Annotated in this window: 44 protein-coding genes, 9 tRNA genes, 6 rRNA genes and 2 other annotated features (1 of these 61 running past the window's edge); all 59 genes read right to left on the reverse strand. The window is 44.2% G+C overall.

From position 1 onward, the window contains the following. Window positions 1-326: 326 nt before the first annotated feature. Window positions 327-1514: an elongation factor Tu gene (gene tuf, locus PU629_RS21775; protein WP_275282107.1), complete on the reverse strand. Its 1188-nt coding sequence runs from the start codon at window positions 1512-1514 to the stop codon at window positions 327-329. Window positions 1515-1638: 124 nt separating this feature from the next. Next, window positions 1639-3720, reverse strand: a complete 2082-nt coding sequence (gene fusA / locus PU629_RS21780; protein WP_275282108.1) for an elongation factor G — start codon at window positions 3718-3720, stop codon at window positions 1639-1641. 30 nt (window positions 3721-3750) lie between these two features. Then, window positions 3751-4221 carry a 30S ribosomal protein S7 gene (gene rpsG / locus PU629_RS21785; RefSeq protein ID WP_275282109.1) on the reverse strand — a complete coding sequence of 157 codons (471 nt, stop codon included), beginning with the start codon at window positions 4219-4221 and terminating at the stop codon, window positions 3751-3753. Window positions 4222-4281: 60 nt separating this feature from the next. Continuing rightward, window positions 4282-4698, reverse strand: a complete 417-nt coding sequence (rpsL, locus tag PU629_RS21790) for a 30S ribosomal protein S12 (RefSeq protein WP_275282110.1) — start codon at window positions 4696-4698, stop codon at window positions 4282-4284. A 99-nt stretch (window positions 4699-4797) separates the two neighbouring features. Next, window positions 4798-5049 carry a 50S ribosomal protein L7ae-like protein gene (locus tag PU629_RS21795; RefSeq protein ID WP_275282111.1) on the reverse strand — a complete coding sequence of 84 codons (252 nt, stop codon included), beginning with the start codon at window positions 5047-5049 and terminating at the stop codon, window positions 4798-4800. 79 nt (window positions 5050-5128) lie between these two features. Continuing rightward, window positions 5129-8749, reverse strand: coding sequence for a DNA-directed RNA polymerase subunit beta' (rpoC, locus tag PU629_RS21800; protein WP_275282112.1), 3621 nt, complete (start codon window positions 8747-8749; stop codon window positions 5129-5131). A gap of 147 nt (window positions 8750-8896) precedes the next feature. Next, window positions 8897-12418, reverse strand: a complete 3522-nt coding sequence (gene rpoB, locus PU629_RS21805) for a DNA-directed RNA polymerase subunit beta (RefSeq protein WP_275282113.1) — start codon at window positions 12416-12418, stop codon at window positions 8897-8899. 174 nt (window positions 12419-12592) lie between these two features. Next, window positions 12593-13189 (reverse strand): class I SAM-dependent methyltransferase, encoded by a 597-nt coding sequence (locus PU629_RS21810; protein WP_275282114.1) that lies wholly within the window; start codon window positions 13187-13189, stop codon window positions 12593-12595. A gap of 234 nt (window positions 13190-13423) precedes the next feature. Then, window positions 13424-13789, reverse strand: a complete 366-nt coding sequence (rplL, locus tag PU629_RS21815; protein WP_275282115.1) for a 50S ribosomal protein L7/L12 — start codon at window positions 13787-13789, stop codon at window positions 13424-13426. A gap of 90 nt (window positions 13790-13879) precedes the next feature. Then, window positions 13880-14377 (reverse strand): 50S ribosomal protein L10, encoded by a 498-nt coding sequence (gene rplJ / locus PU629_RS21820; protein ID WP_275284514.1) that lies wholly within the window; start codon window positions 14375-14377, stop codon window positions 13880-13882. Window positions 14378-14424: 47 nt separating this feature from the next. Next, window positions 14425-14566, reverse strand: a sequence feature (ribosomal protein L10 leader region). A gap of 45 nt (window positions 14567-14611) precedes the next feature. After that, complete coding sequence (rplA, locus tag PU629_RS21825) at window positions 14612-15301, reverse strand: 50S ribosomal protein L1 (RefSeq protein ID WP_275282116.1); 690 nt, start codon at window positions 15299-15301, stop codon at window positions 14612-14614. Window positions 15302-15443: 142 nt separating this feature from the next. Then, window positions 15444-15869 (reverse strand): 50S ribosomal protein L11, encoded by a 426-nt coding sequence (gene rplK / locus PU629_RS21830; protein WP_275282117.1) that lies wholly within the window; start codon window positions 15867-15869, stop codon window positions 15444-15446. Window positions 15870-16052: 183 nt separating this feature from the next. Next, window positions 16053-16586: a transcription termination/antitermination protein NusG gene (gene nusG, locus PU629_RS21835; protein WP_275282118.1), complete on the reverse strand. Its 534-nt coding sequence runs from the start codon at window positions 16584-16586 to the stop codon at window positions 16053-16055. 73 nt (window positions 16587-16659) lie between these two features. After that, on the reverse strand, window positions 16660-16857 hold the full coding sequence (gene secE, locus PU629_RS21840) for a preprotein translocase subunit SecE (protein ID WP_275282119.1): 198 nt from the start codon (window positions 16855-16857) through the stop codon (window positions 16660-16662). Between the two features lie 28 nt (window positions 16858-16885). Beyond that, entirely contained in the window at window positions 16886-17059 is a 174-nt protein-coding gene (gene rpmG, locus PU629_RS21845) for a 50S ribosomal protein L33 (RefSeq protein WP_481900463.1), read from the reverse strand. A gap of 172 nt (window positions 17060-17231) precedes the next feature. Beyond that, window positions 17232-17837, reverse strand: a complete 606-nt coding sequence (gene sigH, locus PU629_RS21850; RefSeq protein ID WP_275284515.1) for an RNA polymerase sporulation sigma factor SigH — start codon at window positions 17835-17837, stop codon at window positions 17232-17234. Window positions 17838-17946: 109 nt separating this feature from the next. Further along, entirely contained in the window at window positions 17947-18453 is a 507-nt protein-coding gene (locus PU629_RS21855; RefSeq protein ID WP_275282121.1) for an NYN domain-containing protein, read from the reverse strand. After that, window positions 18454-19194 carry a 23S rRNA (guanosine(2251)-2'-O)-methyltransferase RlmB gene (rlmB, locus tag PU629_RS21860; protein ID WP_275282122.1) on the reverse strand — a complete coding sequence of 247 codons (741 nt, stop codon included), beginning with the start codon at window positions 19192-19194 and terminating at the stop codon, window positions 18454-18456. A gap of 102 nt (window positions 19195-19296) precedes the next feature. After that, window positions 19297-19707, reverse strand: a complete 411-nt coding sequence (locus PU629_RS21865) for a Mini-ribonuclease 3 (RefSeq protein ID WP_275282123.1) — start codon at window positions 19705-19707, stop codon at window positions 19297-19299. 3 nt (window positions 19708-19710) lie between these two features. Further along, on the reverse strand, window positions 19711-21108 hold the full coding sequence (gene cysS, locus PU629_RS21870; protein ID WP_275282124.1) for a cysteine--tRNA ligase: 1398 nt from the start codon (window positions 21106-21108) through the stop codon (window positions 19711-19713). Continuing rightward, window positions 21105-21752, reverse strand: a complete 648-nt coding sequence (gene cysE / locus PU629_RS21875) for a serine O-acetyltransferase (RefSeq protein ID WP_275282125.1) — start codon at window positions 21750-21752, stop codon at window positions 21105-21107. Before cysE ends, cysS begins: the two co-directional genes overlap by 4 nt. A 198-nt stretch (window positions 21753-21950) precedes the next feature. Next, window positions 21951-22193 (reverse strand) — a binding site (T-box leader). Window positions 22194-22263: 70 nt separating this feature from the next. After that, window positions 22264-23730: a glutamate--tRNA ligase gene (gene gltX / locus PU629_RS21880; RefSeq protein WP_275282126.1), complete on the reverse strand. Its 1467-nt coding sequence runs from the start codon at window positions 23728-23730 to the stop codon at window positions 22264-22266. Between the two features lie 69 nt (window positions 23731-23799). Continuing rightward, entirely contained in the window at window positions 23800-24273 is a 474-nt protein-coding gene (ispF, locus tag PU629_RS21885; protein ID WP_275284516.1) for a 2-C-methyl-D-erythritol 2,4-cyclodiphosphate synthase, read from the reverse strand. A 5-nt stretch (window positions 24274-24278) separates the two neighbouring features. Then, complete coding sequence (ispD, locus tag PU629_RS21890) at window positions 24279-24971, reverse strand: 2-C-methyl-D-erythritol 4-phosphate cytidylyltransferase (RefSeq protein ID WP_275282127.1); 693 nt, start codon at window positions 24969-24971, stop codon at window positions 24279-24281. Window positions 24972-24992: 21 nt separating this feature from the next. Further along, entirely contained in the window at window positions 24993-26084 is a 1092-nt protein-coding gene (locus PU629_RS21895) for a PIN/TRAM domain-containing protein (RefSeq protein ID WP_275282128.1), read from the reverse strand. A 260-nt stretch (window positions 26085-26344) separates the two neighbouring features. Continuing rightward, the gene (gene disA, locus PU629_RS21900) at window positions 26345-27394 is read right to left on the reverse strand and encodes a DNA integrity scanning diadenylate cyclase DisA (protein ID WP_275282129.1); all 1050 of its coding nucleotides are present in this window, start codon (window positions 27392-27394) and stop codon (window positions 26345-26347) included. Further along, entirely contained in the window at window positions 27363-28766 is a 1404-nt protein-coding gene (gene radA / locus PU629_RS21905; protein WP_275282130.1) for a DNA repair protein RadA, read from the reverse strand. The genes disA and radA overlap by 32 nt, the downstream gene beginning before the upstream one ends. A gap of 404 nt (window positions 28767-29170) precedes the next feature. Next, complete coding sequence (clpC, locus tag PU629_RS21910) at window positions 29171-31591, reverse strand: ATP-dependent protease ATP-binding subunit ClpC (protein ID WP_275282131.1); 2421 nt, start codon at window positions 31589-31591, stop codon at window positions 29171-29173. Window positions 31592-31610: 19 nt separating this feature from the next. Beyond that, window positions 31611-32687: a protein-arginine kinase McsB gene (gene mcsB / locus PU629_RS21915; RefSeq protein ID WP_275282132.1), complete on the reverse strand. Its 1077-nt coding sequence runs from the start codon at window positions 32685-32687 to the stop codon at window positions 31611-31613. Continuing rightward, window positions 32687-33217, reverse strand: a complete 531-nt coding sequence (gene mcsA / locus PU629_RS21920) for a protein-arginine kinase activator protein McsA (protein WP_275282133.1) — start codon at window positions 33215-33217, stop codon at window positions 32687-32689. Before mcsA ends, mcsB begins: the two co-directional genes overlap by 1 nt. Before the next feature lie 29 nt (window positions 33218-33246). After that, window positions 33247-33705 carry a CtsR family transcriptional regulator gene (locus PU629_RS21925; protein WP_275282134.1) on the reverse strand — a complete coding sequence of 153 codons (459 nt, stop codon included), beginning with the start codon at window positions 33703-33705 and terminating at the stop codon, window positions 33247-33249. Between the two features lie 913 nt (window positions 33706-34618). Continuing rightward, window positions 34619-34734, reverse strand: a 5S ribosomal RNA gene (gene rrf / locus PU629_RS21930). Window positions 34735-34798: 64 nt separating this feature from the next. After that, window positions 34799-37715 (reverse strand): 23S ribosomal RNA (locus PU629_RS21935). A 124-nt stretch (window positions 37716-37839) separates the two neighbouring features. Continuing rightward, window positions 37840-39400: ribosomal RNA gene (locus tag PU629_RS21940) — 16S ribosomal RNA — on the reverse strand. A 165-nt stretch (window positions 39401-39565) separates the two neighbouring features. After that, a tRNA-Ala gene (locus PU629_RS21945) sits at window positions 39566-39641 on the reverse strand. Between the two features lie 7 nt (window positions 39642-39648). Beyond that, window positions 39649-39725, reverse strand: a tRNA-Pro gene (locus PU629_RS21950). 4 nt (window positions 39726-39729) lie between these two features. Then, window positions 39730-39806: transfer RNA gene (locus PU629_RS21955), tRNA-Arg, on the reverse strand. A gap of 24 nt (window positions 39807-39830) precedes the next feature. Continuing rightward, a tRNA-Leu gene (locus PU629_RS21960) sits at window positions 39831-39919 on the reverse strand. Window positions 39920-39940: 21 nt separating this feature from the next. Further along, window positions 39941-40015, reverse strand: a tRNA-Gly gene (locus PU629_RS21965). 1 nt (window position 40016) lies between these two features. Beyond that, window positions 40017-40099: transfer RNA gene (locus PU629_RS21970), tRNA-Leu, on the reverse strand. A gap of 18 nt (window positions 40100-40117) precedes the next feature. Continuing rightward, window positions 40118-40193 (reverse strand) — tRNA-Lys (locus PU629_RS21975). Between the two features lie 20 nt (window positions 40194-40213). After that, a tRNA-Thr gene (locus PU629_RS21980) sits at window positions 40214-40289 on the reverse strand. Between the two features lie 84 nt (window positions 40290-40373). Beyond that, window positions 40374-40449 (reverse strand) — tRNA-Val (locus PU629_RS21985). Between the two features lie 9 nt (window positions 40450-40458). Continuing rightward, a 5S ribosomal RNA gene (rrf, locus tag PU629_RS21990) occupies window positions 40459-40574 on the reverse strand. Between the two features lie 64 nt (window positions 40575-40638). After that, window positions 40639-43555: ribosomal RNA gene (locus PU629_RS21995) — 23S ribosomal RNA — on the reverse strand. 124 nt (window positions 43556-43679) lie between these two features. After that, a 16S ribosomal RNA gene (locus PU629_RS22000) occupies window positions 43680-45240 on the reverse strand. The 16S, 23S and 5S rRNA genes sit together here with 9 tRNA genes alongside, the layout of an rRNA operon. Window positions 45241-45733: 493 nt before the next feature. Beyond that, complete coding sequence (lysS, locus tag PU629_RS22005; protein ID WP_275282135.1) at window positions 45734-47227, reverse strand: lysine--tRNA ligase; 1494 nt, start codon at window positions 47225-47227, stop codon at window positions 45734-45736. 367 nt (window positions 47228-47594) lie between these two features. Then, window positions 47595-47768 (reverse strand): hypothetical protein, encoded by a 174-nt coding sequence (locus tag PU629_RS22010; RefSeq protein ID WP_275282136.1) that lies wholly within the window; start codon window positions 47766-47768, stop codon window positions 47595-47597. 54 nt (window positions 47769-47822) lie between these two features. Further along, a complete protein-coding gene (locus tag PU629_RS22015) occupies window positions 47823-48026 on the reverse strand; it encodes a helix-turn-helix domain-containing protein (protein WP_275282137.1) in 204 nt (67 codons plus the stop codon). After that, complete coding sequence (gene folK, locus PU629_RS22020; protein WP_275282138.1) at window positions 47978-48502, reverse strand: 2-amino-4-hydroxy-6-hydroxymethyldihydropteridine diphosphokinase; 525 nt, start codon at window positions 48500-48502, stop codon at window positions 47978-47980. Before folK ends, PU629_RS22015 begins: the two co-directional genes overlap by 49 nt. Further along, window positions 48499-48861: a dihydroneopterin aldolase gene (folB, locus tag PU629_RS22025; RefSeq protein ID WP_275282139.1), complete on the reverse strand. Its 363-nt coding sequence runs from the start codon at window positions 48859-48861 to the stop codon at window positions 48499-48501. Before folB ends, folK begins: the two co-directional genes overlap by 4 nt. A 5-nt stretch (window positions 48862-48866) precedes the next feature. Further along, on the reverse strand, window positions 48867-49706 hold the full coding sequence (gene folP, locus PU629_RS22030) for a dihydropteroate synthase (RefSeq protein ID WP_275282140.1): 840 nt from the start codon (window positions 49704-49706) through the stop codon (window positions 48867-48869). A gap of 170 nt (window positions 49707-49876) precedes the next feature. Further along, the gene (pabA, locus tag PU629_RS22035) at window positions 49877-50455 is read right to left on the reverse strand and encodes an aminodeoxychorismate/anthranilate synthase component II (RefSeq protein WP_275282141.1); all 579 of its coding nucleotides are present in this window, start codon (window positions 50453-50455) and stop codon (window positions 49877-49879) included. Between the two features lie 114 nt (window positions 50456-50569). Next, window positions 50570-51442, reverse strand: a complete 873-nt coding sequence (gene hslO / locus PU629_RS22040; protein ID WP_275282142.1) for an Hsp33 family molecular chaperone HslO — start codon at window positions 51440-51442, stop codon at window positions 50570-50572. Window positions 51443-51506: 64 nt separating this feature from the next. Continuing rightward, window positions 51507-52286 carry a type III pantothenate kinase gene (locus PU629_RS22045; RefSeq protein WP_275282143.1) on the reverse strand — a complete coding sequence of 260 codons (780 nt, stop codon included), beginning with the start codon at window positions 52284-52286 and terminating at the stop codon, window positions 51507-51509. Window positions 52287-52514: 228 nt separating this feature from the next. Beyond that, a complete protein-coding gene (gene ftsH / locus PU629_RS22050) occupies window positions 52515-54467 on the reverse strand; it encodes an ATP-dependent zinc metalloprotease FtsH (RefSeq protein WP_275282144.1) in 1953 nt (650 codons plus the stop codon). A gap of 72 nt (window positions 54468-54539) precedes the next feature. Then, entirely contained in the window at window positions 54540-55079 is a 540-nt protein-coding gene (hpt, locus tag PU629_RS22055) for a hypoxanthine phosphoribosyltransferase (RefSeq protein WP_275282145.1), read from the reverse strand. Continuing rightward, window positions 55079-56500 (reverse strand): tRNA lysidine(34) synthetase TilS, encoded by a 1422-nt coding sequence (gene tilS / locus PU629_RS22060; protein ID WP_275282146.1) that lies wholly within the window; start codon window positions 56498-56500, stop codon window positions 55079-55081. Before tilS ends, hpt begins: the two co-directional genes overlap by 1 nt. A gap of 174 nt (window positions 56501-56674) precedes the next feature. Further along, window positions 56675-57671, reverse strand: partial view of a serine/threonine protein kinase gene (locus PU629_RS22065; RefSeq protein WP_275282147.1) — the 3' portion only. The gene runs 56 nt beyond the window's last position; the window shows 997 of its 1053 coding nt (coding positions 57-1053); its start codon lies beyond the right edge, outside the window; the stop codon is at window positions 56675-56677.

Raw genomic sequence — 57671 nt, forward strand, 5'->3', positions numbered from 1 at the left:
AAAACTAGGCAAAATCAAGTTTTTCTTGAACATTATAGGGGTTATTACACTAGGAATCAATTGGTATTTAACAGTTAGCATCTCACATTTCTGTTTAGCAACAGACCAACTAAGTATACAGATTTTATGCATAAAAATCAAGTAGCTAATCATAAGTTCTATTAAAGAAGTCTTACTTACCGCTTACTATGGTGGGAACACACCTTTTTGGGCAGTTATTCTTTCAGCCGAGGTGTGTTCTCTCAAATATACAAAGAGGTCTGTCCCTTCATTTATTTATAAACAAAAAAGACGCCCCGAGAGGCGTCTTCCTTTTAAAGATTTAATTATGCAATGATTGAAGCTACAACGCCAGCGCCTACTGTACGGCCGCCTTCACGAATAGAGAACTTAGTTCCGTCTTCGATCGCGATTGGAGCAATCAATTCTACAGTCATTTCAACGTTATCGCCAGGCATAACCATTTCAGTACCTTCTGGAAGCATGATTGTTCCAGTTACATCAGTTGTACGGAAATAGAATTGTGGACGGTAGTTAGAGAAGAATGGAGTGTGACGTCCACCTTCTTCTTTTGAAAGAACGTAAACTTCTGCTTTGAACTTAGTGTGAGCTTTTACAGTACCTGGCTTTACAAGCACTTGTCCACGCTCAACTTCTTCACGGTCAACACCACGAAGAAGAGCACCAATGTTGTCGCCAGCTTCAGCGAAGTCGAGAAGCTTACGGAACATTTCAACACCAGTTACAGTAGTTTGCTTAGGCTCTTCAGTTAGACCAAGGATCTCAACTACATCGCCAACTTTAACCACACCACGCTCAACACGACCAGTAGCAACAGTACCACGTCCAGTGATAGAGAATACGTCCTCAACTGGCATCATGAATGGCTTGTCAGTATCACGTTCTGGAGTTGGGATGTACTCATCAACTTGAGTCATAAGTTCGATGATTTTTTCTTCATAAGCAGCATCGCCTTGAAGAGCTTTAAGAGCAGAACCTGCAACAACTGGTACATCGTCACCAGGGAAGTCGTACTCAGAAAGAAGATCACGAACTTCCATTTCTACTAATTCAAGAAGTTCTTCGTCATCAACCATGTCTACTTTGTTCAAGAAAACAACGATCGAAGGAACACCAACTTGACGAGAAAGAAGGATGTGCTCACGAGTTTGAGGCATTGGACCATCAGCTGCAGATACAACTAAGATCGCGCCGTCCATTTGAGCAGCACCAGTGATCATGTTCTTAACGTAGTCAGCATGTCCTGGGCAGTCAACGTGTGCGTAGTGACGTGCATCAGTTTCGTACTCAACGTGTGCAGTAGAGATTGTGATACCACGTTCTCTTTCTTCTGGAGCACCGTCGATTTGATCATAACCGCGAGCTTCCGCTTTACCGCTCTTTGCAAGAACAGTAGTGATAGCAGCAGTTAAAGTAGTTTTACCATGGTCAACGTGACCAATTGTTCCGATATTAACGTGTGGCTTAGAACGGTCAAATTTAGCTTTTCCCATTATGGATGTCCTCCTTTTAAATAAAGAAAGTTAATTTTATATGTGTCTAAGGTGGTGGCGCGTTATGCACTCCCACCCTAGCTTACAATAATGTTAGGTGTTTCACAACATTTGAATCTATGAATTAGCGACCGCCGGCATTTTTCTTGATAATTTCTTCAGCAATGGACTTTGGTACTTCTTCATAGTGGTCGAAGTGCATTGTGTAAGTACCGCGACCTTGTGTTGCAGAACGAAGAGTTGTAGCATATCCAAACATCTCAGATAGTGGAACCATAGCTTTAACCACTTGAGCGCCGGAACGTGCTTCCATACCTTCAACACGGCCACGGCGACTTGTGATGTCACCCATGATATCCCCAAGATATTCTTCAGGAATAACGACTTCTACCTTCATGACTGGCTCAAGGATAACTGGCTTACACACTTCTTTAGCTTTTTTAAGAGCCATAGAAGCTGCAATTTTAAACGCCATCTCATTTGAGTCAACATCATGGTAAGAACCATCATAAAGAGTTGCGCGAACGTCGATAACAGGGTATCCAGCTAGAAGACCATTTTGAAGCGCTTCTTCTACACCAGCACCAACCGCTGGGATGTATTCACGCGGAACAACACCACCAACAACCTTATCAACAAACTCAAAACCGCCGCCTTCTTCAAGTGGTTCAAACTCAATCCAAACGTGACCAAATTGACCACGACCACCGGATTGACGGACGAACTTACCTTCACACTTACCAGCTTGACGGATTGTTTCACGGTAAGCTACCTGTGGTGCACCTACATTAGCTTCAACTTTGAATTCACGGCGCATACGGTCAACAATGATGTCAAGGTGAAGTTCACCCATACCAGAGATGATCGTTTGTCCTGTTTCTTCATTTGTTTCAGTTCTGAATGTAGGATCTTCTTCAGCAAGCTTAGCAAGTGCTTGACCCATCTTATCTTGGTCTGCTTTCGATTTTGGCTCGATTGCGACCGAAATAACTGGCTCTGGGAATTGCATGGATTCCAAGATAACTTGGTTCTTTTCATCACATAGCGTATCCCCTGTAGTTGTATCCTTCAAACCAACTGCCGCTGCAATATCACCCGAGAATACTTCTTTTATTTCAGCACGAGTGTTTGCGTGCATTTGGAGAATACGTCCAAGACGCTCACGCTTACCTTTTGTTGAGTTCATGATGTATGAACCTGCTTCTGCCTTACCAGAATACACTCGGAAGAAAGTTAACTTACCAACGAATGGATCTGTCATAACTTTAAATGCAAGAGCAGAGAAAGGACCATTATCATCTGCTTTACGAGTTACTTCTTCTTCCGTATCAACCAACACACCCTTAATTGGAGGGATGTCGAGTGGAGATGGTAAGTAATCGATAACAGCATCCAATACTAATTGAACACCTTTGTTTTTAAAGGCTGAACCGCAAAGTACTGGGTAGAATTCAACATTACAAGTACCTTTACGGATACCTGCTTTTAATTCTTCTACAGTAATTTCTTCACCCTCAAGGTATTTCATCATAAGCTCTTCGTCAAGCTCAGCAACAGCCTCAACTAGCTTATCACGCCATTCTTGAGCAAGTTCTTTGTGCTCATCAGGAATGTCACCTTGAGTAATGTTTGTCCCTAGGTCATCTTCATAGAAATAAGCCTTCATTTCTACAAGATCAATGATTCCGTTAAACTCATCCTCAGCACCGATTGGAAGTTGAATTGGATGAGCGTTTGCTTGCAAGCGATCGTGCAATGTTTTCGTTGAAAATAGGAAATCGGCACCGATTTTATCCATTTTGTTAACAAAAACAACACGAGGTACGTGATAGGTCGTTGCTTGACGCCAAACTGTTTCAGTTTGAGGTTCAACACCAGATTGTGCATCCAGTACAGCAACCGCACCATCAAGCACACGCAATGAACGCTCAACTTCAACTGTGAAGTCTACGTGTCCTGGGGTGTCAATAATATTAACTCGGTGATCATTCCATTGAGCGGTTGTAGCAGCTGACGTGATCGTGATCCCACGTTCTTGTTCTTGCTCCATCCAGTCCATTTGGGAAGCACCTTCGTGTGTTTCACCAATCTTGTGAATACGGCCAGAATAGAATAGGATACGCTCAGTAGTCGTTGTTTTACCAGCATCAATGTGTGCCATGATCCCGATATTTCTTGTTTTCTCAAGGGAGAATTCTCTTGCCATGGGTCTCTCTCCTTTCTCTTATGTTCTGTATTACCAGCGATAATGCGCGAACGCTTTATTCGCTTCTGCCATTTTGTGCATATCTTCACGCTTCTTAACAGATGCACCAGTGTTATTAGAAGCATCAATGATTTCATTAGCTAAACGCTCAACCATTGTCTTCTCACCGCGCAGACGTGAATAGTTTACAAGGTAACGCAGACCAAGAGTTGTACGACGTTCAGGACGCACCTCAACTGGTACTTGGTAGTTAGCACCACCAACACGACGAGCGCGTACTTCTAGAACTGGCATAACGTTTTTAAGAGCTTGATCAAATACCTCCATCGGATCTTGGCTGGTGCGTTCTTTGATCAAATCAAATGCTTTATAGAGAATGGTTTGGGCTTTTCCGCGCTTTCCATCTTCCATAATACGGTTGATTAAACGTGTAACCAATTTCGAATTATATAGTGGATCTGGTAAAACATCTCTTCTTTCAACAGGACCTTTGCGTGGCATAGGTTCCCCTCCTTTCAAGATTGGTTAATTCATCTACAGGCTTTCTTTTAAAAGAGAACCTTATTTTTGTTTAGGACGCTTAGCGCCGTATTTAGAACGAGCTTGCATACGGTTGTTAACACCAGCAGTATCAAGCGCACCACGAATGATGTGATAACGTACCCCTGGAAGGTCTTTTACACGGCCTCCGCGAATAAGAACTACACTGTGTTCTTGAAGGTTATGGCCAATACCAGGAATATAAGCTGTTACTTCAATCCCGTTAGTCAAACGAACACGCGCATATTTACGCAATGCTGAGTTTGGCTTCTTAGGAGTCATCGTCCCTACACGAGTACAAACCCCACGTTTTTGCGGTGAAGAAAGATCAGTCAAGGATTTCTTGAAACTGTTGTACCCTTTATTTAAAGCAGGAGAGTCAGACTTTCTTGTTTTGGATTGACGTCCAGTGCGGACAAGTTGGTTAATAGTTGGCATGAATTATTTCCTCCTTTCAAATATATAAATCTAGACCCACAGATCCAGGTGAATCATTTTTTGGCAAAAAAACAGGACATAAGAAAAACCCAAGCCGCCCTATTTTTCTAAGGCAATAATAGCAGCGCCGACATCTATGCCACATGCACGACCAAGCTTCTTCATTGAATCCACTTCAGAGATGGTAATGCCTTTCTCCTGAGCGAGTTCAAGAACCTTATTCGTCACGTGATTGTCAGCATCTGAGGCAAAGACGATCTCAGATACACGCCCTTCTTTTAAAGCCTTAAGGGATTGTTTGGTGCCTATAACAATATTGTTTTTGGCCTGTGTTACTTTTTCATAAGACATTGGAGATCCTCCAAAGCAACAAGGTATTTCAGAGCACCCAATCATAATAGCATTGGGTACCCTGCCTTGTCAATACTTCTTAGCTTTCTTGGTTAACCAAATTGTCATCAGAAGCGTGAGTTGTTTCTCCCTCTTCATCTACTCTTTGGAATTCAACCTTGCGATAGCGCGGCATACCTGTACCAGCCGGAACAAGTTTACCAATAATAACATTTTCTTTAAGACCTAGTAATTCATCACGTTTTCCTTTGATCGCTGCATCGGTCAACACACGTGTTGTTTCCTGGAATGACGCAGCTGATAAGAACGATTCCGTCTCAAGAGATGCCTTTGTAATACCAAGCAAGATTGGACGAGCGGTTGCTGGCCTTCCTCCATTTAGGAGAACTTGTTTATTGGCTTCTTTAAAGTTGTTAATATCCATCAAAGCGCCAGGTAAAACATCTGTGTCACCAGATTCAACCACGCGAACCTTTTTCATCATTTGACGAACCATTACTTCAACGTGCTTATCGCCAATTTCAACACCCTGCATGCGATAAACTTTTTGAACCTCGCGCAGAAGGTACTCTTGAACACCTTCCATACCAGCAACCCTTAATAATTCTTTAGGGTCAATTGAGCCTTCAGTCAACACTTGACCAGCATGAACTTCATCGCCTTCTTTAACTTTGAGACGAGAATTCAACAAGACGCTATAAGACAAGGTTTCGATAGCTCCTTGAACAGTGACTTCACGCTTATCCTTTTGATCAGTAATATTAGTTACCGTACCACTGATTTCAGAAATCGTGGCTTGACCTTTTGGATTTCTAGCTTCAAACAACTCTTGGATACGAGGAAGACCTTGCGTGATATCATCCCCTGCAACACCACCAGTATGGAATGTACGCATGGTTAACTGAGTACCCGGTTCACCGATCGATTGTGCTGCAATAATACCAACTGCCTCACCCACTTCAACTTCAGAACCAGTTGCGAGGTTACGGCCATAACATTTTTTACATACTCCGTGTGGTGTCTCACACATGAAGACTGAGCGAATAATGACCTCTGTTACTCCCGCATCCGTGATCGCTTTGGCTTGATCTTCAGTAATCACATTGCCGATTTCAACGAAGACTTCCCCTGTTTCAGGATGACAAATCGTTTCATGAGCTGTACGGCCAACTAAGCGGTCAAATAAACTTTCAATTTCTTCATTACCTTCTTTAATTGCACTAACAAGAAGTCCGCGGTCCGTTCCGCAATCTTCTTCACGAACAATGACGTCCTGGGCAACATCTACAAGACGACGTGTCAAATATCCAGAGTCAGCTGTTTTCAGAGCTGTATCCGCCAAACCTTTACGCGCACCGTGAGTGGAAATAAAGTATTCCAATACGGTTAACCCTTCACGGAAACTGGAGCGAATTGGAAGTTCAATAATTCGTCCCGACGGATTCGCCATAAGACCCCGCATACCGGCTAATTGAGTAAAGTTTGAGGCGTTACCACGCGCCCCTGAGTCCTGCATCATGAAGATTGGGTTGAATTTATCCAAGGATCCCATTAGTTTATCTTGAATCGTATCTTTCGCACCACTCCAGATAGAGATCACTCGCTCATAACGCTCTTCCTCGGTGATGAGACCGCGGCGGAATTGTTTGAGCACTTTGTTAACCTTTTCTTCCGCTTCTGCAAGGATTTCTTGTTTTTCTTTTAGAACAACGATATCGGCTACCCCAATCGTAATCCCGGCTTTTGTTGAGTGAGCAAAACCTAACGCCTTCATACGGTCAAGCATTTTTGAGGTTTCTGTAATCTTAAATCGTTTGAAGACCTCAGCAATAATATCGCCCAAAATCTTCTTCTTAAATGGCGAAACTTCTTCACGTTTCTGAATTTCAGCCGGAATATCCGTACCAGGAGAAACAAAATATTTCTCTGGAGTAGCAACTTCAAGGTTGTAGTGAGTTGGTTCATTTATATAAGGGAATGACTCCGGCAAAATGCGGTTAAAAATAAGCTTCCCTACGGTTGTAATTAAATATTGCTTATTTTGTTCTTCAGTGAAAGAAAGATTATTAAGCGTTGCTGCAGGAACAGCAATACGAGAATGCAAATGAACATACCCATTTTGGTAAGCAATAAGGGCTTCATCAGCATTTCTGAATATTTTCCCTTCACCAATTGCTCCTTTTCTTTCAATCGTCAAGTAATAGTTTCCTAATACCATGTCTTGTGAAGGCGTAACAACTGGTTTCCCGTCTTTCGGGTTCAAAATGTTTTGAGCAGCAAGCATGAGCAAACGTGCTTCTGCCTGAGCTTCTGCCGAAAGAGGAACGTGAACAGCCATTTGGTCACCATCGAAGTCCGCATTATATGCCGTACAAACGAGTGGATGCAAACGAATGGCGCGTCCTTCAACCAAAGTTGGTTCAAACGCCTGAATTCCAAGACGGTGAAGAGTCGGTGCACGGTTAAGGAGTACTGGATGCTCCTTAATTACATCTTCTAAGACACCCCAAACATCTGGGTGAACTTTTTCAACTTTCCGTTTGGCACTCTTAATATTATGAGCAATCCCTTTACTTACAAGCTCTTTCATAACAAATGGCTTGAAAAGTTCAAGCGCCATTTCCTTTGGAAGACCGCATTGATACATTTGAAGGTTCGGTCCAACAACAATAACTGAACGACCAGAGTAGTCAACACGTTTTCCTAGCAAGTTTTGACGGAAACGTCCTTGTTTACCTTTAAGCATGTGAGAAAGTGATTTCAAAGGTCGATTACCCGGTCCAGTAACAGGACGCCCGCGACGACCATTATCAATCAATGCATCTACAGCTTCTTGGAGCATCCGCTTTTCATTTTGAACAATAATGCTAGGCGCGCCTAAATCAAGCAGGCGTTTAAGACGATTGTTCCGGTTGATTACACGGCGATATAGATCATTTAGATCACTTGTAGCAAACCGACCGCCATCTAATTGAACCATAGGACGAAGCTCAGGCGGGATAACCGGCAGAACATCTAAAATCATCCAAGAAGGATCATTTTCCGAATTACGGAAGGCTTCAAGAACTTCCAAGCGCTTAATAGCACGCGTACGTCTTTGTCCTTGCGCCGTCTTCAATTCTTCTTTTAAGATGTCTGCTTCTTTATTTAAATCTATGTCTTGAAGCAATTTTTTAATGGATTCGGCACCCATACCCGCTTTGAAGCTATTGCCAAATTTTTCACGGTAGGCACGATACTCTTTTTCAGAAAGAAGTTGTTTCTTTTCTAAAGAAGTATCACCTGCTTCTGTTACCACGTAGGAGGCAAAGTAAATAACTTCCTCCAATGCACGAGGCGACATGTCTAAAAGAAGACCCATTCTGCTTGGAATACCTTTGAAGTACCAGATATGAGAGACTGGTGCAGCGAGTTCAATGTGACCCATCCGCTCACGGCGGACTTTTGCACGCGTTACTTCAACTCCGCAGCGATCACAGACAACCCCTTTATATCGAACACGTTTATACTTACCGCAATGACATTCCCAGTCTTTAGTTGGTCCAAAAATGCGTTCACAAAAGAGACCATCTTTTTCTGGCTTTAATGTTCGATAGTTGATTGTTTCTGGCTTTTTGACTTCACCCCTAGACCAAGAGCGAATCTTATTAGGTGAGGCAAGACCAATTTTCATAAACTCAAATTTATTTACATCTAACAAGGGGGCAACCTCCCTTATTTCCATTTAGTTTGGGTCGAACCGATAATCCCCTACTAATTCCCCCAAAACACCGATGCTGAACACATTGGGTTCAGCATCGATACTTATAAGAGAAAGGCATTTCCATAACAAGCACTAAACTGTGCTTTAAACACCGACATTAATGGTTTCGTTTTGTGCTTCTTCTTCTTCTTCAATGCCGCGAATATCTATTTCTTCTTCATCACCTGAAAGAATCTTAACATCCATTCCCAAACTTTGAAGTTCTTTGATTAATACTTTAAATGATTCAGGTACACCAGGCTCAGGGACATTCTCACCTTTAACAATGGCTTCATAAGTCTTCACACGACCAACGACATCATCTGATTTGACCGTAAGAATTTCCTGAAGCGTGTACGCCGCACCATAAGCTTCGAGAGCCCATACTTCCATCTCACCAAAACGTTGCCCACCAAATTGAGCTTTACCACCCAATGGTTGCTGCGTAACAAGTGAGTATGGTCCGGTCGAACGTGCATGAAGCTTATCATCAACCATGTGAGCAAGTTTAATCATGTACATGACACCCACAGAGACACGGTTATCAAAAGCTTCACCGGTTCTTCCATCATAAAGAACGGTTTTACCATCTCTAGGAAGACCAGCCTCTTCGAGAGTTTCCCAAACATCTTCCTCACGGGCTCCGTCAAATACCGGCGTCGCAACGTGAATGCCTAGTTGTCTTGCTGCCATTCCTAAGTGGAGTTCAAGCACCTGACCAATGTTCATACGAGATGGCACACCAAGTGGATTCAACATGATATCAACTGGAGTTCCGTCTGGCATGAATGGCATATCTTCTTCAGGAAGAATCCGGGAGATAACCCCTTTGTTTCCGTGACGGCCCGCCATTTTATCTCCTTCGTGAATCTTACGCTTTTGAACGATATAAACGCGCACTAATTGATTCACACCAGGAGGAAGCTCATCGCCATCTTCACGATTAAAGATTTTTACATCGTGAATGATCCCATCGCCGCCATGAGGCACACGTAAAGATGTATCACGAACTTCGCGTGCTTTTTCACCAAAGATAGCATGCAAGAGACGTTCTTCAGCTGTTAGTTCAGTTACACCTTTTGGCGTTACTTTACCAACTAAGATATCTCCATCCTTAACTTCCGCGCCAATTCGAATAATCCCGCGGCTGTCTAAGTTCTTAAGAGCATCTTCACCAACGTTTGGAATATCTCTTGTGATTTCTTCAGGTCCAAGCTTAGTATCACGAGCTTCTGATTCATATTCTTCAATATGAACAGATGTGTAAACATCATCTTTTACAAGACGTTCACTCATGATAATGGCATCTTCATAGTTATAGCCATCCCATGTCATAAAGGCAACAAGCACGTTTTGACCAAGAGCAAGTTCTCCTTTTTCCATTGAAGGACCGTCCGCCAATATTTCGCCCTTTGTTACATAGTCCCCGACAGAGACGATTGGGCGTTGGTTATAACACGTTCCTTGGTTTGAACGCACGTATTTAAGGAGCTTGTAAGTGACTAAATCACCTTCTACTTCCCGGCCGTCCACTTCTTGAATGGTTCTAACTTTTACATATCTGGATGATACGTATTCAACGCGACCTGGGATTTTGGCACGAACAGCAGCCCCTGAATCTTTAGCCGAAACGTGTTCCATACCTGTACCGACTAATGGAGAACGAGGAATTAAAAGCGGTACCGCTTGACGTTGCATGTTCGCTCCCATTAAGGCACGGTTTGAGTCGTCATTTTCTAAGAACGGAATACAAGCAGTCGCTGCCGACACAACCTGCTTCGGCGAAACATCCATATAATCAATTCGTTCTCTCTTAACCTCAGTGTTCTCACCACGGAAACGAGATACGATATCGGTATCAATAAAATTCCCTTCATCATCAAGCTTTGCGTTCGCCTGGGCCACTACATAATTATCTTCCTCATCGGCGGTTAAATAATCGATATGACCTGTCACACGACCTGTTTCAGGATCAACGCGTCGATAAGGCGTTTCAATAAACCCAAACTTATTCACTTTGGCAAATGATGAAAGCGAGTTAATCAATCCAATGTTTGGACCTTCTGGCGTTTCGATTGGACACATACGACCATAGTGGGAATAGTGAACGTCTCGCACTTCCATACCCGCACGTTCACGAGTCAAACCGCCTGGTCCAAGGGCTGACAATCTTCTCTTGTGAGTAAGTTCAGCGAGCGGATTGGTTTGATCCATGAATTGAGAAAGCTGTGAACTACCAAAGAACTCTTTAATAGACGCAATGACAGGGCGAATGTTAATGAGTGCTTGCGGTGTAATCGAGTTCGTATCTTGAATGGACATACGCTCACGAATCACGCGCTCCATACGAGATAATCCAATTCGGAATTGGTTCTGCAAGAGTTCACCAACTGAACGCAAACGACGATTCCCTAAATGGTCAATGTCATCTGTTGTGCCTACACCATGCAATAAATTAAAGAAATAATTAATAGACGCAATGATATCTGCTGGTGTAATATGCTTAATCTCTTCTTCAATTTCGCAATTACCTATGATCTTGAGTTCGCGCTCACCCTCTTCGTCATCAGGTGCAAAAACACGAATGGACTGTAATAGGACCTCTTGCCCCTCAATGACACCTTGTGTTGGTTGATAGGTTTTAAAGCCGAGCGATTTTTGAATCATAGGTAAGAGACGATCCAAAGTACGACGATCCAAAAGAGTTCCTTTTTCAGCGATGATCTCGCCTGTTTCAGGATCAACTAATGGTTCCGCTAATTTTTGGTTAAATAATCGATTCTTTATGTGAAGCTTTTTATTCATCTTGTAGCGTCCAACGCTTGCAAGGTCATAACGCTTAGGATCAAAGAATCGGGTTTCTAAAAGATTCTTTGCGTTTTCCACTGTAGGTGGTTCGCCCGGACGAAGCCTTTCGTAAATTTCGATTAGGGCCTTTTCCGTTCCCTCAGTGTTGTCTTTATCAAGGGTGTTTCGTAAATACTCATCTTCGCCAAGCAAATCGATGATTTCTTGATCAGACCCAAACCCCAATGCTCTTAAAAGCACAGTAATTGGTAGTTTACGTGTTCGATCTATCCGGACATAAACAACATCCTTCGCATCCGTTTCGAACTCCAGCCATGCTCCGCGGTTTGGAATCACGGTTGCTGTGAACCCTTTTTTGCCATTCTTATCAAACTTAGGGTTATAGTAGACACTCGGTGACCGAACAAGCTGCGAGACAATAACCCGTTCGGCTCCATTAATAACGAAAGTTCCCGAGTCAGTCATAAGAGGGAAATCTCCCATGAAGACTTCCTGTTCTTTCACTTCACCCGTTTCCTTATTAATGAGACGCACTTTCACTCTCAGCGGCGCAGCGTAAGTTACATCACGCTCTTTTGACTCGTCTACACTGTATTTGGGTTCGCCAAGACTGTAGTCCACAAACTCCAATACAAGGTTCCCCGTAAAATCTTCAACCGGCGAAATATCTTGAAACATTTCGCGAATTCCCTCATCAAGAAACCATTGATAGGAGGAAGTTTGGATTTCGATCAAATCGGGAAGTTCTAACACTTCTTTGATGCGAGCATAACTCCTGCGTTGGCGGTGACGTCCATACTGCACTAGTTGACCTGTCAACTCTCATTCACCCCTCAAAATCAAGCATATTGAAGCCGGCAAACTTTGTGTTTCCCGAGACTTTTCCGTATTATTCTACTATTGCCAATTCCTGGCGTTTCCATACATAAGAAAACCAACTTAAATTATTGGCATTATATAATAATAGCATTGCGTTTTTTGCCAGTCAATTAATTAGCGTTTTGCGCAAATCACATAATAACCTTTGTCTTTCTTTTTTATTTCTACATCCTGATAAATCATTTCTAATTTCTTAATAGCTGAAGGAGCTCCTTGTTTCTTTTGGATCACCACCCAAAGTTCTCCGCCCTCCAACAAATAATCAGATGAATTTTCTAATATCTGATGAACAATCTCTTTACCTGCCCGAATAGGAGGATTCGAGATAATTGCCGCATAGGTCCCATGCACGTTTTCAAAAAGATTGCTTTGGAGCACATTTGCGTTAGATTGATTAGCTTCAGCGTTCTTTTTCGCAAGCTGGACCGCTCGCTCATTCACATCAATCATGGTAACTGGGCGTTCTGGATATAAAAGACTCAGCGTGATCCCAATAGGACCATACCCGCATCCTATATCTAATAGAGGCCCTTTAACACCATCCGGTTCTCTGAAGGCTTCCAGAAGAGTTCGAGATCCATAATCTAATCCATTCTTTGAAAAAACACCTGCATCAGTAATAAGCTTCAACTTCAGTCCACAAATATCAACCTGTATATTATTGGGATGACTTTCACTTTTTGGGGTTTGGCTATAATAATGCTGAGACACTAATTTCATCCTCATTCCTTACTTGTCATCATGAGCCAGGCGTTTACACCTGGAGCTTAAAAGATAAGCTTTTCGAAAAATCAGGATCACCGAGGTCTCTTATAATACACGTTTATTGAATCTGAGGCTTATGAGATACTGTCTGACACTAAGCCATCAAATCTTCAATGAGGAAAGTTTAAAATAATGGGGAAAAAAGCCCGCTGATATCCGCGGGCTTACATTTAACAGGAATTATTTAAGCTCGATAACGGCGCCAACTTCTTCAAGTTTAGCTTTCATTTCTTCAGCTTCTTCTTTAGCTAAGCCCTCTTTAAGAGTCTTAGGTGCGTTGTCAACAAGTTCTTTAGCTTCTTTCAAGCCAAGACCTGTGATTTCACGAACCACTTTGATAACTTTAATTTTGCTTGCGCCAGCACTAGCAAGAACAAGATCAAAATCAGTTTTTTCTTCAGCAGCAGCGTCGCCGCCAGCAGCACCAACTACAGCAACTGGAGCAGCAGCAGTAACACCAAATTCTTCTTCGATTGCTTTAACAAGATCGTTAAGTTCAAGAACGGACATTTCTTTAATCGCACTAATCATTTCTTCTTTAGTCATTTTAGGAAATCCTCCTCATATTTTGTTTTTTTCGTTTTATGTTTCAGAAACATTCATATCAGAACTGTTTCAATAAAATCAAAACCCTTATCAGGCGCTTGTTTCTTCTTTCTCAGCAACTGCTTTAACAGCAAGTGCCAAGTTGCGGATTGGCGCTTGAAGAACGCTAAGCAACATAGAAAGCAAACCTTCGCGTGATGGAAGTTCAGCCAACGCGCTGATTTGATCAGCTGTTGCTACCTTACCCTCAATCACACCTGTTTTAATTTCAAGATCTTTGTGCTCTTTTGCAAACTTATGAAGCACTTTAGCCGGAGCAATAACATCTTCTGGACTAAAAGCTACAGCAGTCGGACCTGTTAAGAACTCATCAAGCCCAGTTAATTCTAATGCAGCTGTTGCGCGGCGAAGCATTGTGTTCTTGTATACTTTGAACTCAACGCCTGCTTCACGAAGCTGTTTGCGAAGCTCAGTCACTTCAGATACATTAAGTCCACGATAGTCAACAACAACAGTTGTTTGGCTCGCACGTAGTTTTTCTGTAATCTCATCAACAACTTGTTTCTTTTGTTCGAGAACGCTCACGATTTCCACCTCCTGAATTCAATGTCCACTGAAAAATCAACATGCCCGAGGGGGTTATAAAAAACGCCTTCACGTCGCAGACATGAAGGCGTATTGGTTCAAAATTAGATCTTTCACCAATCACATCACCTCGGTAGGAAATTAAGCTCATACTTGAGCACCTACGGTCTACGGTATGTCGATATTCAAAACAACATCTTGTATTATATACGATTCTTAAATCGATGTCAATATATATTAACGACCTGGAGTTTGAACTTTCACGCCAGGACCCATAGTTGAAGAAACGGCAATGTTACGTACATAAACACCTTTTGCTGCCGCTGGCTTCGCTTTTAGGATCGCCTCAAGAAATGTGTTAAAGTTTTCAATGAGCTTCTGATCGTCAAAAGATACTTTACCGATCGGAGCATGAACGTTGCCGTCCTTGTGCGCTCTGAATTCAACTTTACCAGCTTTGATTTCATTCACTGCTTTAGTAACATCCATTGTCACGGTGCCAGTTTTAGGGTTTGGCATTAAACCTTTTGGTCCAAGCACACGTCCTAATTTACCTACTTCAGGCATCATATCCGGTGTTGCAACCATTACATCAAACTCAAACCAACCTTGGTTAATTTTAGCGATGTACTCTTGGTCACCCACGTAATCAGCGCCAGCAGCTTCTGCTTCTTTAGCTTTCTCACCGCGAGCCAACACGAGAACGCGTTGTGTTTTACCCGTTCCGTTTGGAAGGACAACAGCACCACGAACTTGTTGATCATTTTTACGAGTATCAACACCAAGACGGATTGCAATATCGACGGACTCATCAAATTTAGCAGATGATGTTTCTTTTACAAGCTTCACAGCTTCTTCAAGCGAATAAACTGCTTCACGATTAACTTTCTCAGCCGCAGCTGTGTAACGCTTACCTTTTTTTACCATTTTAATTTCCTCCTTTGTGGTTATAACGGTAGAACCTCCCACCTTAAAACAAGGTTGCAAGCCAACAGCTGCAACCTCGCTCGGACACTAGTCCAAAAACATTTGAAACTAGCTTCATACATACCGTTTAATTCATAAAAAATTAGTCTTCGATGACAATACCCATGCTTCTAGCTGTACCTTCTACCATACGCATAGCCGCTTCAACGCTTGCTGCGTTTAAATCTGGCATTTTAAGTTCGGCAATCGCACGAACTTGATCACGCTTAACAGTAGCAACTTTGTTGCGGTTAGGCTGACCAGATCCAGATTCAATTCCAGCTTGCTTCTTCAAAAGAACAGCTGCTGGTGGAGTTTTGGTAATGAATGTAAAAGAACGGTCCTCGAAAACCGTGATTTCTACAGGGATAATCATACCAGCTTCATCTGCCGTACGAGCATTGAATTCCTTACAGAATCCCATAATGTTAACACCCGCTTGACCAAGAGCTGGACCAACTGGTGGAGCTGGATTCGCTTTACCTGCTGGAATTTGAAGTTTTACCATTTTAATTACTTTCTTAGCCACGAGACACACCTCCTTAGTCCGTGATGTGGTACGGAGTTGTTCTCCTCCCACTCTTACATTTATTAAGCACTAAACTGATCCTTCAGCCTAGTATTTTTTCGCACCTGTTTATTATAACGATACGAAACTTTAGATGCAAACATTAAAATTATACAATCTATGAGCTTTAAATGCAAGATCAGATTATAATTTTTGAATCTGATCAAAATCGAGCTCGACAGGGGTTTCACGTCCAAACATATTTACATGGACCTTAACCTTCTCTTTTTCAGAATCAATTTCTTCGATAGAACCCACAAAATCTGCGAATGGTCCCTCGATTACTTTGACCTGTTCTTTGAGTTCAAAGCCAAACTCAGCCCGCTTGTCTTTAATACCCATTTTCTTAAGAATAGCTTCTGCTTCTTCAGGCAATAAAGGGATTGGCTTTGATCCTGCTCCTGTCGAACCGACAAACCCCGTTACGCCCGGCGTGTTGCGAACCACATACCAAGAATCATCGGTCATGATCATTTCAGTGAGCACATAACCTGGAAATACCTTCTTCATTGCTGACTTCTTCTGACCATTCTTATACTCGGTTTCCTCTTCCATCGGAACAAGAATGCGATAAATTTTATCTGACATTCCCATCGACTCAACACGTTTTTCAAGGTTTGCCTTGACTTTATTCTCATAACCAGAGTATGTGTGAACAACATACCAGTTCTTCTCCATGAGTCTCATTTCCTCCAAACCTTATTCCCTAACCACACACGTCAATACCAGAACTAATAAAACTCAACAATTATCATTGATTAGTGATCAAGCGTAACAGAGCTGACACACCTAAATCAATCAAAGCAAAAAAAACGGTTAATAAAATAACCGTAATTAAAACGGTCGAAGTATAACTGACAAGTTCCTTTCGAGTCGGCCATTTTACGCGTTTAAGCTCTAACAATACATGGTGGAAAAATTGACCTGACCTTTTAAAAATGCCTACCATAAAAAGACCCTCCAACATCATCCCGCTATTATTTTGTTTCGCGATGAATGGTGTGACGATTACAACGTTGACAAAATTTCCTAAGTTCCACCCTAACGGACGCTGTGTCTTTCGTCTTAAACGTCGTGTAGTTCCTCTGTTTGCAAACCTCGCACTCGAGGCTAAGCTTCTCCGCCAATTGAGCCACCTTCAATTCAACCATTCAATCTAAAAGAATGCATGATACGATATGAATCTTATTAAAAATACATTAAACTATTATTGCCATATTGCTTAAACTTTATCATAGGCTGACAAACCCTGTCAACGCAACAAAAAACAGGGGAGTTCCCCTGTCTCGATCTCTACTCTAGCATTTTATAAGCTAAACTTCTTTATAAACTTATTTCTTTCAACTCTAAGAAGCGCTCCAATTTCCGTTTCACGCGTTGCAAAGCATTATCAATCGACTTCACATGACGTTTGAGATCAGCCGATATTTCTTGATAACTGCGGCCGTCCAAATAAAGCATTAAAACCTTTCGCTCTAAATCACTCAAAACCTCTGACATTTTCCCTTCAATGTCATCATACTTTTCCTGATTAATGAGGAGTTGTTCGGGATCCAAACCCTTTGAGCCGCAAACAACATCCATTAAGGTACGGTCTGATTCTTCATCATAAATAGGCTTGTCCAATGACACATAGGAATTTAGAGGGATGTGTTTTTGCCGAGTCGCCGTCTTAACAGCTGTAATCATCTGACGAGTAATGCATAATTCCGCAAACGCCTTGAATGTTGTGAGCTTGTCCCCATTAAAGTCTCTAATAGCTTTATAGAGTCCAATCATCCCTTCTTGAACGACATCTTCTCGATCAGCCCCAATCAAGAAATAGGATTTGGCTTTGGCTCTAACAAAATTCTTGTATTTAAAAATCATATACTCAAGCGCCTGATGATCACCTTTATGAACATTCTTAACTATATCCTCGTCTTCCATCGCGGCTAAATCAACCTCATATGTATCTGAATAGTCAATCAAAACTTATCCCCCCGCATAGAGACGCTTGATTTTAATTATACAACAATTTTTAGAATTGTCAACCAATTCATTTCCCTCGGCGCAACCTTTCAAAATGATCCGAGATCTCCTTTGACAAAGGGATCGTCCCTCGCTGTTTCACGTTATTGGTTTCTATCACTTTCGAGGCTATTTGTTTTTTTATTTGGGAAATTTCCGTTATAAGTTCTCGTGCCGAAATACGTAAAGCGCCTTGTGTAAAAATGGTCCATTGCTCCATTAGATCCGATGTTGCGACATACACATTCGTCTTTACATTTTTATAGTGAGAGACTAGCTTTTCAATACGCTCATCAGCTGTTTCTTTCTCTTTTGTATAAATCACTTCGACACGTGATTGTTTAGCCTTTTTCTCAATCCCTTGAGAGAGATGAGCATCAAAAACCACAATTAGACGCCAGCCTTTATAAGCTTGGTACTCCGAGAGCTCATCAATTAATCGCTCTCGAGCGGCATGAAAATCATGGTTTTTCAACTCACTTAACTCTCTCCAGGCACCGATTATGTTATAACCATCAACTAACAGCACGTCCATTTAGGATTCAGTCTCTCTGATACGTTGAATTTCATAAAGCAATAGACCCGCTGCCACCGAAGCATTCAGTGAGGTTACTTTACCTCGCATCGGAATGCTGACAAGGAAATCACATGCCTCACGGACTAAACGAGATATTCCTTTCCCTTCGTTCCCAATCACGAGACACAGCGGGAGCTTCGCCTCCATTTTCTTATAATCCTTTGGAGCATCCGCTGCTGTTCCAACAAACCAAACGCCTCGCTCCTTTAACTCTTTCATCGTCCTCGCTAAATTGGTCACTCTCGTAACAGGAATATACTCAATAGCTCCCGTTGACGCTTTTGCGACTACCGATGTCAAGCCAACCGCCCGATTCTTAGGAATAATGACGCCGTGAGCGCCAACCGCATCTGCCGTACGCAGAACAGACCCTAGATTGTGAGGATCTTCTAACCCATCTAATAAAATAAAGAATGGATCTTCCCCACGCTCCTTAGCTCTATCAAACAAATCGTCTATTTCTGCGTATTCATGAGCAGCCACCGATGCTACAATCCCCTGGTGACGCTCCGACCCCGCGAGTTGATCGAGCTTTTGACGAGGGACAAACTGAACCGTGATTTTTCGTTCTTTCACTTTATTCATTAAATCTTGGCTTAGTCCCTGGCTTTGTTTATTAATCCAAATCTTATTTATTTCTCTCCCGGATTCAATAGCTTCTGCTACCGGATGCCGGCCAATAATCCATTCATCTGCCATGTCAACCGCCCTCCTTTCTATGAATACCCATTCATGCTGTTGATCGATATTAAGTCATTTACTTAACTTTGCTTTTTTTGAAGACAAAAATACGGCTTCCCTTTAGTTAGAAGAATGAAACACCATAAGCCTCTTCAAAAGGTCCTCTACTCTGTCTTCATAACCTTCATAGTATAAATGCCCAATGAGCGTTTCAAACGCTGTTCCATAGCGATAGGTTTGTACGTCCGTATTCTTAGGGACCGTGGCAGACTTTGCATTTCTTCCTCGTCGTACTACGGACAGTTCTTCTTCAGTTAAGAATTCCTGTTCCATCAGGTGATGCAAAAAGTCTGCCTGCCCCCTTGCCGAAACATAACGAATCGCTTCCTGATGAAGGCCATTAGGTTTAACTAAACCACTCAATAATAAATGTTCTCTCACATGCAGTTCAATAACTGCATCTCCCAAATAGGCTAATGCGAGTACATTGATATCCTGTACACGTGTTCTAGACACTTGATTAATTTCCATACCTCAAACCCGTTTCCAACGAACACCTTGTGGGGTGTCTTCTAGTATTATCCCTTTATTTTTCAGTTCATCCCTGATTTCATCTGCCAATGCAAAGTCTCGATTCTTTCGGGCTTCTTGACGTTTGTTAATCAACGCCTCAATATCTTCATCCACGATGTCTTCTGCTTTGAAGGAAAGACCAAGGACTTCACCAAATGATTCAAAGAGTTTAATATAACTTTCTAATAGTGCCTTCGAAGAGTTTTCTTTTTGGAGCATGATATTGGCTTCTTTAGCTGCATCAAACATGACCGTAATCGCATTTGCTGTATTAAAGTCATCATTCATGGCCTCAAGAAACGCAGAACGGAAGGAGTCAATTCTGTCAAAGTCCTCATCCTTAGTCTCCAACAGGCTCGCGCTGAGTGACAAGCGATGCTTCAAATTCCCATACGTTGTCTTCAAGCGGTCGAACGATTGTTCAGCACTTTTCAACAAATCTTCACTGAAGTTAATTGGATTTCGATAGTGAACCGTCAACATGAAAAAGCGAAGAACATTCGGATCAAATGCCTTTATTAAGTCATGAACTAATACGACATTCCCAATAGACTTAGACATCTTTTCATTATTAATTTTAATGTATCCGTTGTGGATCCAATAATTAGCCATTGTTTCATCATGAAGCGCTTCCGATTGGGCAATTTCGTTTTCATGGTGAGGAAACGTTAAATCCTGTCCGCCTGCATGAATATCGATCGTATCCCCAAGAAACTTCTCTACCATCGCTGAGCATTCAATATGCCAACCCGGGCGACCGATCCCCCAAGGACTTTCCCAGTTTATCTCACCTGGCTTAGCGGCTTTCCATAAAGTGAAGTCTAGCGGGTCTTCTTTGTTTTCACCAATGTCAATTCGTGCCCCGACTTTTAATTCATCAATGGATTGATGAGAAAGCTTCCCATAGTTTTTGAAGGTTTTGGTTCGAAAATACACATCACCGCCCGATTCATAAGCATAGCCCTTTTCCACTAACTTACTTATAAACTCAATGATTTCAGGCATCGTTTCAGTCGCTCTAGGATTGGCCGTCGCTTCCTGTACATTTAACGCCCGAACATCCTCTTTGTAGGCATTGATAAACCGGTCTGCGATATCAAGAACACTCTCACCGCGTTCCATTGATGCTTTTATCAGTTTATCATCAACATCTGTAAAATTGGAAACAAATTCCACATCAAACCCCAAGAATTGGAGATAACGTCGAACCGTATCAAAAACGATGGCAGGACGCGCGTTTCCAATATGGATATAGTTGTATACAGTAGGTCCACAAACGTACATTTTTACTTTCCCTGGTTCAATTGGCACAAAGGTCTCTTTTTTTCGGGTCAACGTATTAAATACCTTTAAAGTCATACATCCAATCTCCTTTTTAGCTCGCTGATTTCTTTCTTAAGGGCATCGATTTCTCCCTGCATGGTTTTACATATATCATCAATAGGATCCGGTAAATCACGATGGTTCAAATCCCGGCTGACTTTCTTACCATCCTGCCGTACAATTTTCCCGGGAATACCTACAACTGTTGAATTCTCCGGAACATCCATTAACACGACTGAGCCTGCTCCTATCTTTGAATTGTTTCCAATTGTGATCGCCCCAAGCACCTTCGCCCCTGAAGCAACTAATACATTATTCCCTAAAGTTGGATGACGTTTTCCCTTCTCTTTTCCAGTTCCCCCTAATGTCACCCCTTGAAACAAGGTCACATTATCACCAATTTCACAGGTTTCTCCAATTACGACTCCCATGCCATGATCAATAAAAAAGCGTTTGCCTATTACGGCACCCGGATGAATCTCAATCCCCGTTACGAACCGACTGAACTGTGAAACCACTCTGGCCCAAAAGCGGCGTCTCCTCACCCACAGCCAGTGCGCCAGGCGGTGCGCCCAAATCGCATGAAGGCCTGAATACGTTAAAATAATCTCCAATGAGTTACGAGCGGCTGGGTCTTGTTCAAACACAACCGCTATATCTTCACGCAATGACTTGAACATGCCGTCACGCTCCTAATTTTTTCCCCATTTTAATATCCTTGTCATATTAGAAAAGCTTGCCTTAGTGCCCAGTCCTTAATGGCGGAAGCCGTAGTTTACTTATACTTAGACCCTAAGAATTTTCCCCACATCGATTTTCTACATTGCTAAAGATTTATGCTTTCTTAATGTAAAAAAAAAACGTCTCTATGCCATTGGCACAGAGACGCTCCTATAACGCGGTTCCACTCTGCTTAAGAATGGCATTAATTCCCATCTCCATTAATCGCCCATCCTTCGCTTTGAACCGAATAACGACGGTCAACCGCTTTTGCCTACTTCCAATGTTCAACAAAAGGCTCAAGGGGGCACTTCGAGTCACTTCTTTATAACCACTCACAGCCAAGGTGGTTTTCTCTGAAATAAAGAAAGTTATCTACTTTTCCCTTTCATCACTTTAACAGCTTATAAGTTAAGCTATTTATATGAATGGTTTAACTTTCATATAAACCTGCGAATCTCATTTCTTATCTTACTTTAACAGTTCCAAAGCTTTTTCAAGTCGTTTCGTTACGACCTCTTTTCCAAGCAATTCAATGGAATCCGGCAGCTCCGGCCCGTGCGCTTGCCCCGTTGTTGCAATGCGAATTGGCATAAATAATTTCTTTCCTTTTTGCCCAGTCGCCTTTTGGGTGGCCTTAATTTGTGCCTTGATTTCATCCGCTTGCCAATTCTCAAGCGCTGTTAAATGTTCAAGGAAAGCCGCCAAAACCTCTGGCACTTGCTCTTCCTTCAAGACGTTTAATTCTTCTTCATTATACGAGATATCCTCTTTAAAAAACAACTCTGTTAACTCAACAATTTCTGCCCCGTACTGCAGTTGTTCTTTGTAAAGAGCAATTAATTTATGTGCCCATTGCTCTTGCTTCTTAGAATACCCTTCAGGAAGCCGGCCGGCCTTAATTAAATGCGGCATAGCAAGTTCAATGACAGTTTCTAAGCTCGCCTTCTTAATGTACTGGTTGTTGACCCAAGCGAGCTTTTTAGGATCAAAGACAGCCGGAGAAGTACTCAAGCGATTTGGGTCGAAGATTTTAATAAATTCTTCTCTTGTAAATAACTCTTCCTCACCCTGAGGCGACCAGCCCAAAAGCGTAATGAAATTAAACAAAGCCTCTGGTAAATAGCCTAATTCATGATACTGCTCAATAAATTGAACAATGCTTTCATCCCGTTTGCTTAACTTTTTGCGATTCTCATTCACAATGAGAGTCATATGACCAAAAACAGGCGGTTCCCATCCGAATGCTTCATAAATCATCATTTGTTTAGGTGTGTTGGATATATGATCTTCCCCGCGAAGAACATGAGTCATGGCCATCAAATGGTCGTCGATTGTTACCGCATAATTATAGGTTGGAATGCCATCTTTTTTGACAATGACAAAATCACCAATACCATCCGATTCAAAGGTTACCTGTTTTTTCACGATATCATCAAACGAGTAAACCTTTCCTGCAGGCACCTTAAAGCGCACGCTAGGCTTTCGTCCTTCTGCTTCAAGCCGTTTGTGGTCTTCCTCCGTCAAATGGCGGCAATGCCCATCATATTTCGGTGCTTCTCCGCGCGCTAGCTGAGCTTCACGACTTGCGGCAAGCTCTTCCTCCGTACAATAGCACTTATAAGCCTGGCCATTCTCAAGCAGTTGCTTCGAATAGGTCTCATAAATATCCAGGCGCTCCAATTGACGATAGGGACCATAGTCGCCTCCGACATCAATGCTTTCATCCCAATCCATGCCCAGCCATTTTAAATAGTTCAGCTGATTCTCTTCGCCGCCTTCTACATTTCTTTTAACATCCGTATCTTCAATGCGAACAATAAAAGAACCATTTTGGCTTCTTGCAAACAAATAATTGAATAACGCTGTTCTAGCATTTCCTATGTGTAAATGCCCCGTTGGACTCGGTGCATAACGTACCCGTATCTTCTCACTCACTGCCATTCACCACCACTAATTTTCTTGTCCCATTGTACCACTTCTAAAACAGTGGTCAAGGAGGAACCCTTACTTTTTGACTAATAAACAAACGGCCTGTGCTGCGATCCCCTCACCTCTGCCTGTAAAACCAAGCTGTTCGGTTGTGGTTGCTTTAACATTGACTTGGCTTGCATCCGCATTTAAAAGCTCTGCCGTCGTCATACGCATAGATTCTATGTAAGGTGCCATCTTTGGTTTTTGAGCAATGATACAAGCATCTACATTTCCTAAAACATAACCTTTTTCCATTACTTTTCCCCAAACATCTCTCAACAACTCTTTTGAGTCTGCATTTTTGTATTGAGGGTCCGTATCCGGAAAATGCCGGCCGATATCCCCCTCACCGATCGCTCCAAGTACCGCATCTGTTATCGCATGCAAAAGAACATCTGCATCAGAATGCCCCTCCAAGCCCAACTCATAAGGAATCGTCACACCGCCTATAATTAAAGGTCGTCCTTCAACTAACTTATGTACATCAAAGCCTTGACCGATTCTCACAGCTTTCAACTTCCTCTCTTCTCTTCTTCCCATAAAAGCAGTCGTTCACCAATCACCAAGTCTTCTGCGGTAGTCATTTTAATATTCGTATAGGAACTTTCTACGATAAAGACCGCCTCACCAAGCCATTCTACGAGTTCCGCATCATCTGTTGCCGGTTTATCGCTCTTAGCCCCTATTTCATGCGCTTTTAATATTAGAGGCAAACGAAAAGCTTGGGGCGTTTGCATTGCCCACAAGCTTTCCCGTTCAACCGTCTCAGTGATCCTCGTTTGATTTACTTTTTTTACTGAATCCTTAACTGGAACAGCGAGAACAGCAGCACCCTTCTCATAGGCTTGTAAAACAACTCTATGAATTGCCTCTTGCCCAATCAGAGGTCGTGCTCCATCGTGGATCAGAACAATATCACTCGTTGCTTGAAGCAACCCATTATACACACTATGCTGACGTTCCTTCCCTCCCGAAATCAGAGACAAGACTTTTGTCAGATGATGCTTATGAATCTGCTGTTCAAACCATTCTCTCTCAGTCTCTTTGATAACGAGAATAATCCCCTTGCACCAAGAGTCCTGTTCAAAGACGAGGAGCGTCCTCATGATTATAGGTGTGCCGGATAGGGATAAAAACAATTTGTTTTGACCCGCGCCCATTCGTTTCCCGCTTCCAGCTGCTGGAATCACGACTTGATAATTCATTCGCTCCACATCCTCATACAATTAAAGAGCCTGCTCTAGTAGCTTGGGTTTCGCAAAAATCATGCGACCCGCAGACGTTTGTAAAACACTTGTTACGATGACGTCGATGGTCTTTCCAATATGCCCGCGGCCATCTTCAACCACAATCATCGTTCCGTCGTCCAAATAACCTACACCTTGGTTATGCTCTTTACCATCTTTAATAATTTGTACTTTAAGCTCTTCTCCTGGAAGAACGATCGGCTTTACCGCATTGGCTAAGTCGTTAATGTTTAAGACAGAAACTCCCTGTAACTCACATACCTTATTTAAATTAAAATCATTTGTGACCACAACGCCTGAAACAAGCTTAGCGAGTTTCACCAGTTTACTATCTACTTCAGAAATATCTTCAAAATCTCCTTCGTAAATTTCAACTTTTATCGCCAATTCTTTTTGCACCTTATTTAAGATGTCTAACCCGCGGCGCCCGCGATTCCTCTTTAACACATCAGACGAATCAGCGATGTGCTGGAGTTCCTCCAAAACAAACTGCGGAATGACAAGTGTTCCTTCTAAGAAACCGGTTTGACAGATATCCGCAATCCTACCGTCAATAATAACACTTGTATCCAAGATTTTTAAACTCTTACCTGTTGCTTTTACAGGATCTTCAATATCCTTTTTCTTGTCCCTAGAACGAGCCGTGAATAACCCTATCACTTCATCTCGTTTCTTGAACAAAATTCGAAAACCAAAATACCCTAAAAATAAATAGATAAATAAGGGAAGCACCGTGTTTACAGCCGTAAGATTAATATTATTCAATGGAATTTGAATTAAAAAGGCGATAACCAAACCAAAAATTAATCCGATTGTTCCGAAAAGGACATCCGTAACAGGTGCCTTAATGATCTTTTCCTCAACAACTTTTATAAAATGAACAAGGGAGTCCACAAACCAAAAAGTGAGTAAAAAGAAAATAATTGCTCCTAGAACAGCACCCGTATAAGGAGACAAAAGCCAACTTACTTCTCTCCCAAAATTCAAAGCATGGATCAACTTCGGAATACCAACAAATCCGAGTGTACCGCCAATAATGATGAAAAATAACTGGATTAATCGTTTCATCATTTTTGTTCACCTCCTCTTACCATTATTGACAGTTTATTAAATTTGAAACTTATTTTTTAAAAAAGAATTTTCATTTTACTAAGTCACACCGAAAGAACATTTCCAATTCATGTGAGCAGATGGTTGATAAAACCGATTCTTTTGCTTTTAAGCCTTGGCAATTTGGGTTTTACCTTACCGTATCACAGGAAAAATCGATAGTCAACAGAAACATATAATCTTACACCAAATATTAATAATTAGTCAACAGAAATTTATTTTTAAAACATTCGATCGATAAATAATTGCTCTTGAATACGTTCCAGCCCGCCTTTAATTTTATGGGCTCGCTTTTCACCAATACCCTCAACCTCGTCTAAATCCTCAATTGTAGCCTTAGCAATCTCATTTAAATTCCCAAATTTCTGGACGAGATTATGAATTATGGACTGTGGAAGGCGGGGAATACGCCCTAGAATTCGGTACCCTCTAGGAAAAAGAATGTCGTCATAAGTCCCGTCCCTAGGTTCATATCCTAAAAGCTTGATAAAATTTGCACCGCCATTTTCACGTAGTTCCTGAAGGACTGACTCCACATCAATTCCTTCGACTGCATAGTCCATAATTAAATGGCGTGTCTCATCCTCGATATTTTCAACGAGCTCCGATAGCTGCATCGAAATAAGCCGGCCTTCGGTTCCAAGCTCATTGACATAATGATAGATTTCATCCCTTATACGCAGAACAAGCTCCATTCGATGTATGACTTGGGCAATTTCTTGAAACGTCACTAGTTCTTCAAATTCAAGTGCCCCAAGATTCACCAAACCTCTATCCATCGCTCTTCTGTATTTTTCCAGTGTTTGCATCGCTTGGTTAGCTTTCGTAAAGATCACACCAATATCCTTCAACGAATACCGAATATTGCCTTTGTATAAGGTAATGACTCCTCTTCTCTGTGAGATGGAAACAACTAATTTCCCTGTTTGCTTGGCGGTTCGTTCAGCCGTCCGATGGCGAATACCTGTCTCATCAGACGGAATGGACGAATGAGGATCGAGCTGTGTATTGGCTCTTAAAATGGTCGAAGCATCCTCACTTAGGATGATTGCCCCATCCATTTTAGCGAGTTCATAAAGATTGGCCGGCGTATAAGGACACTGGATTCTAAAGCCGCCTTCCACAATTTCTTTGACCTTTTCATCATAACCAATCACTACCAGGCCTCCTGTTCCAGCTCGGAGAACATTATCAATTCCTTCTCTTAACTTGGTCCCTGGTGCCACCATTTTTAAAATGTCATTGATAATTCTTCGCTGTTGCGGACCCATATTTTGAGCCTCCCATAGCTTGCTCCATGGCCTCTTTTACAGTCGATACACCGATGATTTCAATGCCACTTGGTGCTGTCCATCCTCCTATGTTCTGCTTTGGGATAAAAGCCCGCTTAAACCCAAGCTTTACTGCTTCTGTCACCCTCTGCTCAATACGCGAAACGCGGCGCACCTCTCCCGTCAGGCCTACTTCACCGATTACAATATCGGTTGCTTCAGTTGAGCGGTCACGAAAGCTCGAGGCAATGCTTAAGGCAACAGCCAGATCTGTAGCGGGTTCATCTAGCCGGACCCCTCCCGCAACATTTACATAAGCATCATGGTTTTGAAGAAGTAGCCCCACCCTTTTTTCTAAGACGGCCATAAGCAAACTGATTCGGTTATGATCAACACCTGTCGCCATCCTTCGCGGGTTGCCAAAGCTTGTCGGGGTGACCAAGGCCTGAATTTCAACTAAGACCGTTCGCGTCCCCTCCACCGCTGCCACTACCGTTGAGCCGGCAGTTCCGGCGGTACGCTCCTGCAGAAAAATTTCCGATGGGTTGGAGACCTCAGAAAGGCCTGCCTCCTTCATCTCAAAAACACCAATTTCATTCGTGGAGCCAAACCGATTTTTTACCGCTCTTAGTATTCTAAACGTATGATGACGCTCCCCCTCAAAATAGAGAACAGCATCAACCATATGTTCAAGGAGACGCGGACCTGCAATAGCCCCATCCTTCGTGACGTGTCCAACAATAAAAGTGGCCACACCCCTCGTTTTCGCAAGGCGCATTAAATGGCCCGTGCACTCCCGAACCTGAGAAACACTTCCGGGAGCTGAGCTTACTTCAGGGTTATAGATGGTTTGTATCGAATCTATAATAAGAAAACCAGGATCTAAATCCTTTAAACGATTCTCTATTTCATATATATCCGTTTCAGCCAAAACATATAAGTTGTCCGACTGAATCCCTAATCTTTCCGCACGCATTTTTGTCTGTCGGACCGATTCTTCACCCGATATATATAAGACCTTTTGCCCAGTCTGCGCTAATTGATCCGATGCCTGCAGAAGAAGCGTTGACTTTCCTATCCCCGGGTCACCGCCAACTAAAACAAGAGACCCCTCAACCACCCCTCCGCCTAGAACACGATTAAATTCACTCATCTTCGTTAAGATACGGCGTTCATTGGTTTTCTCTATTTTTGTAATAGGGATGGGACGGCTTGTCTCACGCTGGGCATTCCGCTCAACCCGACCGCTTGACGCTTTGATCGTTTCCTCCACCATACTGTTCCAAGACTTGCAGCCCGGACATTTCCCCATCCATTTTGGGCTCTCATACCCGCATTCCTGGCAAAAAAAGACTGACTTGCTCTTAGCCATGTGATTCATCCTTTAAATTTAAAATAACCTTAGAATAATGTTTGCCCATCCATTCATTGTACCTAATTCAAATTTCTAACTGTGTGATAAATGTATAATACCGCTTTTACTTAAAGATTCGATTTAAATGACTCTTTTCTGTTCGGAGGCGCTCCAAACAATAAAACGCGCCTTCCTATAAGACGAGTTTGAGCCTAAAAAAGATTCACTTTTCGGGATTATTTTTTGTTGGAAAAACCTGTTAATTTAATCAAACTTCTTAAAAAATTGGCTCTACTAAAAAACGGTGTTGATTATCAATGAAAATAGGACCGCTCTCCGCAAGAGTCGAACCTTTTTTTATTGAAGCTCCTAAAAAATAAAGGGACTCGGCTAACCGGGTCCCTCTGTAACTTCATTATTCCTTATTTCCTAACAACAAACTCATTGCTCTCGTAATCTATAGTGACTTTCTCACCTTTTGAGATAGCCCCTTTTAACAATTCCTCTGATAGTTTATCTTCAACTTTTCTTTGAAGCGCACGTTTGAGCGGGCGCGCTCCATACTCTGGATCATAACCCTCTTCGGCAATTTTTTCTTTTGCTGCCTCGGTTAGATGAATCTCAATACCTTGGTTCTTTAAGCGGTCTTTTAAGTTGTCAGCAAGTAAGCCAACAATTTTCTTAAGGTGATCCTTGTTCAATTCGTGGAACACAATAATTTCATCGATCCGGTTCAGAAACTCCGGACGGAATGAGCGCTTAAGTTCATCTAATACCTTCGACTTCATTTCATTATAGGCTTCACCTTCTGTACCAACTGTAAAACCTAAATTTCGGTTTCGTTTTAAAGTACTGGCGCCCACATTTGAAGTCATAATTATAGCCGTATTACGAAAATCAACGGTACGACCTTTTGAATCGGTTAAACGACCGTCATCCAATACCTGAAGCAAGATATTAAAGACATCCGGATGGGCCTTCTCAATCTCGTCTAAAAGAATCACAGAGTAAGGTTTCTGCCTAACTTTTTCTGTCAATTGGCCGCCTTCTTCATGACCGACGTATCCAGGAGGCGATCCGACTAAGCGAGACGTTGTGTGCTTCTCCATGAATTCAGACATATCAATACGTATAATGGCGTCTTCATCACCAAATAGAGTTTCCGCTACCGCACGGGCAAGTTCTGTCTTCCCCACACCAGTTGGGCCAAGGAAGATAAAGGATCCAATCGGACGCTTTGGATCTTTAAGACCTGCACGAGCACGCCGAATGGCATGAGATACTGCTTTTACTGCTTCTTCTTGACCGATCACTCGATCATGCAAAATCTCTTCCATCTTAAGAAGGCGTTCACTCTCTTCCTCTTCAAGCTTACGAACAGGCACTCCCGTCCAGTTGGATACAACAATAGCGATGTCCTCTGGGGTGACTTCTGTATTTTCTCTGCCTTGCTTTTGCTTCCATTCAAGCTGATTTCGCTCAAGCTCTTCTTTAAGCTTCTGCTCGGTATCTCTTAGTGAAGCGGCTTTCTCGAATTCCTGACTTTGTACTGCTGCATCCTTTTCTTTCTTTACTTCTTCCAAGTGCTGTTCAAGCTCTTTAAGATTTGGCGGAGCAGTATAAGATCTTAGACGGACTTTGGACGCTGCCTCATCAATTAAATCAATCGCTTTATCTGGCAAAAAGCGGTCCGCAATATAACGATCTGATAATTGAACAGCGGCATCAATGGCATCATCTGTAATCTTTACTCGGTGATGAGCTTCATAACGATCTCTTAAGCCCTTTAGTATAAGAATAGACTCCTCTTTCGTCGGTTCTGACACTTTAATAGGCTGGAAGCGTCGCTCAAGGGCTGCATCTTTTTCAATATATTTACGATATTCATCGAGAGTTGTTGCCCCTATGCATTGAAGCTCACCGCGTGCAAGGGATGGCTTTAATATGTTAGACGCATCAATGGCCCCTTCTGCGCCCCCTGCACCAATTAAGGTGTGAAGTTCATCAATAAAAAGAATAATATTACCAGCCTGGCGAATTTCGTCCATCACTTTCTTCAATCGGTCTTCAAACTCACCACGATATTTGGTTCCCGCTACAACGGTTCCCATGTCAAGGGTCATAACACGCTTGTCACGCAGAATCTCAGGAACTTCATTATTAATAATTTGTTGGGCTAGCCCTTCCGCTATCGCTGTTTTACCAACACCAGGCTCCCCAATTAAAACCGGGTTGTTTTTGGTACGGCGACTGAGCACCTCTATCACACGCTCAATTTCCTTACCTCGACCAATAACTGGATCAAGACCGCCATCTTTAGCCTGAGCGGTTAGATCTCGAGCTAAGCTGTCCAAAGTTGGTGTATTGGCCCCTGAGCTGCCGCGTCCTTGCTGGGAAGAAGCGGATTCGTGGCTGCCAAGAAGTTGAAGAACCTGTTGACGCGCTTTGTTCAAGCTGACACCAAGGTTGTTCAGAACTCGTGCTGCCACACCTTCTCCTTCACGAATAAGCCCTAATAAAATATGTTCTGTCCCAACATATGAATGGCCAATTTTTCTCGCTTCATCCATGGAAAGCTCAATGACCTTCTTGGCTCTAGGTGTATAGTGAATCGTTTGGGAAGTATCACTTCCACGACCAATTAATGTCTCGACCTCTTTCTGGATTTTCTCAGGGTCAAGATTTAAGGCCTTTAAAGCTTTAGCTGCAATGCCTTCACCCTCACGAATCAAACCGAGCAGAATATGCTCTGTCCCAACATTGTTATGCCCTAAACGCACTGCTTCTTCTTGAGCGAGTGCTAATACCTTTTGTGCGCGTTCTGTAAATCGTCCAAACATCATATTCTGTCCGCCTCCCTATTCAATCTCCATGGCATTCTTCTAATTTAAGTCGCTCTCGGATAAGCGTTGCTCTTTTTATGTCACGCTCATCAGGTGTCAGCACTTCTTTAAAATACTGTTGCAGAAAACCAGGTTGAGTGAGAATCATTAATTCGTTTAATATAGAACGAGATACCCCTTTAATTAGTCCAAGGTCAATTCCTAGTCGGACATCAGATAAACATTTTGCAGCTTCTTTTGATTGAATAATTCGGCTATGCTCCAAAACGCCATAAGAGCGGAAAATTCGATCTTCAAGCTGAATCTTTGACATTTTTAAAAGATCCTTGCGTGCGAGCTTCTCTTGTTGAATCAACTGCATGACAACCCCGCGAAGGTCCTCCACAATGTCTTCCTCTGATTTCCCAAGTGTCATTTGATTGGAGATTTGAAAGACATTTCCTAATGCTTCACTGCCTTCACCATAAATCCCACGAACCACCAAACCAAACTGATTAATGGCAGGTGCGATGCGATTCATTCTTTGCGTCAGCATCAGAGCTGGAAGATGAACCATTACTGATGCTCGAAGCCCGGTTCCAACATTTGTTGGGCAGCTTGTTAAGTACCCGCGCTTCTCATCAAACGCGTAATCAAACTTTTCTTCAATCCAATCATCAATGCCATTTGCAAGCGTCAAAGCTTCATTTAATTGAAAGCCTGGAAATAAGCATTGGATTCTTATATGATCCTCTTCATTCACCATAATGCTAACCGATTCGTTCGCATTAATTAAGACGGCCCCGTACTCGGCATCCTCAGCAAGATTTGGACTGATTAAATGCTTTTCAACCAGGACACGCTTTTCGACCGGTTTTAGTTCATTCATGTTTACCCACTCAAACGGGCCAATCTTTCCATAATCCTCTCCTTCTAGTTTATCTTTTATAAAGGTTAAGGCTTTTTGGGCCTGATCCACAGAAGAAATAACAGGGAATGCAAAATCTTTTAGATTCCGTGCCAAACGAATTCGGCTGCTTAAGACAATTTCAGAATCTGGCCCTTCTCCTTGCATCCAATTACTTACGGCTTGATTAATGAATTTTTGAAGAGACATCATACATCCCCCCTATTTTCCAAAGCCCTGATTTCATCACGAACAGAGGCTGCCTTCTCAAATTCCTCTTCTATAATGAGCTGCTTAAGCTGGTCTTTAAGCTCGGCTATTCTACGCTTAACACCTATTGATTTTCCTGTCCGTTTAGGAATCTTCCCTAAATGGACAGTATTCCCACTATGCACTTTTCTTAAAATCGGATCTAATTTGGATTCAAACGCCTGATAGCATTCATCACAACCAAACTTCCCAATCTTAGTAAACTCGCGATATCTCAGACCACATTTCTCGCATTGAAGCTCTTCATGTTTACTTGCGTGCGAATTAGATTCACTCATGGGTTGATCAAAATTGAGCAGACCTGATAAAAGATTGTGGATGGAAAAAGCGCCTGAGCCCACCATCATATCGCTTAAGTCACCTTTTTCCTTCGCACATTGCTCACACAAATGAAATTCTTGCTTCTCCCCATTAATCACACGTGTAAAATGAAGCGTTGCAGGACGGATATGGCATTCTTGACATTCCACATTAATCTCCTCCCTTTAGTAATCACGCTTTATAATTTAAATTTTAAGGATTGAAGCATGGCCTTTACTATTTTGGCCCGCAATTGGTCTCTAACAGGAATACTTAAATCGATTACCGACCGATCAACTGCACTAATCATTAAGCGTGCCTCTCTATTGTTAATGACCCCTTCTTCTAAAAGGTGCAAGATCATGGCATGTGCTTGATTTTGGGTCAGGCGTTGATCAATTAGGGCTTCTATATGATTAATGAGTTCTCGGTCATCGTTCTTTGTTACTTTTATAATTCGAATGTATCCCCCGCCACCGCGCTTACTCTCGACAACATACCCTCTTTCAATAGAAAAACGGGTCTTCAACACATAATTAATCTGAGAGGGAACACATTGGAATTTCTCAGCAAGTTCGCTACGTTTAAGTTCAACCTCAGCTTTTTGCTTTAGAATATTCTTTATATGTTCTTCTATAATGTCTGATATATTTCTCAAATTCCTCTCACCCGCTTTTTGACTTTGACTATCTTTGACGTAAATTATATAACATTTTTATGAGGGATTAAAGCAACATGCTTCAATTTTTTTATAAGATACTCTCCTTTTACAAAAATTCCTCCGATCCCCCCATTACACCTTCCCTGACATTACCACTACCCTAAGCATCTCCCAAACTCCACACTTTGAAACCTAGAGAAACCCAAGAAAAGCGTGGAACGCGGGGACGGTTCTCCCGTTTCTTTACTTTCCTGGTGGAACGTGGGGGTGGAACGTGGGGACGGTTCTCCCGTTTCTTTACTTTCCTGACCCTTTATAATATATGTATTTCTATATCATACGCTTCAATGAAAATGAAAATTATTAAATCGTTTTCTTAATGCTTGAAGAATGGAGATCATTCTATTGGAACTAAGCGGTATTTTAAATCAGACTGTTGTTATATACTATGCTTCTTACGGCAAGCAGTTGATAGTACTTTAAAAGAATACTGCTTGAAAGCACCTCATGAATGTTTAATTCTAACGGACATACAGTCCATTACAGGCCGATTTTTGATATTTTTATTAGTGTAACGGATACTCAGACACATTTTGCCTCTTACATGGGTTGATTTGACCCTCTAATGGACTCAGTGTCCGTTAGAAACACTCAACCACTCTATAAACGAAAAAACGAGAACTGCTTAATCGCAATTCTCGTTTTTATCTGTTTCCCGGCGGCGTTCTACTCTTGCCAATCTACTCGCTTGGAATACTTCGTGGGTCCCCTTCTTCGATTGACGCCTTGTTGATTTGCGCATGACCTCATTCTTTTAAACCAAGGCTAGGCGCAGGGGCCCGGCCACTATCAATAATTAATGATCCAATGTAAAAAAGGAATCGTCATTTAAACGATTCCTTTATCGATTGCCCGGCGGCGTTCTACTCTTGCAGGGGGAATCCCCCAACTACCATCGACGCTGAAGAGCTTAACGGCCGTGTTCGGGATGGGAACGGGTGTGACCTCTTCGCCATAACCACCGGACAAAGTATTCAATTGAAGGATCATACCTTCAAAACTAGATAGGAAGTCAAACAAACAATAATTTAAGGTTAAGCCCTCGATCGATTAGTATCCGTCAGCTCCATGCGTTGCCGCACTTCCACCTCGGACCTATCTACCTCATCATCTCTAAGGGATCTTACTGACTTAAAGTCATGGGAAATCTCATCTTGAGGGGGGCTTCATGCTTAGATGCTTTCAGCACTTATCCCGTCCACACATAGCTACCCAGCGGTGCTCCTGGCGGAACAACTGGGACACCAGCGGTGTGTCCATCCCGGTCCTCTCGTACTAAGGACAGCTCCTCTCAAATTTCCAACGCCCGCGACGGATAGGGACCGAACTGTCTCACGACGTTCTGAACCCAGCTCGCGTACCGCTTTAATGGGCGAACAGCCCAACCCTTGGGACCCACTTCAGCCCCAGGATGCGATGAGCCGACATCGAGGTGCCAAACCTCCCCGTCGATGTGGACTCTTGGGGGAGATAAGCCTGTTATCCCCAGGGTAGCTTTTATCCGTTGAGCGATGGCCCTTCCATGCGGCGCCACCGGATCACTAAGCCCGACTTTCGTCCCTGCTCGACTTGTAGGTCTCGCAGTCAAGCTCCCTTGTGCCTTTACACTCTGCGAATGATTTCCAACCATTCTGAGGGAACCTTTGGGCGCCTCCGTTACTCTTTAGGAGGCGACCGCCCCAGTCAAACTGCCCACCTGACACTGTCTCCGAACCGGATTACGGTCCCGGGTTAGAATGTCCATACCGAAAGGGTAGTATTCCACCGACGCCTCCACCGAACCTGGCGGTCCGGCTTCAAAGGCTCCTACCTATCCTATACAATCGATACAGACATCCAATATCAAGCTGCAGTAAAGCTCCATGGGGTCTTTCCGTCCTGTCGCGGGTAACCTGCATCTTCACAGGTACTATAATTTCACCGGGTCTCTCGTTGAGACAGTATCCAAGTCGTTGCACCTTTCGTGCGGGTCGGAACTTACCCGACAAGGAATTTCGCTACCTTAGGACCGTTATAGTTACGGCCGCCGTTTACTGGGGCTTCAATTCAGAGCTTCTCCTAAAAGGATAACCCCTCCTCTTAACCTTCCAGCACCGGGCAGGTGTCAGCCCCTATACATCACCTTTCGGTTTAGCAGAGACCTGTGTTTTTGCTAAACAGTCGCTTGGATCTTTTCACTGCGGCTCAGCAGGGCTATTCACCCCGCCAAGCACCCCTTCTCCCGAAGTTACGGGGTCATTTTGCCGAGTTCCTTAACGAGAGTTCTCCCGAGCGTCTTAGGATTCTCTCCTCGCCTACCTGTGTCGGTTTGGGGTACGGGCACCTTGAGACTCGCTAGAGGCTTTTCTTGGCAGTGTAAGCACGGGCACTTCGGTACTAAAATTCCCTCCCCATCACAGCTCAGCCTTATGAAGGCGGGATTTGCCTCACCTTCAGCCTTACTGCTTGGACGCGCCTATCCATCAGCGCGCTTGCCTTGCCTTCCTGCGTCCCCCCATTGCTCAAACGTCTCCTGGTGGTACAGGAATATCAACCTGTTGTCCATCGCCTACGCCTTCCGGCCTCGGCTTAGGTCCCGACTAACCCTGAGCGGACGAACCTTCCTCAGGAACCCTTAGGCTTTCGACGGAGGGGATTCTCACCCCTCTTTTCGTTACTCATACCGGCATTCTCACTTCTAAGCGCTCCAGCAAACCTTCCAGTTTACCTTCTCTGCCCTTAGAACGCTCCCCTACCATCCCATTGGGATCCATAGCTTCGGTGATACGTTTAGCCCCGTTACATTTTCGGCGCAGCGCCACTCGACCAGTGAGCTATTACGCACTCTTTAAATGGTGGCTGCTTCTAAGCCAACATCCTGGTTGTCTGGGCAACGCCACATCCTTTGCCACTTAACGTATACTTGGGGACCTTAGCTGATGGTCTGGGCTGTTTCCCTCTCGACGACGGATCTTATCACTCGCCGTCTGACTCCCGAGGATGAGTCCTTGGCATTCGGAGTTTGACTGAACTCGGTAACCCTGTGGGGGCCCCTCACTCAATCAGTGCTCTACCTCCAAGTCTCTTCCCTCGAGGCTAGCCCTAAAGCTATTTCGGGGAGAACCAGCTATCTCCGAGTTCGATTGGCATTTCACCCCTACCCACACCTCATCCCCGCACTTTTCAACGTGCGTGGGTTCGGGCCTCCATTCAGTGTTACCTGAACTTCACCCTGGACATGGGTAGATCACACGGTTTCGGGTCTACAACCTTAAACTATCGCCCTATTCAGACTCGCTTTCGCTCTGGCTCCGTCTCTTCAACTTAACCTTGCTTAAGATCGTAACTCGCCGGTCCATTCTACAAAAGGTACGCCGTCATCCATAAAAGGACTTCGACTACTTGTAAGCACACGGTTTCAGGATCTCTTTCACTCCCCTTCCGGGGTGCTTTTCACCTTTCCCTCACGGTACTGGTTCACTATCGGTCACTAGGGAGTATTTAGCCTTGGGAGATGGTCCTCCCGGATTCCGACGGGGTTTCACGTGTCCCGCCGTACTCAGGATCCACTCAGGTTGGGGGTCTGTTTCGACTACAGGGCTGTTACCTTCTCTGGCCGGCCTTTCCAAACCGGTTCGTCTACAGCTCCCCTTCCGGGATGAGTGTCCTACAACCCCAAGAGGCAAGCCTCTTGGTTTGGGCTGTTCCCGTTTCGCTCGCCACTACTAAGGGAATCGCATTTGCTTTCTCTTCCTCTGGGTACTTAGATGTTTCAGTTCCCCAGGTCTGCCTTCCATACCCTATGTATTCAGGTAAGGATACTGCCCGTTCAGGGCAGTGGGTTTCCCCATTCGGAAATCTCCGGATCAAAGCCTACTTACAGCTCCCCGAAGCATATCGGTGTTCGTTCCGTCCTTCATCGGCTCCTAGTGCCAAGGCATCCACCGTGCGCTCTTATTCGCTTAACCTTGTTATAATTAATGTCTTGTTTGCACTTCATTATCCAGTTTTCAAGGGACGATTTCGAGTGTTCACACACTCAAAACCAAACAAATAACCAAAAGCACCTAACGCTAAGAATCGTTTCCTTAGAAAGGAGGTGATCCAGCCGCACCTTCCGATACGGCTACCTTGTTACGACTTCACCCCAATCATCTGTCCCACCTTCGGCGGCTGGTTCCTTACGGTTACCTCACCGACTTCGGGTGTTACAAACTCTCGTGGTGTGACGGGCGGTGTGTACAAGGCCCGGGAACGTATTCACCGCGGCATGCTGATCCGCGATTACTAGCAATTCCGGCTTCATGCAGGCGAGTTGCAGCCTGCAATCCGAACTGAGAGTGGCTTTATGGGATTCGCTCGACCTCGCGGTTTCGCTGCCCTTTGTACCACCCATTGTAGCACGTGTGTAGCCCAGGTCATAAGGGGCATGATGATTTGACGTCATCCCCACCTTCCTCCGGTTTGTCACCGGCAGTCACCTTAGAGTGCCCAACTGAATGCTGGCAACTAAGATCAAGGGTTGCGCTCGTTGCGGGACTTAACCCAACATCTCACGACACGAGCTGACGACAACCATGCACCACCTGTCACTCTGTCCCCCGAAGGGGAAAGCCCTATCTCTAGGGTGGTCAGAGGATGTCAAGACCTGGTAAGGTTCTTCGCGTTGCTTCGAATTAAACCACATGCTCCACTGCTTGTGCGGGCCCCCGTCAATTCCTTTGAGTTTCAGCCTTGCGGCCGTACTCCCCAGGCGGAGTGCTTAATGTGTTAACGTCAGCACTGAAGGGTGGCCCCTCCAACACCTAGCACTCATCGTTTACGGCGTGGACTACCAGGGTATCTAATCCTGTTTGCTCCCCACGCTTTCGCGCCTCAGCGTCAGTTACAGACCAGAGAGCCGCTTTCGCCACTGGTGTTCCTCCACATATCTACGCATTTCACCGCTACACGTGGAATTCCACTCTCCTCTTCTGCACTCAAGCTCCCCAGTTTCCAATGACCCTCCACGGTTGAGCCGTGGGCTTTCACATCAGACTTAAGAAGCCGCCTGCGCGCGCTTTACGCCCAATAATTCCGGACAACGCTTGCCCCCTACGTATTACCGCGGCTGCTGGCACGTAGTTAGCCGGGGCTTTCTGGTCAGATACCGTCAAGGCGATAGCATTTCCTCTATCACTTGTTCTTCTCTGACAACAGAGCTTTACGATCCGAAGACCTTCATCGCTCACGCGGCGTTGCTCGGTCAGACTTTCGTCCATTGCCGAAGATTCCCTACTGCTGCCTCCCGTAGGAGTCTGGGCCGTGTCTCAGTCCCAGTGTGGCCGATCACCCTCTCAGGTCGGCTACGCATCGTCGCCTTGGTAGGCTATTACCCCACCAACTAGCTAATGCGCCGCGGGCCCATCTGTAAGTGATGGCAGAACCATCTTTTACATTGACACCATGCAGTGTCAACGATTATCCGGTATTAGCTCCGGTTTCCCGAAGTTATCCCAGTCTTACAGGCAGGTTGCCCACGTGTTACTCACCCGTCCGCCGCTCGATCCACAACCATCACCCCGAAGGGATCTGGAAGTTTCACGCGCTCGACTTGCATGTATTAGGCACGCCGCCAGCGTTCGTCCTGAGCCAGGATCAAACTCTCAAAAAAGTGCAGTTAAAGCACTGCTGGCTTTTGCTGGGGACAGATCTCTTCTAAAAGAGGTCTGTCCCCTTTAAAAAATATGTTCGTTTGATTCCTAGCGTTAAACTCAAAGTATGACTTTGACTGGCGCTTTTGGTTTTTGTTTAGTTTTCAATGTACGATCACAAAAAATGGTGGAGCTTAGCGGGATCGAACCGCTGACCTCCTGCGTGCAAAGCAGGCGCTCTCCCAGCTGAGCTAAAGCCCCATAAACATGGTCGGGAAGACAGGATTTGAACCTGCGGCCCCTTGGTCCCAAACCAAGTGCTCTACCAAGCTGAGCTACTTCCCGTAAATGGCGCGCCCTGGAGAACTTGAATCCCCAACCTTCTGATCCGTAGTCAGACGCTCTATCCAATTGAGCTAAGGGCGCTTAAAGTATTCAATTTATTCGAGTTGGTGCCGAGGGCCGGACTCGAACCGGCACGGTAGTCACCTACCGCAGGATTTTAAGTCCTGTGCGTCTGCCAATTCCGCCACCCCGGCATACGCAATTTACGATAAGAATGGAGCGGAAGACGGGATTCGAACCCGCGACCCCCACCTTGGCAAGGTGATGTTCTACCACTGAACTACTTCCGCATGGTGCGGGTGAAGGGACTTGAACCCCCACGTCAAAGACACTAGATCCTAAATCTAGCGCGTCTGCCATTCCGCCACACCCGCATATATATTAAATTAAGATGGTGAGCCATGAAGGATTCGAACCTTCGACCCTCTGATTAAAAGTCAGATGCTCTACCGACTGAGCTAATGGCTCTTACTAAGATGCTATATTAATGGTGCCGGCCAGAGGACTTGAACCCCCAACCTACTGATTACGATTCAGTTGCTCTACCAATTGAGCTAGGCCGGCAGTCATTTAACAACTGATTTAAAACGTTGAGGCTTATATCTTACAGGCTTTCAACTTTTATGTCAAGCCTTTTTTTAAAAAATATGGTGGAGGATGACGGGATCGAACCGCCGACCCCCTGCTTGTAAGGCAGGTGCTCTCCCAGCTGAGCTAATCCTCCATATAATATGCCCGGCGGCGTTCTACTCTTGCAGGGGGAAGCCCCCAACTACCATCGACGCTGAAGAGCTTAACGGCCGTGTTCGGGATGGGAACGGGTGTGACCTCTTCGCCATAACCACCGGACAAAGTATTCAATTGAAGGATCATACCTTCAAAACTAGATAGGAAGTCAAACAAACAATAATTTAAGGTTAAGCCCTCGATCGATTAGTATCCGTCAGCTCCATGCGTTGCCGCACTTCCACCTCGGACCTATCTACCTCATCATCTCTAAGGGATCTTACTGACTTAAAGTCATGGGAAATCTCATCTTGAGGGGGGCTTCATGCTTAGATGCTTTCAGCACTTATCCCGTCCACACATAGCTACCCAGCGGTGCTCCTGGCGGAACAACTGGGACACCAGCGGTGTGTCCATCCCGGTCCTCTCGTACTAAGGACAGCTCCTCTCAAATTTCCAACGCCCGCGACGGATAGGGACCGAACTGTCTCACGACGTTCTGAACCCAGCTCGCGTACCGCTTTAATGGGCGAACAGCCCAACCCTTGGGACCCACTTCAGCCCCAGGATGCGATGAGCCGACATCGAGGTGCCAAACCTCCCCGTCGATGTGGACTCTTGGGGGAGATAAGCCTGTTATCCCCAGGGTAGCTTTTATCCGTTGAGCGATGGCCCTTCCATGCGGCGCCACCGGATCACTAAGCCCGACTTTCGTCCCTGCTCGACTTGTAGGTCTCGCAGTCAAGCTCCCTTGTGCCTTTACACTCTGCGAATGATTTCCAACCATTCTGAGGGAACCTTTGGGCGCCTCCGTTACTCTTTAGGAGGCGACCGCCCCAGTCAAACTGCCCACCTGACACTGTCTCCGAACCGGATTACGGTCCCGGGTTAGAATGTCCATACCGAAAGGGTAGTATTCCACCGACGCCTCCACCGAACCTGGCGGTCCGGCTTCAAAGGCTCCTACCTATCCTATACAATCGATACAGACATCCAATATCAAGCTGCAGTAAAGCTCCATGGGGTCTTTCCGTCCTGTCGCGGGTAACCTGCATCTTCACAGGTACTATAATTTCACCGGGTCTCTCGTTGAGACAGTATCCAAGTCGTTGCACCTTTCGTGCGGGTCGGAACTTACCCGACAAGGAATTTCGCTACCTTAGGACCGTTATAGTTACGGCCGCCGTTTACTGGGGCTTCAATTCAGAGCTTCTCCTAAAAGGATAACCCCTCCTCTTAACCTTCCAGCACCGGGCAGGTGTCAGCCCCTATACATCACCTTTCGGTTTAGCAGAGACCTGTGTTTTTGCTAAACAGTCGCTTGGATCTTTTCACTGCGGCTCAGCAGGGCTATTCACCCCGCCAAGCACCCCTTCTCCCGAAGTTACGGGGTCATTTTGCCGAGTTCCTTAACGAGAGTTCTCCCGAGCGTCTTAGGATTCTCTCCTCGCCTACCTGTGTCGGTTTGGGGTACGGGCACCTTGAGACTCGCTAGAGGCTTTTCTTGGCAGTGTAAGCACGGGCACTTCGGTACTAAAATTCCCTCCCCATCACAGCTCAGCCTTATGAAGGCGGGATTTGCCTCACCTTCAGCCTTACTGCTTGGACGCGCCTATCCATCAGCGCGCTTGCCTTGCCTTCCTGCGTCCCCCCATTGCTCAAACGTCTCCTGGTGGTACAGGAATATCAACCTGTTGTCCATCGCCTACGCCTTCCGGCCTCGGCTTAGGTCCCGACTAACCCTGAGCGGACGAACCTTCCTCAGGAACCCTTAGGCTTTCGACGGAGGGGATTCTCACCCCTCTTTTCGTTACTCATACCGGCATTCTCACTTCTAAGCGCTCCAGCAAACCTTCCAGTTTACCTTCTCTGCCCTTAGAACGCTCCCCTACCATCCCATTGGGATCCATAGCTTCGGTGATACGTTTAGCCCCGTTACATTTTCGGCGCAGCGCCACTCGACCAGTGAGCTATTACGCACTCTTTAAATGGTGGCTGCTTCTAAGCCAACATCCTGGTTGTCTGGGCAACGCCACATCCTTTGCCACTTAACGTATACTTGGGGACCTTAGCTGATGGTCTGGGCTGTTTCCCTCTCGACGACGGATCTTATCACTCGCCGTCTGACTCCCGAGGATGAGTCCTTGGCATTCGGAGTTTGACTGAACTCGGTAACCCTGTGGGGGCCCCTCACTCAATCAGTGCTCTACCTCCAAGTCTCTTCCCTCGAGGCTAGCCCTAAAGCTATTTCGGGGAGAACCAGCTATCTCCGAGTTCGATTGGCATTTCACCCCTACCCACACCTCATCCCCGCACTTTTCAACGTGCGTGGGTTCGGGCCTCCATTCAGTGTTACCTGAACTTCACCCTGGACATGGGTAGATCACACGGTTTCGGGTCTACAACCTTAAACTATCGCCCTATTCAGACTCGCTTTCGCTCTGGCTCCGTCTCTTCAACTTAACCTTGCTTAAGATCGTAACTCGCCGGTCCATTCTACAAAAGGTACGCCGTCATCCATAAAAGGACTTCGACTACTTGTAAGCACACGGTTTCAGGATCTCTTTCACTCCCCTTCCGGGGTGCTTTTCACCTTTCCCTCACGGTACTGGTTCACTATCGGTCACTAGGGAGTATTTAGCCTTGGGAGATGGTCCTCCCGGATTCCGACGGGGTTTCACGTGTCCCGCCGTACTCAGGATCCACTCAGGTTGGGGGTCTGTTTCGACTACAGGGCTGTTACCTTCTCTGGCCGGCCTTTCCAAACCGGTTCGTCTACAGCTCCCCTTCCGGGATGAGTGTCCTACAACCCCAAGAGGCAAGCCTCTTGGTTTGGGCTGTTCCCGTTTCGCTCGCCACTACTAAGGGAATCGCATTTGCTTTCTCTTCCTCTGGGTACTTAGATGTTTCAGTTCCCCAGGTCTGCCTTCCATACCCTATGTATTCAGGCAAGGATACTGCCCGTTCAGGGCAGTGGGTTTCCCCATTCGGAAATCTCCGGATCAAAGCCTACTTACAGCTCCCCGAAGCATATCGGTGTTCGTTCCGTCCTTCATCGGCTCCTAGTGCCAAGGCATCCACCGTGCGCTCTTATTCGCTTAACCTTGTTACAATTAATGTCTTGTTTGCACTTCATTATCCAGTTTTCAAGGGACGATTTCGAGTGTTCACACACTCAAAACCAAACAAATAACCAAAAGCACCTAACGCTAAGAATCGTTTCCTTAGAAAGGAGGTGATCCAGCCGCACCTTCCGATACGGCTACCTTGTTACGACTTCACCCCAATCATCTGTCCCACCTTCGGCGGCTGGTTCCTTACGGTTACCTCACCGACTTCGGGTGTTACAAACTCTCGTGGTGTGACGGGCGGTGTGTACAAGGCCCGGGAACGTATTCACCGCGGCATGCTGATCCGCGATTACTAGCAATTCCGGCTTCATGCAGGCGAGTTGCAGCCTGCAATCCGAACTGAGAGTGGCTTTATGGGATTCGCTCGACCTCGCGGTTTCGCTGCCCTTTGTACCACCCATTGTAGCACGTGTGTAGCCCAGGTCATAAGGGGCATGATGATTTGACGTCATCCCCACCTTCCTCCGGTTTGTCACCGGCAGTCACCTTAGAGTGCCCAACTGAATGCTGGCAACTAAGATCAAGGGTTGCGCTCGTTGCGGGACTTAACCCAACATCTCACGACACGAGCTGACGACAACCATGCACCACCTGTCACTCTGTCCCCCGAAGGGGAAAGCCCTATCTCTAGGGTGGTCAGAGGATGTCAAGACCTGGTAAGGTTCTTCGCGTTGCTTCGAATTAAACCACATGCTCCACTGCTTGTGCGGGCCCCCGTCAATTCCTTTGAGTTTCAGCCTTGCGGCCGTACTCCCCAGGCGGAGTGCTTAATGTGTTAACGTCAGCACTGAAGGGTGGCCCCTCCAACACCTAGCACTCATCGTTTACGGCGTGGACTACCAGGGTATCTAATCCTGTTTGCTCCCCACGCTTTCGCGCCTCAGCGTCAGTTACAGACCAGAGAGCCGCTTTCGCCACTGGTGTTCCTCCACATATCTACGCATTTCACCGCTACACGTGGAATTCCACTCTCCTCTTCTGCACTCAAGCTCCCCAGTTTCCAATGACCCTCCACGGTTGAGCCGTGGGCTTTCACATCAGACTTAAGAAGCCGCCTGCGCGCGCTTTACGCCCAATAATTCCGGACAACGCTTGCCCCCTACGTATTACCGCGGCTGCTGGCACGTAGTTAGCCGGGGCTTTCTGGTCAGATACCGTCAAGGCGATAGCATTTCCTCTATCACTTGTTCTTCTCTGACAACAGAGCTTTACGATCCGAAGACCTTCATCGCTCACGCGGCGTTGCTCGGTCAGACTTTCGTCCATTGCCGAAGATTCCCTACTGCTGCCTCCCGTAGGAGTCTGGGCCGTGTCTCAGTCCCAGTGTGGCCGATCACCCTCTCAGGTCGGCTACGCATCGTCGCCTTGGTAGGCTATTACCCCACCAACTAGCTAATGCGCCGCGGGCCCATCTGTAAGTGATGGCAGAACCATCTTTTACATTGACACCATGCAGTGTCAACGATTATCCGGTATTAGCTCCGGTTTCCCGAAGTTATCCCAGTCTTACAGGCGGGTTGCCCACGTGTTACTCACCCGTCCGCCGCTCGATCCACAACCATCACCCCGAAGGGATCTGGAAGTTTCACGCGCTCGACTTGCATGTATTAGGCACGCCGCCAGCGTTCGTCCTGAGCCAGGATCAAACTCTCAAAAAAGTGCAGTTTATAAGCACTGCTGGCTTTTGCCGGGGACAGATCTCTTTTAAAAAGAGGTCTGTCCTCTTTAAAAAAATATGTTCGTTTGATTCCTAGCGTTAAACTCAAAGTATGACTTTGACTGGCGCTTTTGGTTTTTGTTTAGTTTTCAATGTACGAAACTTATTTTATCGCTCAACAGCGACTTTAATAATATAACATGCTTCAAAAGGCTTGTCAACACTTATTTTAACGTGCCGTTCGTTTCTTCAGAAGCGACATTTGTAATAATATCATGGTTGCACCTATCCGTCAACACTTTCTCACAAAAAACTTTGTTAACCTTAAAAAGGTAAAACTAAAGTCATAGTATTGATCATCAGGTGCTTTGGCTTCCTCCTTTAAACGGTTAAACATCTAAACGGATTATTCTAGCCGCAGCTTTATAGTCTATAAAACTAATAGAGGCTGGTCATCACCGTGGATGGCCAGCCTCGTCATTGTTTAATTCTAATTAATCTTCTCTGCGTTTCATTTGAGGGAAGAGGAGAACATCTCTAATAGAAGGGGAATTGGTTAAGAGCATAACAAGACGGTCTATACCGATTCCTAAGCCCCCAGTTGGAGCCATTCCATACTCTAATGCTTCAAGGAAGTCCTCGTCTAGCAAATGAGCTTCATCATTTCCTGCACTACGCTCGCGCATTTGGGCTTCAAAGCGTTCTCTCTGATCAATTGGATCATTGAGTTCACTAAAGGCATTAGCGTGTTCTCGACCGACAATGAAAAGCTCAAAGCGATCGGTAAAGCGTGAATCTTCCGCATTTTTCTTAGCGAGCGGCGATATCTCTAATGGATGGCCATAAATAAACGTAGGCTGAATTAAGGTTTCCTCAACTTTTTGTTCGAAAAACTCATTTACAATATGCCCAAAGGTCATGTGTTCGGTAATTTCTACATGGTGCTCCTTGGCTAACTTCCGCGCTTCTTCATCGGACATATGCGGCCAGAAATCAACACCTGTTTCATTTTTAATCGCATCTACCATGTGAACACGGCGCCACTCTGGCTTAAGATCAACCTGATAATCTCCATATGGGATAGTAGTTGTCCCATGTATTTTTTCACAAATATAGGCAACACAGTTCTCCGTTAGAGACATGATGTCATGGAAATCAGCATAGGCTTCATATAGCTCAAGCATTGTAAACTCTGGATTATGACGAGTCGACACGCCTTCATTACGGAAGACACGACCGATTTCATATACTTTCTCCAGACCTCCAACAATGAGACGCTTTAGATGGAGTTCAATGGCAATACGCATATACAAAGGAATATCAAGGGCGTTATGGTGTGTAATAAATGGACGCGCTGCTGCCCCTCCTGGGATGCTGTGCATGGTTGGCGTCTCAACTTCAAGATAGCCCTTTGAATCCAAATATTCACGCATGTAGTGAAGAATACGACTTCTTAAAATAAACGTCTCCTGGGACTCTTTATTCATGATTAAATCGACATAACGCTGGCGATAGCGCTGTTCGATGTCTTTTAAACCATGAAACTTATCGGGAAGTGGTCGTAATGACTTGCTTAATAATTGAAAGTTTGTCACTTTTACTGAAAGCTCTCCCACCTTTGTCTTAAAGGCAGTACCCGTAATCCCGACGATATCACCAATATCAATAGTATTGAACAATTCGTATTGTTCCTCACCAACAGCATCCATTCTCACATAGATTTGGATCTTGCCTGTTTGATCTTGGATATGAGCGAATCCTGCTTTGCCTTTTCCTCTCTTAGTCATGACGCGACCAGCAAGCGTGACCTCGATATTTTTTTCTTCTAATTCTTCTTTCGTTAAGTCAGCAAATTGCTTGACCATTTCTTCGGCATTATGGCTGCGTACAAACTTTTGACCAAATGGGTTAATCCCCTTTTCTTGGAGATTTTTTAGTTTTTCTCTCCTAGTAAGCATTTGATCGTTTAATTCAATCTCCTGACTCATCCCTCTTCACTCCTTATAAACTGCCGGGCTTCAATAAACATATAACAGCTCTATCTATCCCAAATATTGAAGAACCTCTATGTAATCACTCTCTTTGAGTACTTTACCATAAACAAAGGCTTTTTTCTTCAGCATTCCCAAACAAAAGGCGAACTAAAATAAAAGTTTCATAAAATACATCTTGATCACAATAGGCACGAATAAAGAATGCGGTTGCCTAAGTACCCTGGATGTATAAAAAACCGCCAGTCATCTGCTGGCAGCTCAATTTATGAGACGAATTATAGAAAACGCGAACCTGAAAGTCAACCTATACACCTTTTCTAAAGTTATTAGGAGTCCAGAACACCCGCTTCTTGTTCTTCCATTAATGAATCATAACTTGAAGGGGCTCGCAGACATTCAATTGGACACGTGTGCTCCCTGGTAACGAAACGCCTCTCCTGTCTGCAATTTTCAACCGCAAAGCTATATCCTCATCCCAGCCGTTACCTACTTTGACGGTAACAGAGCGATCAACAGCATCAACAATGAGGATCACCCTTTCATAGAGGATCACTTTATGAGATTTTAGAAGGTGATCCTCTTATACGTTTTAAAAATGAGTAAATTCCTCAAGTGTTATATTTAGTGCTTCAGCTACTTTTTGAATAACTGTATCGTTTGGCAGCCGATTTCCCCGTTCTATCTCTCCCAAAATGGATAAAGAGACGCCAATGGACTTGGCAAGCTCTGCCTGTGTAAGACCTTTTAGCTTTCGAAAGGCTCGAATTCGTCTGCCCCATTGATCTGCTTCCATAAACGAACTCCTTCTCTATCCATAAACACGTCGCATAAGTCCTGGATGCTTTTATTTCGTCCTGGAATAACAAGAGACCTGTTTAATTCAGCAAGAGGAATTAAAACAAACAGTCTTTTTGTCATTTCAGGGTGCGGAATGATTAGGGTTTCCATTTTTATTATTTTATCGGCATAGATTAAAATGTCAAGATCTATGGTTCTCGGCCCCCAATGGATGAGTCTTTCTCTCTTTAACTGCTGCTCAATCGATTGAGTGACTTGTAACAGCTCAAGTGGGGACATATTGGTTTCAATCTCCACCACCATGTTCAGAAAGGGTGACTGTTCGACAGGTCCATAAGGGTCTGTTTCATAAATGGATGACACTCTTATCAGTTGAATCTGGTCATTAGCACAGAGATAACGGATGGCGTCTTTCAGATAGGCGAACCGATCTCCCATGTTGGAACCAAGTCCAAGATAGACAAGATTCATGCTCGTGTCCTTCTCAGTTCAATTGCCACGGATTCATAATGACCGGGAATGGGCGGATCAGGTTTAATCACCTTCACTTGACAGGCTTGTATAAGCGGAAATCCCTCCAGAAGCTCTGAGGAGATCGCCTCTCCGACACTTTCCACCAGCTTCTTCGGCGGGCCTTCTACTATTTGACGAACCGCTTCATAAACCTCTGCGTAATTCACGGAATGCTCCAGATTATCTGTTTTACCCGCTTGGGACATATCCATTTCTAAAATTAAATCCACTATAAAACGCTGGCCTAATTTGTTTTCTTCAGGGAACACCCCGTGATAGCCGTAAAAAGCTAGTTTATTGAGATACATTTTATCCATTGCTCTCACCTCTTGACCATGGCATCCATCATCTTCACCATTTTACTTATTGGACCGACATCGTGAACCCTCACAATTTGGACCCCTTTGGAAATGCCTAAGCAAACCGTCGCCCCTGTTCCTTCTAAACGTTCGTGAACCTCAGCATTTAAAGTAAGGCCAATAAATCTTTTCCGGGACGTTCCAAGAAGTAAGGGAAACCCGAGATCATGGAATGCCTCCAGGTGGTTCATGGCGTTAAGATTATCGGCATAAGTTTTGGCAAAGCCTATACCAGGGTCCAATATAATTTGTTGGTCAGTCACCCCTGCCTGCTTAACAATTTCAACACTTTCAAGTAAATCAGCCTTCATATCCTCGATAAGATCCCGATAGTCCTTATTTTTTCGATTATGCATAAGAATGATTGGGGCCTTTGTCTCTTTCGCCACATAAGCCATCTCGGGGTCCGCCTTAGCTCCCCAAATATCATTAATGATATCCGCCCCTGCCTTAATCGCTTGTCTTGCCGTCTCGGCTTTGTAGGTGTCTATAGAGATTGGAATATCAGAAAAAGCTCTAATGGCCTCTATAACTGGGATGACACGCTCAAGCTCTACTTCTAGAGGGACCGGTTCAAATCCTGGACGAGTTGATTCCCCACCGATATCAATTAGATCGGCACCCTCTTTGATCATTTTTTGAGCTTGTTGAACAGCAGCCTCAATCGTTAAATGCCGGCCGCCATCTGAAAAGGAATCGGGTGTAGCATTTAATATCCCCATCACCAACGTTTTCTTAGAGTAATCCAGAGATCGATTGCGAAGTTGAATATGCTGACGTCTTTCTTCTAACTCTATAGCCATTAGGCTTACCACCTTTTAGATAAAACTTGTCCTGCCCTAAGGAACGACTGATGTGTCCTCTGAAAAAAGCCACAAACAGAGAGAATCGCCATGCCTTATTGAGCGGCGAGTCTAGTTTATATGATTTAACGTATAGCAAAAGGCCGCGTCGACAAGAGCGGCCCCATTTTTTATACTTTTACCGAGTAATGCTCTAAAAAGTTCTTTAATAACAGCTTACCCGTTTTGGTTAAGATGGCTTCAGGATGAAACTGAACCCCCTCAATAGGCAAGGTTTTGTGACGCAGAGCCATGATTTCATTTTCCTCTGTCCAGGCGGTGACCTCCAGGCAATCGGGCAAGGTTGACTCCTCCACGATCAAAGAGTGGTACCTCATGGCCTCAAACGGACTGTCAATCCCATTAAATAAAAAATGACCAGAATGGAAGACAGGAGACGTTTTCCCGTGCATAAGTCTAGAAGCACGTATCACTTGGCCGCCAAACGCTTGGCCAATCGATTGATGGCCCAAACACACACCTAAAATAGGAACTTTACCACCGAAGGCTTCAATAGCCTCTAATGTAATACCAGCTTCATTTGGGGTACACGGCCCGGGTGATAAAACCAAGTAATCGGGCTGCAAATCCGCTAATTCATCAACTGTCAACTCATCATTTCGTATGACTTCAACCTGTTCGCCCATTTCACCAAAATATTGAACGAGATTGTACGTAAACGAATCATAATTGTCAATGATAAGAATCATTCTCGTCTCCTCCTATGCTCATGCTAAACTAAGCTCTTTTCTTACTCTAAACTAATTAGTCTCATCATATCAAAAAATGATTGGGGTATAAAGACCTCTATTAATGAACTTTATTTAATCCTTAATTAATTCTCTCAAATCTTCTTCAGAAAATCGATACACCTCGTTACAGAAATGGCAGGTAGCCTCTGCTCCGTGGTCTTCCTCAATCATGGATTGAATTTCCTCTTTGCCGAGTCCAATCAAAGCATTTTCAAGTTTTTCCCTTGAGCACTGGCATTTGAACGTAACAGGCATAGTCTCAAGAATCTTAACATCTTCTTTTCCAAATATGGTTTCAAGGATTTCCTCAGGGGTCAAACCTTGGTCAATCAGTTTTGAAATAGCAGGGATTTCTTTCAACCGTGTTTCTAATTGCTGAATCACGTGGTCCTCGGCTCCCGGCAAGACTTGAATCAAGAATCCGCCAGCTGCCTTTATGGAGTTATCCGGATTAACAAGCACGCCAACTCCAACAGCTGATGGAATTTGTTCAGAGGAAGCAAAGTAATACGTAAAGTCTTCACCAATTTCACCAGAAACAATTGGCACTCGGCCGGTGAAGGTGTCCTTAAGACCAAGATCTTTTACGACACTTAAATAACCGTCTGTTCCAACCACTCTTGCCACATCAAGCTTCCCGTGTTTATTCAATTCAAAATGAACATGTGGATTGGTGACATAGCCCCTTGTTTCCCCTTTTGAATTAGAGTCCACAATGATAGCCCCAACAGGACCGCCGCCTTCAACTGTGACCGTTAGTCGACCGTCCCCCTTCAGTTGAACGCCCATCATGGTGGCTGCTGTCATGGTTCTTCCAAGAGCTGCTGAGACAGTCGGCCAAGAGGTCTGTCTCCTTTGGGCCTCGGATACCATTTCTGTAGATCGAATGGCTTCGGCACGAATTTGCCCTCCGTAGCCAAGAGCTTTAACTAAATAATCGGACATGGTTTTCACACCCTATAACTTCATTTTTGTTTGAATCATGTTGATTGTTTTATTTAACTGCTTACTAAATTTTACCCTGATTTTGGTTTCTTTGGTAAATCAAAAAGAGTCCTTTCAACGTTAGAAAAGGATCTATAAAATCCACTAAAGCTGTTTCTTTCGCAATAAACGGAGCCAAGCCCCCTGTTGCTACAACTTTGGGCCTCTGCCTGGCTGCCTTGATCATACGAGAGACAATTCCTTCTACCAAGCCTACATAGCCATAGATGATGCCCGACTGCATCGCGCTTATCGTATTGCTTCCCACAATGTGATCCGGCTTAGACAACTCAATTCTAGGGAGCTTTGACGCCGATTCATACAGGGCTTCTGTCGAGATGTTGATCCCCGGCGCGATGGCTCCTCCAAGATAACGTTCCTCTTCATCAATATAGCAAAACGTGGTTGCTGTCCCGAAATCCACAATAATTAGAGGTGCCTTGTAATAATGGACTCCCGCCACGGCGTTTACAATGCGGTCAGCGCCAATTTCACGAGGGTTATCCACTTTTAAGTTCAGACCCGTCTTAATACCGGGTCCCACAACCAATGGCCTTTGCTTAAAATATTTCTCACACATTCGTTCAAGAGAAAACATAATGGACGGAACAACGGATGAAATAATCACACCGCTAAAATCCGAAAACGACAAGGAAGCGTGCTTAAACAAATCACCAATCAGCATGGCAAATTCATCCTCCGTCTTTTCCCGGCTCGTCGCAATTCGCCAATGGTGGATAAGCTCAGCATCCTTATAAATACCTAAAACAATATTAGTATTGCCGACATCACAAACAAAAATCATTTCTTCACCTATCTCCACATCGTTTAAATCTTAAATTATCTTAACATATTCTCGTTTCCTTACCTATCTTAAACACTCTGCCGTTCATTAATTTTGTACGACATCTACACAGCCGTCTCGCCTGTGTGATCTAGATGAGCCAACGTCTAACCTGCCTACTCCATAGTAGTATATGTACAACAAAAACCCCCATCCACAAGTTAAGTGGACAGGGGCTTATATTAAAATTTATAAACGATCATTGGTAGGATCTTTTGGCGTATCGTCAATACCTGTTGGTTCATTGACGATATCCTCTTTTTTCGTAATGTTGACCCGTAAGTCATTTTCTTTTTTGCGGCGCTTTGCTTTTGGCTCAATTAATTCACCTGTTTCAACAAGTGCTTTAATTTGATCCGCTTCAAGAGTTTCCACTTCAAGCAGTGTCTTTGCCACAAGCTCAAGCTTATCGCGTTGTTCGGTAAGAATTTCCTTAGCCCGCGCATAGCATTCTTTAATGATGCGCTGAATCTCAGAGTCAATTTCATAAGCGATGGTATCGCTATAGTTTGGCTCGTTTTGAATATCACGGCCTAGGAAAACTTGACCGCTTTGAGTTTGGCCGAATTGCATTGGACCAAGCTTATCGCTCATACCAAACTCAGTAACCATGCGGCGTGCCAATCCCGTTGCTTGCTGGAAGTCATTGCTTGCACCTGTGCTGACTTCACCAAAGATAATTTCTTCAGCAACACGGCCGCCTAAGAGACCTGTGATTCTTTCAAGCAGTTCAGGCTTCGTTAGGAAATAGCGATCTTCTTTAGGAAGTTGGACTGCATAACCACCGGCTTGACCGCGAGGAATAACAGTAACTTTATGAACCGTTGACGCACTTTGCAAATTGAGTCCGATAATGGTATGACCGGATTCGTGGTAAGCCACAATGTTCTTCTCTTTTTCAGAGATCACGCGACCTTTCTTCGCAACCCCGGCAATAACCCGCTCAACCGCTTCGTCAATATCTTCCATATCGATAACCTTTTTGTCAGAACGAGCAGCGACAAGTGCGGCTTCATTCAGAAGGTTTTCAAGATCAGCACCTGAGAAACCTGGAGTTAATTTAGCAACTGTCTCAAGATCCACTTCTTCAGCCAATGGTTTATTTCGAGCATGAACGCGTAAGACAGCTTCACGCCCAACCACATCTGGACGATTAACCGGAATTTGACGGTCAAAACGGCCTGGTCGTAATAAAGCAGGGTCTAAAATGTCAGGGCGGTTAGTTGCCGCAATGATGATAATTCCTTCATTCGCTCCAAAGCCATCCATTTCAACAAGCAATTGGTTGAGGGTTTGTTCACGTTCATCATGGCCGCCGCCTAATCCGGCACCACGCTGACGTCCAACCGCATCAATTTCATCAATAAAAATAATACATGGAGCATTTTTCTTAGCATTTTCGAACAAATCACGAACGCGGGATGCACCGACCCCGACAAACATCTCAACAAAGTCAGAACCGCTGATTGAAAAGAAAGGCACTCCTGCTTCTCCTGCAACTGCACGAGCAAGAAGGGTTTTACCTGTCCCTGGAGGTCCGACAAGAAGAACCCCTTTAGGAATACGTGCTCCTAATTGAGAGAACTTACGCGGATCTTTCAAGAACTCAACAACCTCAACAAGCTCTTGTTTTTCTTCGTCTGCCCCAGCAACATCTCTAAATTTAACCTTCTTTTTCTCCTCAGAGTAAAGGCGCGCTTTGCTCTTCCCGAAGTTCATGACTCGGCTCCCGCCGCCTTGAGCTTGATTCAGAAGAAAGAAAAAGAGGATAAATATGATTATAAATGGGATGATCGACGTAATAAAGCTGACCCAACCATTTGACTGTTGCGGTGCTTTATAATCGACGTTTGATTGATCAGCAATAGTCCGAATTTCAGTTATAGACTTTTCACTATAAGGAATATACGTTTTGAATGTCGTATTATCGTTGTAGCTCTTTAATTGTCCATGAACAATAAAGACGCTGCCTTCTGGCTGCAAATCAATGGTCTTAATATCACCCTTTTCAAGGTGAGATTCAAACTCACTGTAGGTCATCGTCTTCACTTGTTTATTTGAGCCATTAAAGAAGCTAACGATTCCTATAATTACCAAAAATATAAGCAAGTAAATAATAGTGTTGCGGAATATTCGACTCATCCCTTACCTCCTCCCACTTTAAAAGGGAACCATATTATATAGTATCACACCTGAATTTAATGCCTCAAATAATTAACTTGAGTAAACTTCGGGCTTTAATATACCTATACAGGGGAGATTTCGGTATTTTTCTGCATAGTCGAGTCCGTAGCCTACAAGAAAGGCGTCAGGTACAGTAAATCCAGCTAAATCAGGGACAATATCCACTTTTCTCCCAGACGGTTTATCTAGTAATGTCACGATTTTTATCGACTTCGCTCTGCGGTATTTAAATAAATCCACTAAGTAACTTAACGTTAAACCACTGTCGATAATATCTTCAACAATGAGGATATCTCGCCCTTCAACTGATGTATTTAGATCTTTAACAATTTTGACCTCTCCAGACGAAACGGTTGAATTTCCATAGCTGGAAACATCCATAAAATCAACTTCTAAATGTACCGTTACACGTTTGATAAGGTCCGCCATAAAAGGAAGAGCGCCTTTCAACACCCCGACCACTAATGGAAACTGGTCCTGGTATTCCTTTGACAGCTGTGCACCCAGTTCTGCAATCTTGGCTTGAATTTCTTCTTCAGTAAAAAGTATTTCCTGCAAATCTTCCTTCATTAATAAATCCTCCCAAAGCCTTTACTAGGAATAAATGTTATCTGCATAAATGAGGTCGTCTTTTCATCACAAAGGGCTTCCCCGCTTCGATGTAATAAAGGAACCCAAATTATATGACCATTTCCATCCACTATAATAGGCCAGGATGCTCGCCATTCCTTTGGCACTTTTGAATCAATAAAGAGACGGCTCACTTTTTTTGTTCCGCCATGACCGAGTAATGTCATGCGGTCACCGGATTGAAAACACCGCAAACTCAAAGGGAGATTTAAACCTTTCCTATCAGCAATAAAGGTCCGTTGATCGTCTGATGGCTTTACCCAATGATCAAGTATCTCTGTTTTAAATTCCCCAATTGTAGTAGAAAGATGCCCTGGAAAAGGGATTTTTTTTGGTTCAATCGATTTAGGCATAAAAGAAATTGAACCGCTCTTAATCACTAAATTGTCCTCATGCTTGCGGGCAATCAAAGGATCGGGAAGTGAAAATTCTCCTGAGCCACTCTCTTGTTTCAACCAAGAAAGCAGAGAATCAATATGTATAGATTGATGAAGTTGTTTAGAAGTTTGACTATTATACAGATAAGTCAATATTAGATGAAGCATTCTCCTTTGTAAAGGAACAGGTGAACTTAATAAACCGGATTTAGATAAAACACAGTGTTCAACTGTCTGGGAACGTTTTATTTGAGCCAAACGCTGTACAGCGAGTTGATTTAAAAACGCCTCATCCTCACTGAGCCATTCACTTTGTTGCTGAAACCGTTCATGGACTAAAGGATTTTCTTCTTTTAACAAGGGTAAAATATGATGCCTAAAACGATTCCTCATGTAGTCATCGCTTTGATTAGATGGATCGTTCCTGAAGGCAATCTGATATCTTTGACAATAATTCAAGATATCTTCCTTCGTTAAACAAAGAAACGGTCGCAAAATGGTTCCCCACTCCATCTGTCGCTTTACAGGCATCCCTGAAAGACTCGTTGAATTCCCGCCTCTTACATGCTGCATTAACATGGACTCTATTTGATCATCTCCATGTTGGGCGAGGACTAAACTTTTGGAGCGGTATTTTCTAAGAACCTGACCAAACACTTCGAAGCGTAAAGCTCTAGCGGCCTGTTGGGTACCGATTTTGTCTTGGGATTTGAGTCTTAATACATTGACCTGTGCCCCTTCAAAAGGAACCCCAAAGCGGTCCGCTATGTCTTTGACGAATAGAACTTCCTCTTCAGACTCTTCTCCTCTTAATCCATGATCCACACTGCAGCAAATTAGTTGTATCTCATACTTTTCTTTTCGTTGGTTAAGAAAATGGAAGAGCGCCATAGAATCCGCCCCGCCAGATACCCCAACAACTAGAGTGGCACCTCGTGGAATGAGATGATGTTTCTCAATAAATTGCTCCACTTTCTTTTCCACTCTTTGATCCACCTTTTATCACCAGCTTCGCAAATAAACACTTATAGACAATACCTAAACTAATTATAGCATTTTTCCAATTTTTACTTAAGTTATTATGTAGAATAGAAAAAAGAAGCGGTCATGTCAAATCATAGCGCATGTCATTCAGTACTGATTTGAATTTTTTGAACGTTACATGACAAATAAAGTGATATACATGACATAGGCTACAATTAAGGTAGTCGCAAGAATCAACGTTCCCTTCCATTCCTTTTTCTTTGTCCGCTGCTGACCCCTAGCTTGTGTCTTTTTTTGAGTCGGCTGTTGGTTGACAGGATGGACCGTCTGACCCCTCCTTCTGTTATTTAACGAACTTCCTTGCGGGTGAGCGGGTGCTTTCTTTCGCTTGTCTTTATTTATACGTATGTAACTCGTTTTGGTTTCATTAATTTCATTTAATAAATCTTGCCTCATTTGGTTCGCCTCTGAATACTGTCCTTCCAATGCCTTTCGAATAATCCCTCTCAATTTGCTCAATTTGGCATTTCGATTCAGCACTTGAAATAGGCTCTCTTTTGCCTCTTTCCCTCTTTCAAAACGGTGTCCCTCTGCTGCTTCAATCATGATCATCGCCACCGCAAATAAATCATAGGATGGTTCTGCTTTTCTTGAACCTAGCCCCCAATATCCTCGATCGTAAAATTCCGTATACTCTTTAATTGCCCGGCCAAATTGAGTGGTGCCACCCACATCAAGCCATCTGACCCTAAGCGGTGAGTCCGTGACCATTAAGTTTTCTGGCTTTAAATCCCCAAACACCCATCCTTCCGAGTGCAACCGGTGAAGTTCTTTAAGCAGTTGGAGTATAAAGATATTGACCCATTCTCTTCCTCGAACTTGAATGGCCTCCATTAAAGGAGCGCCCTTTAAATACTCCATAGCGTAAAAAGACAACAGCCCAATATTAGTTTCCCAATCATCCACATCATATAAAGAAGGTCCGAGGGATTCACCTTGGACCTTTGTTAATTTATTTAAAACATTCACTTCCGAAGTGACAGTGGCATTATTCAATCCAAATTTCAAAGCGACTCTGCCCTTAGCCGATTGAGCCAGATAGACAGTTCCCTGAGCCCCAAAGCCGAGCGACCGAATGATTTTATATTCGTTTTGATGCCATTTACCATGA

This window comes from Pullulanibacillus sp. KACC 23026 (genome assembly GCF_029094525.1).
Classification (GTDB): Bacteria; Bacillota; Bacilli; order Bacillales; family Sporolactobacillaceae; genus KACC-23026.

Coding starts and splice junctions, on each gene's coding strand:
- PU629_RS22015 (WP_275282137.1), bottom strand. CDS start 48,026: ATGGAAGCAGATCAATGGGGCAGACGAATTCGAGCCTTTCGAAAGCTA.
- folP (WP_275282140.1), bottom strand. CDS start 49,706: ATGGCTATAGAGTTAGAAGAAAGACGTCAGCATATTCAACTTCGCAAT.
- rplA (WP_275282116.1), bottom strand. CDS start 15,301: ATGGTAAAAAAAGGTAAGCGTTACACAGCTGCGGCTGAGAAAGTTAAT.
- cysE (WP_275282125.1), bottom strand. CDS start 21,752: ATGTTCAAGTCATTGCGTGAAGATATAGCGGTTGTGTTTGAACAAGAC.
- hslO (WP_275282142.1), bottom strand. CDS start 51,442: ATGTCCGATTATTTAGTTAAAGCTCTTGGCTACGGAGGGCAAATTCGT.
- fusA (WP_275282108.1), bottom strand. CDS start 3,720: ATGGCAAGAGAATTCTCCCTTGAGAAAACAAGAAATATCGGGATCATG.
- rpsL (WP_275282110.1), bottom strand. CDS start 4,698: ATGCCAACTATTAACCAACTTGTCCGCACTGGACGTCAATCCAAAACA.
- nusG (WP_275282118.1), bottom strand. CDS start 16,586: ATGGAGAAGAACTGGTATGTTGTTCACACATACTCTGGTTATGAGAAT.
- rlmB (WP_275282122.1), bottom strand. CDS start 19,194: ATGGCAGATGAATGGATTATTGGCCGGCATCCGGTAGCAGAAGCTATT.
- sigH (WP_275284515.1), bottom strand. CDS start 17,837: ATGGAAGACGAGGATATAGTTAAGAATGTTCATAAAGGTGATCATCAG.
- radA (WP_275282130.1), bottom strand. CDS start 28,766: ATGGCTAAGAGCAAGTCAGTCTTTTTTTGCCAGGAATGCGGGTATGAG.
- folK (WP_275282138.1), bottom strand. CDS start 48,502: ATGAATCTTGTCTATCTTGGACTTGGTTCCAACATGGGAGATCGGTTC.
- tuf (WP_275282107.1), bottom strand. CDS start 1,514: ATGGGAAAAGCTAAATTTGACCGTTCTAAGCCACACGTTAATATCGGA.
- cysS (WP_275282124.1), bottom strand. CDS start 21,108: ATGACTTTAAAGGTATTTAATACGTTGACCCGAAAAAAAGAGACCTTT.
- clpC (WP_275282131.1), bottom strand. CDS start 31,591: ATGATGTTTGGACGATTTACAGAACGCGCACAAAAGGTATTAGCACTC.
- PU629_RS21795 (WP_275282111.1), bottom strand. CDS start 5,049: ATGTCTTATGAAAAAGTAACACAGGCCAAAAACAATATTGTTATAGGC.
- PU629_RS21895 (WP_275282128.1), bottom strand. CDS start 26,084: ATGATGAAACGATTAATCCAGTTATTTTTCATCATTATTGGCGGTACA.
- ftsH (WP_275282144.1), bottom strand. CDS start 54,467: ATGAGTCGAATATTCCGCAACACTATTATTTACTTGCTTATATTTTTG.
- secE (WP_275282119.1), bottom strand. CDS start 16,857: ATGGTAGGCATTTTTAAAAGGTCAGGTCAATTTTTCCACCATGTATTG.
- mcsB (WP_275282132.1), bottom strand. CDS start 32,687: ATGTCTCTTCAAAAATTCATTAATCAAGCCGTAAGTAATTGGATGCAA.
- PU629_RS21865 (WP_275282123.1), bottom strand. CDS start 19,707: ATGGAAATTAATCAAGTGTCTAGAACACGTGTACAGGATATCAATGTA.
- PU629_RS22045 (WP_275282143.1), bottom strand. CDS start 52,286: ATGATTTTTGTTTGTGATGTCGGCAATACTAATATTGTTTTAGGTATT.
- lysS (WP_275282135.1), bottom strand. CDS start 47,227: ATGAGTCAGGAGATTGAATTAAACGATCAAATGCTTACTAGGAGAGAA.
- hpt (WP_275282145.1), bottom strand. CDS start 55,079: ATGAAGGAAGATTTGCAGGAAATACTTTTTACTGAAGAAGAAATTCAA.
- disA (WP_275282129.1), bottom strand. CDS start 27,394: ATGGGTCCGCAACAGCGAAGAATTATCAATGACATTTTAAAAATGGTG.
- rpsG (WP_275282109.1), bottom strand. CDS start 4,221: ATGCCACGCAAAGGTCCTGTTGAAAGAAGAGATGTTTTACCAGATCCA.
- pabA (WP_275282141.1), bottom strand. CDS start 50,455: ATGATTCTTATCATTGACAATTATGATTCGTTTACGTACAATCTCGTT.
- rpmG (WP_481900463.1), bottom strand. CDS start 17,059: ATGGTTGAATTGAAGGTGGCTCAATTGGCGGAGAAGCTTAGCCTCGAG.
- rplL (WP_275282115.1), bottom strand. CDS start 13,789: ATGACTAAAGAAGAAATGATTAGTGCGATTAAAGAAATGTCCGTTCTT.
- ispD (WP_275282127.1), bottom strand. CDS start 24,971: ATGAATTATCAAGTCGTGATTCCAGCAGCTGGAAGCGGGAAACGAATG.
- folB (WP_275282139.1), bottom strand. CDS start 48,861: ATGGATAAAATGTATCTCAATAAACTAGCTTTTTACGGCTATCACGGG.
- PU629_RS21855 (WP_275282121.1), bottom strand. CDS start 18,453: ATGGACGTGCTGTTAGTTGATGGTTATAACATAATCGGTGCCTGGAGA.